The 56,096-nt window shown below is 70.1% G+C and carries 52 protein-coding genes, 1 tRNA gene and 2 riboswitches (2 of these 55 only partly in view); of the genes, 26 read left to right on the top strand and 27 right to left on the bottom strand.

The features are described from left to right. The 6 genes from NVS89_RS04505 to NVS89_RS04530 all read left to right on the top strand — a co-directional run. Positions 1-176 carry the 3' portion of a hypothetical protein gene (locus NVS89_RS04505; RefSeq protein ID WP_258731292.1) on the top strand. 187 nt of this gene lie to the left of the window's left edge, so only the last 176 of its 363 coding nucleotides appear in the window; the start codon falls outside the window, past its left edge; the stop codon is at positions 174-176. Further along, positions 173-475: a hypothetical protein gene (locus tag NVS89_RS04510; protein ID WP_258731293.1), complete on the top strand. Its 303-nt coding sequence runs from the start codon at positions 173-175 to the stop codon at positions 473-475. The genes NVS89_RS04505 and NVS89_RS04510 overlap by 4 nt, the downstream gene beginning before the upstream one ends. Positions 476-855: 380 nt before the next feature. Further along, positions 856-1,320: a hypothetical protein gene (locus NVS89_RS04515; RefSeq protein WP_258731294.1), complete on the top strand. Its 465-nt coding sequence runs from the start codon at positions 856-858 to the stop codon at positions 1,318-1,320. Between the two features lie 3 nt (positions 1,321-1,323). Continuing rightward, positions 1,324-1,521 (top strand): MerR family transcriptional regulator, encoded by a 198-nt coding sequence (locus tag NVS89_RS04520; RefSeq protein ID WP_258731295.1) that lies wholly within the window; start codon positions 1,324-1,326, stop codon positions 1,519-1,521. Between the two features lie 5 nt (positions 1,522-1,526). Next, positions 1,527-1,787 carry a hypothetical protein gene (locus NVS89_RS04525; protein ID WP_258731296.1) on the top strand — a complete coding sequence of 87 codons (261 nt, stop codon included), beginning with the start codon at positions 1,527-1,529 and terminating at the stop codon, positions 1,785-1,787. Further along, positions 1,774-3,018, top strand: coding sequence for a site-specific integrase (locus tag NVS89_RS04530; protein ID WP_258731297.1), 1,245 nt, complete (start codon positions 1,774-1,776; stop codon positions 3,016-3,018). The genes NVS89_RS04525 and NVS89_RS04530 overlap by 14 nt, the downstream gene beginning before the upstream one ends. An 85-nt stretch (positions 3,019-3,103) precedes the next feature. Here the strand turns inward: NVS89_RS04530 and NVS89_RS04535 are convergent. The 19 genes from NVS89_RS04535 to NVS89_RS04625 form a co-directional block, all read right to left on the bottom strand. Next, a tRNA-Gly gene (locus tag NVS89_RS04535) sits at positions 3,104-3,177 on the bottom strand. 211 nt (positions 3,178-3,388) lie between these two features. After that, positions 3,389-6,463 carry an efflux RND transporter permease subunit gene (locus NVS89_RS04540; protein ID WP_258731298.1) on the bottom strand — a complete coding sequence of 1,025 codons (3,075 nt, stop codon included), beginning with the start codon at positions 6,461-6,463 and terminating at the stop codon, positions 3,389-3,391. Positions 6,464-6,472: 9 nt separating this feature from the next. Then, complete coding sequence (locus NVS89_RS04545) at positions 6,473-7,591, bottom strand: efflux RND transporter periplasmic adaptor subunit (protein ID WP_258731299.1); 1,119 nt, start codon at positions 7,589-7,591, stop codon at positions 6,473-6,475. A gap of 176 nt (positions 7,592-7,767) precedes the next feature. Beyond that, positions 7,768-9,219: a gamma-aminobutyraldehyde dehydrogenase gene (locus NVS89_RS04550; RefSeq protein WP_258731300.1), complete on the bottom strand. Its 1,452-nt coding sequence runs from the start codon at positions 9,217-9,219 to the stop codon at positions 7,768-7,770. 11 nt (positions 9,220-9,230) lie between these two features. After that, on the bottom strand, positions 9,231-10,031 hold the full coding sequence (locus tag NVS89_RS04555) for an ABC transporter permease (RefSeq protein ID WP_258731301.1): 801 nt from the start codon (positions 10,029-10,031) through the stop codon (positions 9,231-9,233). Between the two features lie 33 nt (positions 10,032-10,064). Then, on the bottom strand, positions 10,065-11,012 hold the full coding sequence (locus NVS89_RS04560; protein ID WP_258731302.1) for an ABC transporter permease: 948 nt from the start codon (positions 11,010-11,012) through the stop codon (positions 10,065-10,067). 26 nt (positions 11,013-11,038) lie between these two features. Next, positions 11,039-12,082 carry an ABC transporter ATP-binding protein gene (locus NVS89_RS04565; RefSeq protein WP_258731303.1) on the bottom strand — a complete coding sequence of 348 codons (1,044 nt, stop codon included), beginning with the start codon at positions 12,080-12,082 and terminating at the stop codon, positions 11,039-11,041. Between the two features lie 150 nt (positions 12,083-12,232). After that, complete coding sequence (locus NVS89_RS04570; protein WP_258731304.1) at positions 12,233-13,408, bottom strand: ABC transporter substrate-binding protein; 1,176 nt, start codon at positions 13,406-13,408, stop codon at positions 12,233-12,235. A 140-nt stretch (positions 13,409-13,548) separates the two neighbouring features. Continuing rightward, positions 13,549-14,460, bottom strand: a complete 912-nt coding sequence (locus NVS89_RS04575) for a LysR family transcriptional regulator (protein WP_258731305.1) — start codon at positions 14,458-14,460, stop codon at positions 13,549-13,551. A gap of 99 nt (positions 14,461-14,559) precedes the next feature. Beyond that, positions 14,560-15,786 (bottom strand): NAD(P)/FAD-dependent oxidoreductase, encoded by a 1,227-nt coding sequence (locus NVS89_RS04580; RefSeq protein WP_258731306.1) that lies wholly within the window; start codon positions 15,784-15,786, stop codon positions 14,560-14,562. After that, entirely contained in the window at positions 15,783-16,514 is a 732-nt protein-coding gene (locus tag NVS89_RS04585) for a lysophospholipid acyltransferase family protein (RefSeq protein WP_258731307.1), read from the bottom strand. The genes NVS89_RS04580 and NVS89_RS04585 overlap by 4 nt, the downstream gene beginning before the upstream one ends. Positions 16,515-16,593: 79 nt before the next feature. Next, the gene (ade, locus tag NVS89_RS04590) at positions 16,594-18,330 is read right to left on the bottom strand and encodes an adenine deaminase (protein WP_258731308.1); all 1,737 of its coding nucleotides are present in this window, start codon (positions 18,328-18,330) and stop codon (positions 16,594-16,596) included. A 48-nt stretch (positions 18,331-18,378) separates the two neighbouring features. Further along, complete coding sequence (locus tag NVS89_RS04595) at positions 18,379-19,338, bottom strand: aldo/keto reductase (protein WP_258731309.1); 960 nt, start codon at positions 19,336-19,338, stop codon at positions 18,379-18,381. A gap of 164 nt (positions 19,339-19,502) precedes the next feature. Further along, positions 19,503-20,288: a DeoR/GlpR family DNA-binding transcription regulator gene (locus tag NVS89_RS04600; protein ID WP_258731311.1), complete on the bottom strand. Its 786-nt coding sequence runs from the start codon at positions 20,286-20,288 to the stop codon at positions 19,503-19,505. A 169-nt stretch (positions 20,289-20,457) separates the two neighbouring features. Then, on the bottom strand, positions 20,458-21,930 hold the full coding sequence (locus NVS89_RS04605; RefSeq protein ID WP_258731313.1) for a class I adenylate-forming enzyme family protein: 1,473 nt from the start codon (positions 21,928-21,930) through the stop codon (positions 20,458-20,460). Positions 21,931-21,990: 60 nt separating this feature from the next. Then, positions 21,991-22,548, bottom strand: a complete 558-nt coding sequence (locus tag NVS89_RS04610) for a biotin transporter BioY (RefSeq protein ID WP_258731314.1) — start codon at positions 22,546-22,548, stop codon at positions 21,991-21,993. Positions 22,549-22,564: 16 nt separating this feature from the next. Further along, complete coding sequence (locus NVS89_RS04615; protein ID WP_258731315.1) at positions 22,565-23,188, bottom strand: energy-coupling factor transporter transmembrane component T family protein; 624 nt, start codon at positions 23,186-23,188, stop codon at positions 22,565-22,567. A gap of 13 nt (positions 23,189-23,201) precedes the next feature. Further along, positions 23,202-23,924, bottom strand: a complete 723-nt coding sequence (locus tag NVS89_RS04620) for an energy-coupling factor ABC transporter ATP-binding protein (protein ID WP_258731317.1) — start codon at positions 23,922-23,924, stop codon at positions 23,202-23,204. An 84-nt stretch (positions 23,925-24,008) separates the two neighbouring features. Further along, entirely contained in the window at positions 24,009-24,500 is a 492-nt protein-coding gene (locus tag NVS89_RS04625; protein WP_258731318.1) for a carboxymuconolactone decarboxylase family protein, read from the bottom strand. Between the two features lie 63 nt (positions 24,501-24,563). Here NVS89_RS04625 and NVS89_RS04630 point away from each other — a divergent pair, with 63 nt between their 5' ends. Then, a complete protein-coding gene (locus tag NVS89_RS04630; RefSeq protein WP_258731319.1) occupies positions 24,564-25,067 on the top strand; it encodes a MarR family winged helix-turn-helix transcriptional regulator in 504 nt (167 codons plus the stop codon). Between the two features lie 4 nt (positions 25,068-25,071). On the opposite strand, the gene NVS89_RS04635 is transcribed toward NVS89_RS04630, so the two are convergent. Beyond that, positions 25,072-25,908, bottom strand: coding sequence for an aldo/keto reductase (locus tag NVS89_RS04635; RefSeq protein WP_258731320.1), 837 nt, complete (start codon positions 25,906-25,908; stop codon positions 25,072-25,074). 230 nt (positions 25,909-26,138) lie between these two features. Here NVS89_RS04635 and NVS89_RS04640 point away from each other — a divergent pair, with 230 nt between their 5' ends. Next, positions 26,139-27,176 (top strand): NUDIX hydrolase, encoded by a 1,038-nt coding sequence (locus NVS89_RS04640; protein WP_258731321.1) that lies wholly within the window; start codon positions 26,139-26,141, stop codon positions 27,174-27,176. Positions 27,177-27,888: 712 nt separating this feature from the next. Beyond that, on the top strand, positions 27,889-28,014 hold the full coding sequence (locus NVS89_RS04645) for a hypothetical protein (protein WP_258731323.1): 126 nt from the start codon (positions 27,889-27,891) through the stop codon (positions 28,012-28,014). A gap of 153 nt (positions 28,015-28,167) precedes the next feature. Here NVS89_RS04645 and NVS89_RS04650 read toward each other — a convergent pair whose 3' ends face one another. Further along, a complete protein-coding gene (locus NVS89_RS04650) occupies positions 28,168-28,602 on the bottom strand; it encodes a GNAT family acetyltransferase (protein WP_258731324.1) in 435 nt (144 codons plus the stop codon). Between the two features lie 200 nt (positions 28,603-28,802). On the opposite strand from NVS89_RS04650, the gene nadA reads away from it, so the two are divergent. The 4 genes from nadA to NVS89_RS04670 all read left to right on the top strand — a co-directional run bounded on the left by nadA (position 28,803) and on the right by NVS89_RS04670 (position 34,941). Further along, the gene (nadA, locus tag NVS89_RS04655; RefSeq protein ID WP_374114516.1) at positions 28,803-29,864 is read left to right on the top strand and encodes a quinolinate synthase NadA; all 1,062 of its coding nucleotides are present in this window, start codon (positions 28,803-28,805) and stop codon (positions 29,862-29,864) included. 11 nt (positions 29,865-29,875) lie between these two features. Further along, the gene (locus tag NVS89_RS04660; RefSeq protein WP_258731325.1) at positions 29,876-31,390 is read left to right on the top strand and encodes an L-aspartate oxidase; all 1,515 of its coding nucleotides are present in this window, start codon (positions 29,876-29,878) and stop codon (positions 31,388-31,390) included. A 131-nt stretch (positions 31,391-31,521) separates the two neighbouring features. Beyond that, positions 31,522-32,388 (top strand): carboxylating nicotinate-nucleotide diphosphorylase, encoded by an 867-nt coding sequence (nadC, locus tag NVS89_RS04665; protein WP_258731326.1) that lies wholly within the window; start codon positions 31,522-31,524, stop codon positions 32,386-32,388. A 958-nt stretch (positions 32,389-33,346) separates the two neighbouring features. Beyond that, positions 33,347-33,448: riboswitch (glycine riboswitch) on the top strand. A gap of 1 nt (position 33,449) precedes the next feature. Next, positions 33,450-33,579: riboswitch (glycine riboswitch) on the top strand. Positions 33,580-33,645: 66 nt separating this feature from the next. After that, a complete protein-coding gene (locus NVS89_RS04670) occupies positions 33,646-34,941 on the top strand; it encodes a D-amino acid dehydrogenase (protein WP_258731327.1) in 1,296 nt (431 codons plus the stop codon). A gap of 66 nt (positions 34,942-35,007) precedes the next feature. On the opposite strand, the gene NVS89_RS04675 is transcribed toward NVS89_RS04670, so the two are convergent. From NVS89_RS04675 to NVS89_RS04685, 3 genes are all read right to left on the bottom strand, one after another. Then, positions 35,008-35,886: an NAD(P)/FAD-dependent oxidoreductase gene (locus tag NVS89_RS04675; RefSeq protein WP_258731328.1), complete on the bottom strand. Its 879-nt coding sequence runs from the start codon at positions 35,884-35,886 to the stop codon at positions 35,008-35,010. Then, on the bottom strand, positions 35,879-36,328 hold the full coding sequence (locus tag NVS89_RS04680) for an Rrf2 family transcriptional regulator (protein WP_258731329.1): 450 nt from the start codon (positions 36,326-36,328) through the stop codon (positions 35,879-35,881). The genes NVS89_RS04675 and NVS89_RS04680 overlap by 8 nt, the downstream gene beginning before the upstream one ends. Positions 36,329-36,399: 71 nt before the next feature. After that, positions 36,400-39,087, bottom strand: coding sequence for a heavy metal translocating P-type ATPase (locus tag NVS89_RS04685; RefSeq protein ID WP_374114517.1), 2,688 nt, complete (start codon positions 39,085-39,087; stop codon positions 36,400-36,402). 75 nt (positions 39,088-39,162) lie between these two features. Between NVS89_RS04685 and NVS89_RS04690 the strand changes: the two genes are divergently transcribed. After that, entirely contained in the window at positions 39,163-39,438 is a 276-nt protein-coding gene (locus tag NVS89_RS04690; protein WP_258731534.1) for a metal-sensitive transcriptional regulator, read from the top strand. Positions 39,439-39,453: 15 nt separating this feature from the next. On the opposite strand, the gene NVS89_RS04695 is transcribed toward NVS89_RS04690, so the two are convergent. Then, the gene (locus NVS89_RS04695) at positions 39,454-40,692 is read right to left on the bottom strand and encodes a glycoside hydrolase family 5 protein (RefSeq protein WP_258731330.1); all 1,239 of its coding nucleotides are present in this window, start codon (positions 40,690-40,692) and stop codon (positions 39,454-39,456) included. A 154-nt stretch (positions 40,693-40,846) separates the two neighbouring features. Between NVS89_RS04695 and NVS89_RS04700 the strand changes: the two genes are divergently transcribed. The 4 genes from NVS89_RS04700 to NVS89_RS04715 all read left to right on the top strand — a co-directional run bounded on the left by NVS89_RS04700 (position 40,847) and on the right by NVS89_RS04715 (position 45,281). After that, positions 40,847-42,178 carry a GntT/GntP/DsdX family permease gene (locus NVS89_RS04700; RefSeq protein WP_258731331.1) on the top strand — a complete coding sequence of 444 codons (1,332 nt, stop codon included), beginning with the start codon at positions 40,847-40,849 and terminating at the stop codon, positions 42,176-42,178. 17 nt (positions 42,179-42,195) lie between these two features. Then, positions 42,196-43,620, top strand: coding sequence for a GH1 family beta-glucosidase (locus NVS89_RS04705; protein ID WP_258731332.1), 1,425 nt, complete (start codon positions 42,196-42,198; stop codon positions 43,618-43,620). Positions 43,621-43,761: 141 nt separating this feature from the next. Then, positions 43,762-44,067 carry an acyl carrier protein gene (locus tag NVS89_RS04710; protein WP_258731333.1) on the top strand — a complete coding sequence of 102 codons (306 nt, stop codon included), beginning with the start codon at positions 43,762-43,764 and terminating at the stop codon, positions 44,065-44,067. Beyond that, the gene (locus NVS89_RS04715) at positions 44,067-45,281 is read left to right on the top strand and encodes a beta-ketoacyl-[acyl-carrier-protein] synthase family protein (protein ID WP_258731334.1); all 1,215 of its coding nucleotides are present in this window, start codon (positions 44,067-44,069) and stop codon (positions 45,279-45,281) included. Before NVS89_RS04710 ends, NVS89_RS04715 begins: the two co-directional genes overlap by 1 nt. On the opposite strand, the gene NVS89_RS04720 is transcribed toward NVS89_RS04715, so the two are convergent. Then, on the bottom strand, positions 45,269-46,258 hold the full coding sequence (locus tag NVS89_RS04720; protein WP_258731335.1) for a LysR family transcriptional regulator: 990 nt from the start codon (positions 46,256-46,258) through the stop codon (positions 45,269-45,271). The two genes, NVS89_RS04715 and NVS89_RS04720, sit on opposite strands and share 13 nt — an antisense overlap. Positions 46,259-46,375: 117 nt before the next feature. Between NVS89_RS04720 and NVS89_RS04725 the strand changes: the two genes are divergently transcribed. The 6 genes from NVS89_RS04725 to folD all read left to right on the top strand — a co-directional run bounded on the left by NVS89_RS04725 (position 46,376) and on the right by folD (position 53,380). Then, positions 46,376-47,626: a sarcosine oxidase subunit beta family protein gene (locus NVS89_RS04725; protein WP_258731336.1), complete on the top strand. Its 1,251-nt coding sequence runs from the start codon at positions 46,376-46,378 to the stop codon at positions 47,624-47,626. Continuing rightward, positions 47,626-47,889, top strand: a complete 264-nt coding sequence (locus NVS89_RS04730; RefSeq protein WP_258731337.1) for a sarcosine oxidase subunit delta — start codon at positions 47,626-47,628, stop codon at positions 47,887-47,889. The genes NVS89_RS04725 and NVS89_RS04730 overlap by 1 nt, the downstream gene beginning before the upstream one ends. Further along, on the top strand, positions 47,886-50,858 hold the full coding sequence (locus tag NVS89_RS04735; RefSeq protein ID WP_258731338.1) for a sarcosine oxidase subunit alpha family protein: 2,973 nt from the start codon (positions 47,886-47,888) through the stop codon (positions 50,856-50,858). Before NVS89_RS04730 ends, NVS89_RS04735 begins: the two co-directional genes overlap by 4 nt. A gap of 42 nt (positions 50,859-50,900) precedes the next feature. Continuing rightward, a complete protein-coding gene (locus NVS89_RS04740) occupies positions 50,901-51,494 on the top strand; it encodes a sarcosine oxidase subunit gamma (RefSeq protein ID WP_258731339.1) in 594 nt (197 codons plus the stop codon). A 127-nt stretch (positions 51,495-51,621) separates the two neighbouring features. Further along, on the top strand, positions 51,622-52,491 hold the full coding sequence (gene purU, locus NVS89_RS04745) for a formyltetrahydrofolate deformylase (RefSeq protein ID WP_258731340.1): 870 nt from the start codon (positions 51,622-51,624) through the stop codon (positions 52,489-52,491). Between the two features lie 10 nt (positions 52,492-52,501). After that, on the top strand, positions 52,502-53,380 hold the full coding sequence (gene folD / locus NVS89_RS04750) for a bifunctional methylenetetrahydrofolate dehydrogenase/methenyltetrahydrofolate cyclohydrolase FolD (RefSeq protein ID WP_258731341.1): 879 nt from the start codon (positions 52,502-52,504) through the stop codon (positions 53,378-53,380). A 7-nt stretch (positions 53,381-53,387) separates the two neighbouring features. On the opposite strand, the gene sthA is transcribed toward folD, so the two are convergent. Next, positions 53,388-54,782, bottom strand: coding sequence for a Si-specific NAD(P)(+) transhydrogenase (gene sthA, locus NVS89_RS04755; protein ID WP_258731342.1), 1,395 nt, complete (start codon positions 54,780-54,782; stop codon positions 53,388-53,390). Positions 54,783-54,940: 158 nt separating this feature from the next. On the opposite strand from sthA, the gene NVS89_RS04760 reads away from it, so the two are divergent. Together NVS89_RS04760 and NVS89_RS04765 are read left to right on the top strand one after the other, a co-directional pair. Next, positions 54,941-55,621 carry a helix-turn-helix domain-containing protein gene (locus NVS89_RS04760; RefSeq protein ID WP_258731343.1) on the top strand — a complete coding sequence of 227 codons (681 nt, stop codon included), beginning with the start codon at positions 54,941-54,943 and terminating at the stop codon, positions 55,619-55,621. 144 nt (positions 55,622-55,765) lie between these two features. Next, a protein-coding gene (locus NVS89_RS04765) for a class II glutamine amidotransferase (RefSeq protein WP_258731344.1) crosses the window boundary here: on the top strand, positions 55,766-56,096 show its beginning. It continues 551 nt past the right edge of the window; the window shows 331 of its 882 coding nt (coding positions 1-331); it begins with the start codon at positions 55,766-55,768; the stop codon falls past the right edge of the window.

Here is a 56,096-nt window from a genome sequence, read left to right on the forward strand (position 1 = left end):
TCTTCGAACTGCCGTCGGCGGAGGAGTTCGCCTCGCCGATCCTCGCAGACGGCAGCTTCATGTCGGGGACGATGGCCATGGTCTCGGTGTCCGCCAATTCCTTCCACGAGCGCTTTGCCGCTGGCCTCTCCTGCCGGGAGGATCCGCGCTTGTTCGGCGGGAGGACGCGGACATGAACACGCACGCTCGCGAGTTCGTCATGGTGGAACGCCAGCGCCTGCGCGAGCGGGCCGAGCGCACCATAGAGGCGCTGATCGACATTCTCGACCAGCTCGACAGCGATCCCGACCTCGAGGACGGCGGCGACGAAGAGTCCGCCCTCGGCTGGGAGGGCGGCAATCCCTCCCGCTTCGCCGGCGGCAACTCGCTGGACAGCCTCGATTGCGAGCTGGACTGGGAGGATTGTGGTCCCGGTGACCTGGAAAGGCTTTTCCGGGGCTGGGGACCTACTTCCATAGGCGAGGTGGTGCCGTGATGAACCGCCGCTCTCTCCTTCTCGGCGCCGGCCCGGTCCTGCTCGCGACACCGGCGGCGACGCGCCCCGCAGCACCGGCGCGCGCGACACCTCAGGAACGGATCGCCGCGGCAATGGATGAGATCCGCTCGGCTTTGGCGGAGACTTATCCTGGTCACTACCTCAGCGGGCACGCCTCACTGCGAATAAATACCGGCCTTGTTGTTCTCGGCGCTCATACGCACAGAGGCTATGGCGCGAGAGGATTTTTCTCTGATGATCCGCCGGGATGGTCGCCAGCGATACCCTATGAGGCGAGGGAGGATAAAAAGTGAACAATCGAAGATCCTCTTGTATTTTTCAATAGGTGTGCTACCTCTTGAAAATCACAGGAGGTTTCAATGTCTATCGTTCCTAAACTCACTACTGTTGCCGCATGCCGGGTCGTCGGTATCGATCGCGACCGCTTCAATGAACATGTCGCCGCAGGCCGTTTCGATTGCGCGCCGGCCACGATTCCGGGTCGAGCGCGCCTCTTCGATCCTGACGACATGATCTCGCTGTGTCTCTTTCGAGATCTGATGAACGATGGGCTCGATGCTGCGCACGCCGGCTACATCGCCTGCGCGGTCGGGCGGGCGGCGCGAGCGAACCCGGATGCCAAAGCGATCTGCTTCGTGCGGGGCGACAATGGGCGCGGAAGTACGACGCTCCCCGAGAATATCCCGCCGGTCGATGAGTGGGAAACGTTCCGGTTTTCCGGCACCCGCATTCGTAATGTCACGACCTACAACGTGCACGATATGCGAGAGCGGATTGCGCATGGCACCGACGAAGAACGCTCGATCATCGGGCCGGAGGATTGAGGAATGGTGGCCCTCAATCCTCCCACCATCCGTGGTGCGAAGGCCATCGCGCACGAACTGGGCTGCTCGCCCCGCACCGTCTCGCGGCTCGCCGCAAACGGAAAGCTGCCGGTGAAGAAAGGCTTCTCCGGCGGCCCGACTTCCCCCCTCATCGCTGAACGCAAAGCGCTCGAGAACTTCAAGTGCGGCAATAAGGATTGATGTCGATGGCGCGGCATAGCCAACCCTTCCGGTACGATGGCGCGTTCCCCTGCGAGGCGGAGATCGCGCGCCGGCTCAGCCAGGATCCGAAGGACTGGGCCGCGAAGGCTGCCCTGCTGGAGCGCGAAGGGCTGCCGCGTATCGACCCGATCATGGGCGGGCGCTACTGGCCGGCCGTGGCGGCCTTCTGGCATCACCGCTACGGGCTCTCTACCGTTCGGGCGTCTCAACCTGATGGAGAGGAGAATCTCGATGCGCTCCGCTGACCTCGACGCGCCGGGCCTGAAGGTCCGGCACAACAAGGATGGCACAGCACGGCTCTACTGGGTCGCGCGGGCCGATATCCGCAAGCAGGGCTATGAGCCGGAGACTGTCCGGCTGCACTACAACCTCGACGATCCGCGCGAGCGTGCGTTGATCGAGGCAGCTTGCCGCAAGCTGCAGGCCGAAATGTTCGCCTGGCGCGCTGGGCACCGGCAATCCCGCCGGCCGTTCGACGGCACGATCGCCAGCCTTATCCGTCTCTACCAGACGGACGAGGCGTCGCCCTATTTCGGGCTGAAGCACAACACCCGGGAGACCTACGATCAGGTGCTGCGTGTGATCGATCGCGCGTTCGGCAAGCGGTCGCTGGCAAACCTTACGCACGCTGATTTCCACCGGTGGTACGACGAGGCGCAGAAGCCGAGGCAGCCGGGCGGGCCGGAGCGCACCCGGAAGGCGCACGGCATCATGAGCATGCTCCGCCGCCTGTTCACCTATGGCATCGCCGCCGAGCATGCCGGCTGCAGCCGCCTCTCTGGCATCCTCAACGCGATCCGGTTCAAGCAGCCCAAGCGGCGGCGCATCCGCATGGAACGGCACCACGTCGAAGCTTTCATCCCGAAGGCGATCGAGGCCGGCCGGCTGTCGCTCGCCCTCGGCACGGCGCTCCAGTTCGAAACCGGCATGCGCCAGAAGGACGTCATCGGCGAGTGGGAGCCGCACGAGGCGCGCTCCGAGATCGGCGGCATCATGCTCAAGGGCAAGCGCGGGCGCCGCATGCTGCGCTGGGTGAATGGCCTCACTTGGGCGGACCTCGCCTCGGGCACGGTGCTGGTGAAGGAAACGACCAAGACCGGCGCCATGGTCGCGCATGACCTGTCGCTGTTCCCCATGACGATGGACTTGCTGGCACGGACGCCGGCCGAGGCCAAGATCGGGCCGCTGATCGTCGACGAGGCGGCCGGCCGACCCTACGCCAAGGATGCCTATGCCCGCGAGTGGCGGGTGATCGCCCGTGCGGCCGGTATCCCCGACCACGTGTGGAACATGGATGCCCGCGCGGGCGCCATCACCGAGGCCGAGGACGCGGGCGCGGATCTCGACGCGATCCGCAGCTCCATCGGCCACACGCAAGCCTCCACGACGTCCCGCTACTCGCGCGGCGCCCTGGGGAAAAGCCGTCAGGTAGCGCAGCTTCGGCAGGCGCATCGGGCGGCCCGGAACGAGCCGTAAACAGACATGGGGAACGCGATGGGGAACGTGGGGAACGCGTAGTTCAGCGGTAGACCGGCAAGCCTTTGAGATATCAAAGGAAAGCTGGAGCGGGCGAAGGGAATCGAACCCTCGTATGCAGCTTGGGAAGCTGCCGTTCTACCATTGAACTACGCCCGCCCGACATGCCGTCAGGCCGGCGCACATTAGGGGGCGGGCGAGGCTACTTCAAGCCCCCGCCGCGCCGATTGGCACCGTCATCCCGTACCGGATTCCGCCCCCACATCCGGCCCGGACGAGGCCCTCCCGAAACTGTCGTCCGCCCCGCTAACAAGCTCCGACTTCGGATACGGTCCGCCGGTCTTATCGCACAGCTTCTCCCCCGCCCCGCCTACTCCGCCGGCCCGTGCACGATGCCCGCGGCGATCTCCGCATGCGCGGTGTGGTGGATGCGGCCGATCAGCGAATAGACGGTCGGCACCACGAACAGCGTCAGCAGCGTTCCCAGGCTCATGCCGCCCACGATCACCCAGCCGATCTGGGTGCGGCTCTCCGCCCCCGCGCCGGTGGCGAGCGCCAGCGGCACGGCGCCCAGCACCATGGCGCCGGTCGTCATGAGGATCGGGCGCAGCCGCAGCGTCGCCGCCTCGATCACCGCCGCCCGGCGGTCGAGCCCCGCCTCCTGCTGCTGGTTGGCGAACTCGACGATCAGGATGCCGTGCTTGGTGATCAGCCCGACCAGCGTGACGAGACCGATCTGCGAATAGACGTTGAGCGAGCCGCCGGAGAAATACAGCGCCGCCAGCGCCCCGGTCATGGAGAGCGGCACGGTGAGCATGATGATCACCGGGTCGCGGAAGCTCTCGAACTGGGCCGAGAGCACCAGGTAGATGAAGCCCAGCGCCAGCAGGAACACCAGCACCAGACTCTGCCCGGCGGCGCGGAACTCGCGGCTCTGGCCGGAGACGTCGGTCTGCACCGTGCGTGGCAGCACCTCGCGCGCGGTGCGGTCGAGATAGGCCAGCGCCTCGCCCTGCGAGAAGCCAGGCGCGAGGTTGGCCGAGATGGTCGCCGAGCGGAGCTGGTTGAAGCGCTTGAGCTCCTGCGGCGCCACCGTCTCACGCACGCTGACGAGGTTGGAGAGCTGCACCATCTCCCCGCTCGACGAGCGCAGGAAGATGGTGTCGAGCGTCGCCGGCGAGGCGCGGTCGCTGGCGTCGAGCTGCACATAGACGTCGTACTGCTCGCCGCCGACCTCGAACCGCGTCACCTGCCGCCCGCCGAGCAGGCTCTCCAGCGTGCGCCCGAGCACCGAGACGTCGATGCCCAGATCCGCCGCCTTGGCGCGGTCGATGGTGAGGGAGATTTCCGGCTTGTTGAGCTTGAGGTCGCTCTGGATGCTGGCGAGGCCGGGATAGTCCTCGATCCGGTCGAGGAAGCGGTCGACATATTCGTCGAGTTCCTCATAGGTGCCCGAGGTCTGCAGCACGAACTCGATCGGGCGCGAATTGTTGGAGACGCCGAGCGAGGCCGGGTTGTTGGCATAGGCGCTGACCCCGGCGATATGGCGCAGCTTCGGCGCGGTATCGGCGACGATCTCCTGCTGGCGCCGGTCGCGCTCGGACCAGTCCTTCAGGCGGCCGATGATGAGGAAGCGGTGCACCTCGGGCAGGCCGTTGATGATCAGCACGCTGTCCATCTCCGGAATCTTGTCGAGGATGCCCTCCACCTGGTTGGTGTAGCGGGTGGTGTAGGCGAGGGTCGAGCCCTCCGGCCCGCTGCCGTTCACGCGCACCACGCCGCGGTCCTCCACCGGCGAGAGCTCGGAGGGCAGCGCGTAGATCAGGATGCCGCTGGCGCTCGCCACCAGCACCGCCACCAGCAGCACCAGCGGGCGCACCTTCAGCGTCAGGCCGAGCAGGCGGCGGTAGCCGTTCTCGAGCCCGGTGAGCCCGCGCTCGATGAAGGCGGAGAGCCGGCCGGGCTTGGCCTCGTGCTTCAGCAGGCGCGAGCACATCATCGGCGTCAGCGACAGGGCGACGAAGCCGGAGATCAGCACCGCACCGGCGAGCGTCAGCGCGAATTCGAGGAACAGCCGCCCGGTGCGGCCGGGCGCGAAGGCGACGGGGGCGTAGACCGCGGCCAGCGTCAGCGTCATTGCCACCACCGCGAAGCCGATCTCGCGCGCGCCCTTGATGGCGGCGGGGATCGGCTTCATGCCGTGCTCGATGTGGCGGAAGATGTTCTCCAGCACCACGATCGCGTCGTCGACCACGAGGCCGATGGCGAGCACCAGCGCCAGCAGCGTCAGCGTGTTCACGCTGAAGCCGAGCGCGTACATGATGGCGAAGGTGGTGATCAGCGAGATCGGGATGGTGACGATCGGGATCATCGAGGCGCGGAACGAGCGCAGGAACACCACGATCACCAGCACCACCAGCACCACCGCCTCGAGGATGGTGTGGAACACGGATTCGATCGAGCGGTCGATGAACACGGCGTTGTCGTTGCCGATGGCGGCGGTCATGCCGTCCGGCAGGCTCTCATTGACCGCGGGCAGCACGGCGCGCACGCCGGTCGAGACGTCGAGCGGGTTGGCGACCGCCTGCTTGATGATGCCGAGGATCACCGCCTGCCCGCCGTTGAAGCGGCTGGAGCGGCGCTCGTCGGCGGCGCCGAGCTCGACCTTCGCCACCTCGTCGAGCCGCACCTGCGCCCCGTCGACGCTCTTGACCACGATGTCGTTGAACTGGTCGACGGTCGCCAGCGCGGTGCGCGAGAGCACGGTGAACTCGCGGTCGGCGCTCTCGATGCGGCCCGAGGGGATCTCGACGTTCTGCGCCCTGAGCGCGTCCTCGATGTCCTGAACGGTGAGCTTGTAGGCGGCGAGGCGCTCGCGGTCGATCCAGATCCGCATCGCGTAGCGCCGCTCGCCATAGATCTGCACGTCGGCGACGCCGGTCAGGTTCTTGAAGCGGTCGACCACGTAGCGGTCGATGTAGTCGGTCAGCTCCAGCGCGTTCATGCGGTCGGAGCTGAAGACGATGAACATCACCGGCTGGGCGTCGGCCTCGACCTTGGAGATCACCGGCTCGTCGATCTCGTCGGGCAGGCGCTTGCGCACCCGGCTCACGCGGTCGCGCACGTCGCTGGCGGCGACGTCGGGATCGACATTGGAGCGGAAGCGCACGGTGATGCGGCTCGATTCGGAGCGGCTGGTCGATTCCAGCACGTCGATGCCCTCGATGCCGGCGATCGAGCCTTCCAGCACCTGGGTCACCTGGCTCTCGACGATGCTCGCCGAGGCGCCCGAATAGGTGGTCACCACCGAGACCACCGGCTCGTCGATATTGGGATATTCGCGCACGGTGAGGCGCGTGTAGGAGACGATGCCGATCAGCACCATGAGCAGGCTGAGCACCGTGGCGAAGACCGGACGGCGGATGCAGATCTCGGAGAGCCCCATGGTCGCGGCTCAGCTCTGCGGGTCCGGGGGCGTGCTCACCACGTCGACGGGGGCGTTCGCCCGCAGCCGGGCCTGGCCGGCGGTGACCACCGTGGCGCCGGGATCGATGCCGCTCGCCACCTCCACTTCGCCGGCGCGGCGCTCGCCGAGCGTCACCTTACGCTCCACCGCCTTGCCGTCGTCGACGGTCCACACCAGCCGCTCCTGGCCGCGCGGCACGATCGCGCTCTCGGGCACGAAAATCGCGGTGCGGGTGTCGCGGCCCTTCAGCAGCACCCGCACGAACAGGCCCGGGCGCAGCACCAGGCCGGGATTGGGCAGCCGGGCGCGGATGCTGAGCGCGCGCCCGTTGACGTCGATCAGCGGGTCGATGGCGTAGACCTCGCCGGAGAAGGTCTCGCCGGGCATGGCGTCGACGGCGATCTCCACCTGCTGGCCCACCGCGACGCTGCGCAGGTAGATCTCGGGGATCTTGAAGTCGACCTTGAGCACGTCGATCTTCTCGAGGTTCACCAGCTCGGTGCCGGCGGTGATGTAGGCGCCGACCGAGACCGAGCGCAGGCCGACCACGCCGTCGAACGGGGCGGTGATGGTGTGCTTGGCGATCTGCACCCGCTGCGAATCCAGCAGCGCGTTGGCGGTGTTGAGTTCGGCGCGGGCCTCGTCGAGCGCGCGCTCGGTGCCCGAGCCGCTCTTCTGCAGCTTCTGGGCGCGGTCGTAATTGGCCTTGGCGAGCTCGAGCCGGGCCTCGGTCTCCTCGATCGAGGCCTTCACCAGCGCTGCGTCGAGCTGCACCAGCGCGTCGCCCGCCTTCACGTGCTGGCCCTCGCGGAAGGCGATCTGCTCGATCCGCCCGTCGAGCTCGGAAGCCACCTTCACCGATTCGTCGGATTGCAGGCTGCCGATGGAGCGGATGTCGGTGGTCACCTGCGAGGCGCGCGCGGGGGCCACCTCGACCGGCACCCGCCGGCTGGTCCCGCCGCCGGGCTCGGGCGCGGCGCGGGCCTCACCCTCGATCGCCGCCAGCCCCTCCTTCAGCCCCGCATCGAGCCAGCCCTTCTGCTGCGCGAGGACCCCCGCGCCGGCGAGAATGGCCAAACACAGCACGATGCCGGTCCTGCGTCGCATGAAGGGTCCTCGCCAAGCTGCGCCCGAAGCATGGGATATCCATGTTGCGACACAGCAGAAGACGCCGGAAATTCCAATTTAATTATCCGTCATAATTGACCTTCCGGCATCACAAATCGGCAAGGCGTGGCGCGCCGGCCACCTTCGACCGCGCGCAGGCCGCAAAACGGCGCCGTTCAGCCATTCTTCACCATGACGTGACGCACCACCGTGTAGTCCTCCAGCGCGTAGGCGGAGAGGTCCTTGCCGTAGCCGGACTGCTTCAGCCCGCCATGGGGCATCTCGCTCACCAGCATGAAATGGCAATTCACCCAGGTGCAGCCATATTGCAGGCGCGAAGCGGTCGCCATGCCCTTGCCCACGTCCCGGGTCCACACCGAGGAGGCGAGCCCGTAGTCGCTGTCGTTGGCCCAGCCCACCGCCTCGTCGACATCGGTGAAGCGCGTCACCGAGACCACCGGCCCGAACACCTCGCGCCGCACGATCTCGTCCGACTGCAACGCCCCGGCGACCACGGTCGGCTGGTAGAAGAAGCCCTTGCCGGAGGCCGGGCTGCCGGCCGCCTTGCCGCCGGTGGCGATCTCGATGTGGTTGAGCTCGGCCGCCCGCTCGACGAAGGAGGCGACCCGCGCGCGCTGGCGCGCCGAGATCAGCGGGCCGATGTCGTTGAGCGAATCGTCCGCCTCGCCGAACTTCAGCCCCGACACGGCGGAGGCGAGGTCGGCCACCAGCTTGTCGTAGACCTTGCCGCCGGCATAGATGCGGCAGGCGGCGGTGCAGTCCTGGCCGGCATTGTAGTAGCCGAAGATCTTCACCCCCTCGACCACCGCCTCGATGTCGGCGTCGTCGAACACGATCACCGGCGCCTTGCCGCCGAGCTCGAGATGGGTGCGCTTCACCGTCTTCGCGGCGGCGGTCAACACCTTCTTGCCGGTGGCGATGTCGCCGGTCAGCGAGATCATCGCCACCTTCGGATGGTTGATCAGCGCATTGCCCACGCTCTCGCCGCGCCCCACCACCACGTTCACCACCCCCTCGGGAAAGATGTCGGCGATCAGCCTGGCCAGCTTCAGCATGGTGAGCGGGGTCTGCTCGGAAGGCTTGATGACCACCGTGTTGCCGCCCGCCAGCGCCGGGGCGAGCTTCCACGCCGCCATCATCAGCGGGTAGTTCCACGGCGCGATAGAGGCGACGACGCCGATCGGGTCGCGCCGTATCATCGAGGTATGGCCGGCCATGTACTCGCCCGCCACCATGCCGTGCTGGGTGCGCGCCGCGCCGGCGAAGAAGCGGAAGCAGTCGACCACGCCCGGCAGCTCGTCGTTCAGCACCGCGTGGCGCGGCTTGCCGCAGTTCAGCGCCTCCAGGGTCGCGAACGCCTCCGCCTCCTGCTCGATCCGGTCGGCGAGCTTGAGCAGCAGGGTGGAGCGCTCGGCCGGGGTGGTGCGCGACCAGCCCGCGAACGCCTTCTCGGCCGCGTTCACCGCCGCCTCGATCTGGTCGGGCGAAGCCTCGGGCAGCTCGATCAGCGTTTCCTCGGTCCTCGGGTTCAGCACCGTCTCGGCCGTCTCCGTGCCGGCCACGAAGTCGGAGCCGATGAGCATCTGCGTATCGGAAAGCGCGGTCATGGAGGCGTCTCCTATTTGCCTGAGCCGGCCACCGCCTCACCCTCGCGGGTCAGGTAATAGGCGGCGAGGATGGGCAGGAAGGTCACGAGGATGATCATCACCGCGACCACGTTGGTCACCGGGCGCTGGCGCGGGCGGATCAGCTCGGACAGCATCCAGATCGGCAGCGTCGACTGCTGCCCGGCGGTGAAGGTGGTCACGATCACCTCGTCGAAAGAGAGCGCGAAGGCCAGCATGCCGCCGGCCAGCAGCGCGGTGCCGATGTTCGGCAGCACGACGAGGCGGAAGGTCTGGAAGGCGTCGGCGCCGAGGTCCATCGAGGCCTCGATCAGCGAGGGCGAGAGCCGGCGCAGCCGCGCCACCGCGTTGTTGTAGACGACGACGATGCAGAAGGTGGCGTGGCCGATGACGATGGTCCAGAACGAGAACGGGATCTCCATCAGCCCGAACGCCTGGCGCAGCGCGATGCCGGTGACGATGCCCGGCAGCGCGATCGGCAGCACCAGCAGCAGCGAGATTGGCTCGCGCCCGAAGAACTTCGCCCGCGCCAGCGCCCCGGCCGCCAGCGTGCCGAGCACCAGCGCCAGCGCCGTCGCCGCCACCGCGACCTTGAGCGAGAGGCCGATCGCCGCCCAGATGTCGGCGCGGTCCCACACCACGGCGAACCATTTCAGCGTGTAGCCGGGCGGGGGAAAGGCGTAGCTGCGCTCTTCCGTGGTGAAGCAGTAGAGCAGGATGAAGATCAGCGGCACGTGCAGGAAGGCGAGCCCGCCCAGCGCCGCGGCCTTGAGGGGGAGCGAGGCGCGGGTCATCGCGCGGCGCTCCGCGTTGCGGACGGGCGAGGATCACAGCGCATCGAACGCCCCCGTGCGCCGGGCGATGGTCAGGAACAGCGCCATGACGAGGATCGGCACCAGCGAGAAGGCGGCGGCGAGCGGGATGTTCCCCGCCGTGCCCTGCAGCGTGTAGACCGCCTGCCCCAGCACCAGCGCCGAGGTGCCGATGATCTGCGGCACGATGTAGTCGCCGAGCGTCAACGAGAAGGTGAAGATCGCCCCCGCCACCACGCCGGGCATGGCGAGCGGCAGGATCACGGTGCGGAACACCAGCCCCGGCGAGGCGCCGAGGTCCCCCGCCGCCTCGATCAGGTGCGGGGGCACCCGCTCCAGCGCCGCCTGGATCGGCAGGATCATGAAGGGCAGCCAGAGATAGGTGAATGTCAGCACCATGCCGGTATAGCTGACCGAGAGCGAGGGCCCGCCGACCACCGGCAGAGCCAGCCAGGCGTCGAGCGCGCCCCCGAGCCCGAGCCGGCCGGCGAACCAGCCGATCGCGCCCTCCTTGGCGAGCAGCAGCTTCCAGCCATAGACCTTGACGAGGTAGCTCGACCACAGCGGCATCATCACCGCGAGATAGAACCCCGCCTTCACCTTCGGCCCGGCATAGCGCGCGGCGTAATAGGCGATGGGAAAGGCCAGCACCGCGCACAGCGCCGTCACCGCCGCGGCCACCAGCACGGTGCGCCGGACGATGTCGAAATTGGCGGGCCGGAACAGCTCGATCAGCGTCGCCGTGGTCGGCTCGCGCACGATCATCCCGGAGAACGGGTCGATCGAGAAGATCGACTGGGCGAGGAACACGAACAGGCTGCCGAGATAGATCAGCCCCAGCCACAGCAGCGGCGGGGTCAGCAGCAGCAGGGTGAGCAGCCGGCCGTGGCGCGTCAGCGCGTCGGAGAGGCGCCGGCCGATCCCCTCGCGCGGCGCAGGCAGGTCGAAGCCGGCGGGGTTCATGGCTCCAGGGCTCGTGGCGCCAAAGCTCATGGCTCGCCCTCCATCGGCTGCAGCGCACCCGCCGGCACGGCGAGCCGCACCGCCTGCCCGAGCGCGACCGTGCCCGCCCCGGCCGGCACCGCGACGACGAGGGCGAGCCCGCGCGCGTCACGCACCGCCACCCGGCGCACCGGGCCCTGATAGGAGACGTCGGTAACGCTCGCCTCGACCACGCCCGTCCCCTCGGGCGCCGGCGCGCCGGGGGCGAGCAGCACGATCTTCTCCGGCCGCAGGCTCGAGACCCGCGCCGCCCCGCCCAGCGCCGCCGCCTGCGCCGGCTCCAGCACGTTGGCCGAGCCGACGAAGCCGGCGACGAAGCGGGTCGCCGGGCGCTCATAGACCTCCTCGGGCGGGCCGACCTGCACGATCCGTCCCTCGTTGAACACCGCCACCCGGTCGGCCATGGAGAGCGCCTCGCCCTGGTCGTGGGTGACGAACACGAAGGTGAGGCCGAGCGCGCGCTGCAGCCCCTTCAGCTCGCTCTGCATCTCCTCGCGCAGCTTGAGGTCGAGCGCGCCGAGCGGCTCGTCGAGCAGCAGCACCTTGGGCCGCACCACCAGCGCGCGGGCGAGCGCGACCCGCTGGCGCTGGCCGCCGGAGAGCTGCGCCGGCCGGCGCGTCTCCATGCCCGCCAGCTTGACGAGGGCCAGCGCCTCGCGCGCCAGCCGCGCCCTCTCGGCGCGGGCAACGCCGCGCACGCGCAGGCCATAGGCGACGTTGTCGCCGACCGAGAGGTGCGGGAACAGCGCGTAGTCCTGGAACACGGTATTGACCGCCCGCCGGTAGGGCGGCAGGCCCTCCACCGTCTCGCCGAAGATCTCGATATGGCCGGCATCGGGCTGCTCGAAGCCGGCGATCAGCCTCAGGCAGGTCGTCTTGCCCGAGCCGGAAGGGCCGAGCATGGCGAAGAACTCGCCCGGCGCGATCGACAGGTCCACCCCGTCCACCGCCCGGATCGCCCCGAAATGGCGCGCCACGCCCTGGAAGCGGACGGCGGGGGTGGCGGGGACGGTGTCGAGCGTGGCGTGCATGGGCGGGACGGCTTTCTGCGGGCGGCGGGCCGCGCCGCGGACGGCGCCCAACCGGACGGCCCTCGTGACGCGGCGCCGGACGGGATGGCGCGCGGATATCTTCCGGCGGGACGGGCGGCGGCGCGGCCACCCGTCAGGCAGGGGCTGGCCTCAGCGCCCGCCCAGCACGGCGATGTAGTCCGACACCCAGCGGTAATAGGGCACGCAGCCCGCCTCCTGGGTCGGGCACTTCGCCACCGGCGTGCGCCAGAAGTGGATCTTCTCGAAATCGTCCATGCCGTTGGTCTTGCACCCCTCGGCGCCGAGCAGCTCGTTGCCCTTGCAGGCGGCGGGGACCGAGGGCACCGAGCCGAACCAGGAGGCGAGGTCGCCCTGCACCTTGGGATCGAGCGAGTGCTGCATCCACTTATAGGCGCAGTTCGGGTGCGGGGCGTCGACATGCATCATGGTGGTGTCGGCCCACCCCGTCGCGCCCTCCTCGGGAATGGTGGAGGCGACGGGCTGCTTCTGGCTGATCAGCAGGTTCACCTGGAACGGCCAGGAGGAGGAGGCGACGACGCCCTCATTGGTGAAGTCGTCGACCTGGATCATGGCGTCGTGCCAGTAGCGCTGGACGATCTTGCGCTGCCCGCGCAGCAGGTCGAGCGCCGCCTTGTACTGCTCCTCGTTGAGCTCGTACGGGTCCTTGATGCCGAGCTCGGGCTTGTGCGCCATCAGGTAGAGCGCAGCGTCGGCGATGTAGATCGGCCCGTCGAAGGCCTGCACCCGGCCCTTGTTGGACTTGCCGTCCGGCAGGGTCTGCTCCTCGAACACCACGCTCCAGCTCTTGGGCGCCGCGCCCTTGAAGGCCTCGGTGTTGTACATCAGCACGTTGGAGCCCCACTGGTAGGGCACGCCGTAATGCACCCCGTCCACCGTGTGCCAGGGCGCGTTCTGCAGGCGCTCGTCGACGCTGGACCAGCTCGGAATCAGCTTGGTGTTGATCGGCGCCACCCGCTTGCCGGCGATGAGGCGCAGCGAGGCGTCGCCGCTCGCGGTCACGAGGTCGAAGCCGCCCTCGTTCATCAGCGCCACCATCTCGTCCGAGGTGCCGGCGGTCTTCACATTGACCTTGCAGCCGGTGTCCTTCTCGAAGCTGGAGACCCAGTCATAGGCCTTGTCGGTCTCGCCGCGCTCGATGTAGCCGGGCCAGGCGACGATATCGACCTGCCCCTCGCCCTTGCCGAGCTCGGTCATCTCGGCGGCGAGGACGGGCTGGACGATGAGCGACGCGCAGGCGGCGAGCGCCGGCAGATGCAGATAACGGGTGACACGCGACGTCGGCATGATCGGATTCCCTCTGTCTGCGGGCGCTAGCGGCCCCTTTGGAAGCGAGTGTGCCGCTGCGTCGGCTGCTTCGCCACACCAAAGAAAAGAACGCAGCCATCGGAAAATCCGATGGAAAGGGGCCGGATCGCTCCCTCCCCTTACCTGCCCCGCGCGCCATGCCGCGTGGCGGCGACCGAGACGAAGCCGGCCGCGGCGGGCGAGAGCGGCGAGCCGCGCCGCCAGGCGGTCGCCACCTCCACCGCCGGCACCTCGTCGACCAGCGCCCGCGCCTCGATCTTGTCGCCCTCCAGCGACCAGGGGCGATAGGTGAGGTCCGGCAGCACCGCGACCCCCGCCCCGGTCGCCACCAGCGAGCGCACCGCCTCCACCGAGCGGGTGCGGAAGGCGACCGGCGGGCGGATGCCGAGCCGGCGCCACACCACCTGCGAGGCCTCGGCGATCTCGTCGATGGTCAGCAGCACATGCGGCTCGCCGGCGAGGTCGGTCAGGCTCACCCGCTCCTCGGCGAGCGCGCGGTGGCCGAGCGGCATCCACACCCGATAGGGCGAGACCTCGACCGATTCGGTGTGCAGCGCCGCGGAGCGCCGGCCCGGCGGCAGCACCATCACCGCCACATCCAGTTCGCCGCCCACCAGCAGGTGCTCCAGATAGTCCGCCGCGTCCTCCACCGCCTCCACCGCGATGCCGGGAAAGGCGCGGGAGAAGCGCGCCAGCAGGTCGGCATAGACATAGCCCGCCACCAGCGGCGTCACCCCGACCGACAGCCGCCCCTCCGGCGCGCTCGCCTGCGGCCCGGCGAGCGAGCGGCGCGCATCGGCCACGTCGCCGAGGATCTTGCGGGCGTGGCGCAGGAAATGGTGGCCCTTCAGCGTCAGGTCGGCCCCGCGCGCATGGCGCTCCAGCAGCCGGAAGCCGAGGTCGAGCTCCAGCTCGCGCAGCGCCTCGGTCACTGTCGACTGCGAGATGGAAAGCGTATGCGCGGCCGAGGACACCGAGCCGTTCTCGGCCACGGCGACGAAATACTGGAGCTGGCGCAGCGAGAAGGCCATCGGCGAAACCGAAGGGTGACGGAGCTGCCACTATGCCGCCTCGCCCGCGCCGCGCCAAGCGGCTCGCGGGGCGCCAGGCCGCGTCCCCTCGCCCCTCGCCTACCGCGCGAGCAGGCTCTTCAGCTCGAAGCTCTCGTCGGCCGCTTCCTCGGGCGTCAGGCTCGGCCTTCCCGCCAGCAGGCGGCGCCCGAGCATGTGGTCGGCCGCCCGGTTCACGCTCTCGATCGCGGTCAGGCGCCGCTCGTGGAAGCGGAACACCGAGAAGCGCCGGCTCGCCGGGTCGCCGCGCAGCACCGCCATGTCGGTCGGCCCGGAAAGGCCGACGATCTGCAGCTTCAGATCCGCCTGGTCGCTCCAGAACCACGGCACGGCGCAGTAATGCACCGCCTTGCCGGTGAGCCGGGCGGCGATGCAGCGCGCCTGGTCGACCGCGTTCTGCACCGATTCCAGCCGCGCCATCGCCCCCGCATGCACGCTCGGATAGGCCACCGCGTCGCCGAGCGCGGAGATGTCGGGGTCGGCGGTCGAGAGTTCCTCGTCGACCACGATGCCGTTGGCGACCTCGAGCCCCGCCTCGGCGGCGAGCTCGACATTGGGCGTCACGCCGATGCCGACCAGAACGAGGTCGGCCGGGTGCGCCTGCCCGTCCGTCGCCTCGACATGGGTGACGCGCCCGCCCTCGCCGCCCAGCCCGACCACGCCGGCACCGAGCCGCAGCTTGGTGCCCATCGCCTCATGGGCCTCGGCGAAGAAAGCCGACATCTGCGGCGAGACGGCGCGCGCCAGCGGCCGTGCGGCCGCCTCCAGCACCGTCACCTCATGGCCGAGGGCGCGGGCGACGGCGGCGAATTCGAGCCCGATGAAGCCGGCGCCGACCACCACCACGTGGCGCGCCCCGGCGAGCCCCGCCTTCAGCGCGTCGGCCTCCGCCCGGGTGCGCAGGTAAAACACGCCGCCGAGCTCGCGCCCGGGCACCGGCAGCGGCCGGTTGCGCGCGCCGGTGGCGAGCACGAGATGGGCATAGGGCAGGCTCGCCCCACCCTCCAGCAGCAGAAGCCGCTCCTCGCGGTCGATTCCGACGGCGCGCGCCTCGACCCGCGTGATCGCGTGGTCGGCATAGAAGGCGGCGGGGCGCAGCTCGAGCTGCTCGATCCCCGCCTCGCCCTTTAGATAGGCCTTGGAGAGCGGCGGGCGCTGATAGGGCAGGCCCGGCTCGTCGCCGACCAGCGTCACCGGCCCGGTAAATCCCATCTCGCGCAGCGAGGCGGCGAGCTGGAAGCCGCCCTGCCCCGCGCCGACGATCACGATGCCCGCATCCTCGCTCATCGTGCTCCCTCCTCGCCGCGCGCCTGCGCCACCAGCCGGTCGCGCTCGGCATAGATGGCCTGCGTGACCCGGGAGAGGAACTCCTCGTCCTTCAGCCCGGGCGGGATCGGCGGCAGGAACGAGACGGTGATCTCACCCGGCCGGATCGCGAAGCTGCGCGCCGGCCAGAACATGCCGGCATTGTTCACCATCGGCACCACCGGCAGCCCGAGCGCCTTGTAGAGCAGCACCACGCCGCGCTGGAACGCCGCGCGCTCGTCCACCGCCCGGCGCGTGCCCTCCGGGAAGATCAGCAGGCTGCGCCCTTCGGCGCTCGCCGCGCGGCCCTCGCGGAACATCTTCTTCATCGCCGCCCCGCCCGCCGCCCGGTCGATGGCGATCATCGGCGAGACCTTGAGGAACCAGCCGAACACCGGGATCCGGTAGAGCTCCTCCTTGAGCACGATGGCGACGTCCGGCACCAGCGCGGCGGCGGCGATGGTCTCGAAGGCGGACTGGTGGTTGGCGACGTAGAGCGCCGGCCCGTCCGGCCGGTTCTCCTCGCCGATGGTGCGGTAGCCGAGGCCGACCAGCCGCAGGATCGCCGTCACCCCGCCGACCCAGAAGCGCGAGAAGCGCCGGATCGCCTTCGGCTCGCGCCGCAGCGCGTACCAGGGAATGGACGGCGCCAGCAGCACCGTCCACAGGACCAGCAGCACGAGAAAGGCGGAGGAGCGCAGGCGGGACATCGGCGGACGCGGGACCTCGAACGTATGACGGGCGCGGTCTAGCAGATCGCGCCCGCCGGCGGGAGGGCCGGTCGGCGCCTCACCCCTGCGCCCCTTCCGGCGCCGCCGTCTCGACCAGCGCGAACGTGTCGACGTCGAACATGCCGAAATCGGTGATCTTCAGGTGCGGGATCACCGGCAGCGGCAGGAAGGCGACCTGCAGGAACGGCTCGGGCAGCACCACGCCGAGCGCCTTCGCCGCCGCCCGCAGCGGGATCAGTCCGGCATGCACCTCCTCGAACGAGGTCGTCGCCATCAACCCCGCCACCGGCAGGGCGAGTTCGGCCGTGACGGCGCCGTCATTGGCGACCACGAAGCCGCCCTTCAGCTCGATCAGCCGGTTCACCGCCACCGCCATGTCGAGTTCGTCGGCGCCGACCACGCAGATATTGTGGCTGTCATGGCCGACCGAGGAGGCGATGGCGCCGCGCTTCATGCCGAAGCCGTGCACGAAGCCGCGCCCGATGTTGCGGTTCTTGCCGTGGCGGGCGACCACGCACACCTTCACCGCGTCCTTGGCGAGGTCGACCTGCTTCTCGCCGTCCACCACCGGCAGGTCGAGCGTCACGTCCTCGGTGATGATGCGCCCGGGCACGACGCCCATCACCCGGGTCGCGCTCTCGCTCGCGGGAATGCGGAAATCGTCCGGCTCGACCTTCTCGGCCTTCATCGAGGAAAGGCCCACCGGCTCGACCGTGCCGCGCTCGGCGAACAGCTCGGCCGTCACCGGCCGCCCGGCCGAGATCACCTGGCGCACGGTGCAGCTCTCGAGGTTCTCCAGCAGCACGATGTCGGCCCGCCGGCCGGGCGCGATCAGCCCGCGGTCCTTCAGCCCGAACGCGTTCGCCGCCGACCAGCTCGCCACCCGGTAGACATGGTGCAGCGGCGCGCCGTGGCGGATCGCCTCGCGGATCATGTAGTCGAGATGGCCCTCCTCGGCAATGTCGAGCGGGTTGCGGTCGTCGGTGCAGAAGGCGAGGAAGGCGGAGGTGTCGGCGGTGATGAGCGGGATCAGCGCGTGCAGGTCCTTGGAGACCGAGCCCTCGCGGATCAGCACCGTCATGCCCTTCATCAGCTTCTCGCGCGCCTCGGCGAGCGCGGTCGCCTCGTGCTCGGTGCGGATGCCGGCGGCGATGTAGCCGTTGAGGTCGCGCCCCTTCAGCAGCGGGCAGTGCCCGTCAATGTGCCCGTCCGAGAAGGCGGAGAGCTTGGCGAGGCACCCCTCGTCCTTGAACAGCACGCCGGGGAAGTTCATGAACTCGGCGAGCCCGATCCCGCTCGGATGGCCGCGCAGCGCGATGAGGTCGGCGGCGGTCAGCTCCGCCCCGGCGGTCTCGAACGCGGTCGCCGGCACGCAGGAGGAGAGCTGCACCCGAAGGTCCATCAGCGTGTGCTCGGCGCAGCGCTGGAAGTAGCGAATGCCCTCGACTCCCAGCACGTTGGCGATCTCGTGCGGATCGCAGATCGCCGTCGTCACCCCGCGCGGCAGCACGCAGCGGTCGAACTCGAGCGGCGTCACCAGCGAGGATTCGACGTGCAGATGGGTGTCGATGAAGCCCGGCACCGCGAACAGCCCGGTTCCGTCGATCTGCCGCGCGCCCTCGTAGCTGTCATAAGTGCCGACGATGCGGTCGCCGACGATGGCGATGTCGGTCTGGGTGATGGTGCCGGTGATGACGTCGAGCAGCCGCACCCCCTTGATCACCAGGTCGGCGGGCACCACCCCGCGTCCGGCGTCGATGAAATGGCCGATCTCGGCGGGCGTCAGCGTGCTCATCGGCTCATCTCCTCTCGCCTCGTTTTTGTCGGGCCCGGGCCGGGCCGATCATGCCTTCCAGGCGCTCGCGGCGTCGAGCTTGGCGATCTCGCCGGAGGTCAGGTTCAGCTCGGCCGCCGCCAGCAATTCGCCGAGCTGCTCGACCTTCGAGGCGCTGGCGATCGGGGCGGTGATGCTCGGGCGGGCGATGATCCAGGCCAGCGCCACGCTGGTCGGGCTCGCCTGATGCGCCGCCGCCACCTCGTCGAGCGCGGCGAGGATCGCCCGGCCCTTGTCGTTGAGATATTTGTCGACCGCGCCCCTGCCGCGCGGGCTCTTGCCGGCATCCGCGGGCGCGCGGTACTTGCCGGTCAGGAAGCCGGCGGCGAGCGAGAAATAGGTGATCACACCCAGCGAGTTGCGGCTGCACAGCGGCTCCAGCTCGGCCTCGTAGCCGGCGCGCTCGCACAGGTTATATTCCGGCTGCAGCGTCTCGTAGCGCGGCAGCTTCTCGCGCGCGGCCACCGCCAGCGCCTCGAACAGCCGCGAGGCGGAGAGGTTGGAGGCGCCGATCACCCGCACCTTGCCGGCCTGGATCAGCTCCTCATAGGCGCCCAGCACCTCCTCGAACGGCGTGTCCGGGTCGTCCCAGTGCGACTGGTAGAGGTCGATATAGTCGGTCTGAAGCCGGCTCAGCGACGCCTCGACCGCGCTTTTTATGTAGTCCGGCTTCAGGCACACCTTGCCGCGCCCCATGTCGGCGCCGACCTTGGTGGCGATGACGAGGCTGGCGCGATTGCCGCGCGCCTTCATCCACCTGCCGATCACGGCCTCGGATTCGCCGCCCTGGTGGCCGTCCACCCAGCGCGAATAGACGTCCGCGGTGTCGATGAAGTTGAACCCCGCCTCGACCAGCGCGTCGAGCAGGCGGAACGAGGTCGCCTCGTCCGCAGTCCAGCCGAACACGTTGCCGCCGAAGCACAGCGGGGGGACGAGGATATCGGAGCGGCCGAGCCGTCGCAGTGCCATGTGCGTTCCTCCTGCTTCGCGGGGGCGCCAGTCTAGGCCAGCCGGCGCCGGCTGCTAACCACCCCAGTGTTGTACCTTCGCCGGATCACGCCACGACGAAACCGCCACCGGACGAAGACCTTACGAAGGGTCATCGCGGCGCGGGCGCGCCCGTCGGCCCGGCGCTAGAAATCCTCCTCCTCGCGCCGGCCGACCTCGATCAGCTCCACCGAATGGCGCGCGCAGACCTCGCGCAGCGCCGGCGAGGCCACCTGGTCGGTGACGAAGATGTCGACCTCCTCCATCGCCCCGATCCGCACCGGCGCGGAGCGCTCCAGCTTCGAATGGTCGGCGACCAGGATCACCTGGCGGGCATTGTCGATGATGGCGCGCGCCACCTGCACCTCGCGGTAGTCGAAGTCGAGCAGCGTGCCGTCCTCCTCGATGGCGGAGGCGCCGATCACCGCGTAGTCGACCCGGAACTGGCGCACGAAGTCCACCGCCACCGAGCCGATCACCGCCCCGTCGGCGCGGCGCACCGGGCCGCCGGCCATGATCAGCTCGATCTTCGGGTGGCGGTAGAGCTCGACCGCGACGTTCAGGTTGTTGGTCACCACGAGAAGGTCCTCGTGCCCGCCCAGCGCGCGGGCGACCTCCTCCGTGGTGGTGCCGATATTGATGAAAAGCGAGGCCCGGTTGGGCACGATGCCCGCCGCCGCCTCGGCGATCGCCCGCTTGGCGCCCTGGGCGAGGGCGCGGCGCGCCTCATAGGCGAGGTTCTCCACCCCGGAGGTGACCATCGCCCCGCCATGCACGCGCGACATCAGCCGGCGCGCGCACAGATCGTTCAGGTCCTTGCGGATGGTCTGCGGCGACACCTCGAAGCGGGCGGCGAGATCCTCCACGCTCACCCGTCCCTGCGCGCGGGCCAGCATCACGATGTCCTGCTGGCGTGAGGAAATGGTGTTCATGGATCGAGGCCCGCTCCCGGTGCGGGTCGGCGCGGCGCGCCGACGCGAGGTCGCGCGAACGGATTCGCGCGGTGAGGATCGCGCCGATCCTGCACCATGGCGCGCGCGCCGGGCAAACGCGCAGCCGGCGTAGCCGGCCATACGCCCGCCTTCCCGCCGGCGGCGGCGCTCATGCGGCCGGCCCCGCGGCGTCCCGTTCCTCGGCGAGCAGGCGCTCGGCGAGGCGCTGCAGCGCGGGCAGGTCGGCCTTGCCGCCGGAGGTGCGCGGCCAGCGCGCGACGAGGAGGAAGCGGCGCGGGATCTTGTAGGCGGCGAGCCGGCTCTTCAGCGCCGCGCGCAGCGCCGGCTCGTCGGCCCGCGCGGCCCCGTCGCGGCGGCGCAGCACCGCCACCAGTCGCACCCCGCGCAGCGGGTCGGAAAGGCCGAACACCGCCGCTTCCTCGATGCCTTCGAGCGCCATCAGCGCGGCCTCGATCTCCTCGGGATAGACGTTCTGCCCGGCGGTCACCAGCATCCGCTTCTCGCGCCCGGCGAGGAACAGGTAGCCCTGCGCGTCGAGCCACCCGCGGTCGCCGACGGTGAGGAACGCGCCCGCGCGGCGCGTCTCGGTGCCGCCGCCGCTGGCATAGGCGTCGAACAGCATCGGGCTCGCCACCCAGATGGTGCCGGTCTCGCCGGCCGGCAGGTCGCGGCCCTCGCCGTCGCGGATGCGGATCTCCACCCCGCCGGCGGCCCGCCCGACCGAGCCCTCCGGCACCGGCTCGTCCGGGTGGCCGATGGTCACGAAGCTCATCTCCGAAGCGCCGTAGAACTCGAAGATCCGCGCATTGGGAAACAGCGCCCGGGTGCCCGCGCGCATCGCCTCGTGCCATTTGGCGCCGCTGATCATCAGCGCGCGCACGCCCTCGAAGCGCGCGCCCTCGGCCATGCGCACCAGCATCTGGAGCTGGGTCGGTGTGGCGTAGAGCGCGGTGACGCCATGACGCGTCATCAGCGCGAACAGCCGCTCCGGGTTGAACTGGCGGCTCATCACCGCCGGCGCGCCGACATGCAGCGCATGGACGACGCCGTAGAGGTGCAGCGAGGCGGCGAGCCCGCCCGGCGCCAGCACCACGTCGTCCGGTCCGAGCCCGAACTCGGCCTCGCTGACCGCGAAGCTGTCGATCCAGGAGCGGTGATTGCGCCGGTAGCCCTTGGGCGTGCCGGTCGTGCCCGAGGTGAAGCCGACATAGAACGGCGCGAGCGGCGACGGTGGCGGGGGAAAGGGTGCCGCGGGCACGTCGGGCGCGGCCTCGAGCGTCAGCGCCGGCGCCAGCGCCGCCTCGATCGCGGCGCGCCCGGAAGGCGGCCAGGCCGGGTCGTAGACCAGCGCCTGCCGGCCCGACACCGCGCAGGCGAGGAACAGCTCCACCAGCGCCGGGCCATTGTCGAGCGCGAGCGCGATCCCCGCCCCGGGCGGCGTGCGCCCGGTGAGCCAGGCGGCGAGGCCGCCGACCCGCGCGGCGAGCTCCGCCTGGCTGCGCCGCTCATCGTCGCAGACCAGCGCCGGCGCGTGCGGATCGGCCGCCGCCAGCGCCGGTAGCGTCTGCGCGATGGTCGCGGCGGCCACCGGCACGGCCTTCACGCGGCCACGTCGATGCACGCACGCATGACCCGTTCACGCATGGCGCGCTCACACATGGCGCACTCAGACATGGCGCACTCACACATGGCGCGAGAGGAGCGCGTCCGGCATGCCGCGCGCCACGGTCTGGGCGATCAGCGCCACCAGCACCGCCTTGATGGCGTCGCCGGGAATGAAGATGAGGCAGGCCTTGGTGGCGTCGGCCAGCGACAGCCCGGCCTTCAGCGACAGGCCGACGATGCCGAAGGCGTATTCCACGACGATGCCGCCGACTACCGAGGCGATCAGCGCCGAGGCCAGCACCGACTGCCGGCGCATCGCCTGCATCAGCCAGCCGGTGACGAAGGCCGCCGCCACCCAGCCGACGATGAAGCCGACCGAGGGGGTGAAGAACACGCCGAGCCCGCCGCGCCCGCCCGCCAGCAGCGGCGCGCCGAGCGCCACCACGAACAGCAGCAGCACGATCGACAGCGCCCCGCGCCAGGCGCCCAGCATCACCCCGGCCAGCATCGCGCCCATGCTCTGGGCGGTGATCGGCACGCCGCCGGCAAACGGGAGGTCGAACTTCGGCAGCAGGCCGAGCACGGCGAAGATCGCGGCATAGAGCGCGATCTGGACAAGAGAACGATCCTTCATCGGCGGTTCCGATCCTTCATTGGCGGCGCGTGCGCGGCAGGGTGCCCGGCACGCCGCCGCGCGCGGCCAGCGCCTCGGCGGTGTGGTGGGACAGTCTCAGCGTCTGGATACAGAACGGCGCGAGAAGGCGCCAGCCGCCGCGCCGGCCGGTGCGCGCGCGCCAGCTCTCGCCCAGCGCCTCCCACAGCGCGAACAGCAGCGGCACGAAGCGGATCATCATCGCCACTGCCAGCGCCACCGCGCGCGGCGACACCCCCACCAGCGCCAGCGGGCGCAGCAGCGGCTCGACCGCGTCCATCATCGCGTCCATGCGCGTGGTCATCGTCACCGCATTCGCCAGCAGCACCATGGCGAGGAGGCGCAGCGCCACCGCGACACCGAGCACCGGGTCGCCGCGCCACCAGTGGAAGGCGAGCAGGATCGCGATCAGCGGCCACATCGGCCGCAGCAGCGCGATCTGGCGCAGCGCCGGCCGGCCGAGCGTCGCGTAGAGGGCGAGCGTCGCCGCGAGCAGCCCCGCCATCGGCGCCAGCGCGTCGAACGGCGCGACGAAGAGGCTCACCAGCGCCAGCGCGAGGAGCTTCCAGCCGGCGGGCACGCCATGCAGCCAGGTGCGCTCGGCGAGGTAGAGCGAGATCACGCGGCCAACTCCCTCACGCGAACGGCTCCGCGCTCACCGCCTCGGCGAAGGCGCGATAGGCGCCGACCACCGCGTCCGGCGGCCCGTCCATGCGCACGCGCCCCTCGTCGAGCCAGATCACCCGGTCATAGGCGGCGAAGGCGTCGAGCTCGTGCGCGATCATCACCACCTGCTGCGGCAGGGTGGCGATCAGCGCCTCCAGCCGGCGCCTCGTCGGCAGGTCGAGGCTGGAGAACGGCTCGTCGAACACCAGCACCGCCGGCTCCATCACCAGCACCGCGATGATGCACACGAGCTGCTTCTCGCCCTCCGAGAGCGTGTGCACCGGCCGCTCGGCCCAGTGCGCGCGCCCGAAGCGGGCGAGCGCGGGCACCGCCTCGCGCGCCGCCTCCCGGCGCGGGCGCCCGGCCTGCTCGAGGCTGAAGGCGACTTCCTCGGCCACGGTCGGGAAGATGATCTGGTGGTCGGGATTCTGGAAGATGAAGCCGACCTTGCGCGGCAGCTCGGCCGCCTTGTCCGTGGCGTCGAGCCCGTGCACCACCACCCGCCCCTCGTCCGCGCTCAGCAGCCCGTTGAACAGGCGCACCAGCGAGCTCTTGCCCGAGCCGTTGGTGCCGATCAGCCCGATCCGCTTCTCGGCGAGTTCGAGCGAGAGCGCGTCGAGCACCACCCGCCCGCCACGCCGCAGCGTGACCTTGTCGAGGCGGATCAGCGGGTCGGGGGAAGGGCTTGGCACGGGCGCAGCATCCGGCGGACGGGAGGGCGGGAACGTTTCGCCCTTCCTATAGCCGATCCGCTCCCGCTGTCGCCCCTCGACCGCTCACGGCGCGGCGGTCACGGGAAAGCGCAGGCCGCCGGCGATGCGGTTCCAGGCATTGATGGTGGCGATCGCGGCGGCGAGATGGGCGATCTCCGCCCGCGACAGATGCGCGGCGATTGCCACCAGCGCGTCGTCGGGCAGCGGCGCGCGGCCCATCGCGGTCAGCGCCTCGGCGAAGGCGAGGATCGCCTTCTCGCGCGCGTCGAACAGGCCGGCCTCGCGCCACACCGCGACGAGATCGAGCTTGGCCGGCGCGACGCCGAGCTTGCGCGCGGCTTCGAGGTGAAGCGCGGTGCAGAAGGCGCAGCCATTGATCTGCGACACCCGCACCTTCACCAGCTCGACCGTGCCGTGATCGAGCCCGGCATTCGCCGCCCGGCTGAGCGCCCTCAGCGCGGGCGTCGCCTCCGGCACAAGCTGCTGGAACTCGGCGAAGGCGAACGGCGCGGCGTCTGGGGAAACGTGCGGGTCGGCGGGATTGTGCGCATTCATGATGGTCTCGATCCACGGTCGCGGTTAGTATCAGAGCACGAACATTATATCAGAGCTCTGATAATGAACAGGGACGAACCTCCCCCGCTCCCCGCCCCCGGCGACGGCAAGCGCGGCGTCGACGGGCATATCGGCTACCTGCTGCGGCAGGCCGCGCACGTCCAGCGCCAGCGGCTGGAGGCCGGGCTCGGCGAGCTCGGGCTCACCGCGCCGCAATTCACCGTGCTCACCATGCTGGAGGCCTATCCCGGCCATTCCAACGCCGACCTCGCCCGCCTCGCCCTGCTGACGCCGCAGACCATGAGCGTCATCGTCGCCAACCTGCTCAGGGCCGGCCTCGTCGCCCGGCGCGCCCATGCGGTCCACGGGCGCATCCGGCAGATCGCGCTCACCGAGGAGGGCCGCCGCCGGCTCGACGCGGCCAAAGCGCGGGTGGCGGACTGGGAGGACGGGATGATGGCCGGCCTCGCCGACGAGCATCGGGCCACGATCCGGCATTGGCTGGCGGGGCTGGCTCGGGGCGCGGCCGAGACCGCCCCCCGAAGCTCCGGCCCCGAACCGCCCTAACCCCTCACAGCATCTCCAGCGAGCGCTTGCGGCTCGGCGGCGGGAAGGCGGCGTCGAGCGCGGCGAAGTCCTGCGCGTCGAGCTTCACCTCGCGCGCGCCGGCGTTCTCGCGCATATGGGCGGGCCGCGAGGCCTTGGGGATCACGATGTTGTTCGGGTTGCGCAGCACCCAGGCCAGCGCGACCTGGAACGGCGTGACGCCGTGGCGGGCGGCGATCTCGGCCAGCACACCCGAGGTCTTGATGCGCCCCTGCTCGATCGGGCTGTAGGCCATCAGCGGGATCGCCTGCTCCTCCAGCCACGGCAGCAGGTCGAATTCCGGCCCGCGCCGGGTCAGGTTGTAGAGCACCTGGTTGACCGCGCAGCCCTCCCCGCCCGGGGTCTCGTAGAGCTCGTTCATGTCGTCGGTGTCGAAGTTCGACACGCCCCAGTGGCGGATCTTGCCCTCGGTCTTCAGGTGCTCGAAGCCGATGATGGTCTCGGCCAGCGGCGTGCCGCCGCGCCAGTGCAGCAAATAGAGGTCGAGCCGGTCGGTGTTCAGCCGCTTCAGGCTGCGCTCGCAGGCGGCGATCACGCCGGCGCGGCTGGCATTGTGCGGGTAGACCTTGGAGACCAGGAACACCTCGTCGCGCAGCCCGGCCAGCGCCTCGCCGAGGAAACTCTCGCAGGCGCCCTCGCCATACATCTCGGCGGTGTCGACCAGCTTCATGCCGAGCTCGACGCCGAGGCGCACCGATTCGATCTCTTCCTTGCGGGCGCTGGCGCGCTCGCCCATCATCCAGGTGCCGATGCCGAGTTGGGGCACCTTTTCGCCGCCGGGAAGAACCACCTTGGAGCTCATCATCCACCTCGCTTGACGTTCCCCTGCCGGATTGCCACCGCCGCCCCGGCGATGCAAGGCCCCGCCCCGCATCGCGCCCGCCCCCATCGGTCCCTGCCGGCCCCGGGACCCGTCCTGCGGGATGCGCCGCGCCTTTGGCGGGCGCCAGCGGCGCCGGGCCGTGCTATCTATGGGGCGGTTCCCCTATTCGGGGGCGATCCCACTTGTCCCGTCCCGTCCGACCGCAACCGATGGCCGCCTCGACCCTGACAAGCCCCTCCGACGACACGCCCCGCACGCCGGCGCCCGCCACCTCTGCGCCCGATCTTGCCGCGCCCGACGGGCCGGAGCCCGGCCCGGCCATCGGCCTGTCGGCGGTGATCGTCGCGGTCACGGGCGACGACCCGAAGGTGCTCGCCATCCGCCATGCCGACGGGCGCGAGGCGCTGCCCTCCGGCCCGCTGGAGCGCGGCCACCGCACGCTGGAGACCGGCCTGCGCTCCTGGGTCGAGCGGCAGACGCTGCAGAAGCTCGGCTATGTCGAGCAGCTCTACACCTTCGGCGACCGCGACCGCGGCGAGGATGGCCGGCGCGCGCTCTCGCTCGCCTATCTCGCCCTGGTGCGCGAGGCACGCCCGGCCGGCGACGCGGATGCAGCATGGCAGAGCTGGTACCGCTATTTCCCCTGGGAGGACTGGCGTGACGGCCGCCCGGCGGTGCTCGACGCGCTGGAACCGGGCCTGCGCGCCTGGGCGGCGGCCGCCGCCAATCCGCGCATGGGCGAGATGCGGGCCGAGCGGGTGACGCTGTGCTTCGGCGGCTCCGGCGCGGGGCACGAGGCGGGCTGGAACGAGGAGCGGGTGCTGGAGCGCTACGAGCTGCTCTACGAGGCCGGCCTCGTCGCCGAGGCGCTACGCGAGCGCGGCTCGGCCCGTCCCGCCCCCGGCCCCTCGGGGGTGGAGATGCGCGAGGACCACCGGCGCATGCTGGCGCTCGCCATCGCCCGGCTGCGCGGCAAGATCAAGTACCGCCCCGTGGTGTTCGAGCTGATGGCGCCGGGCTTCACCCTGCTGCAGCTCCAGCGCACGGTGGAGGCGCTGGCCGGGGTCCGGCTGCACAAGGGCAATTTCCGCCGGCTGATCGAGCAGCAGCGCCTGGTCGAGGAGACCGGCGAGACCACCACCGAGACCGGCGGGCGCCCGGCCCGGCTGGTGCGCTTCCGCCGCGAGGTGCTGCTGGAGCGCCCCGCCCCGGGCGTGCGCCTGCCCGGCGGGCTCGGGCGGCGATAGCCGAAATGCCCAACTCAAATTACGTCAAGAAAAATCGAGAAGAATTAATTTATGAGCCAATGAAAAATTATTATGAGATATTTTCATAGATGGTATTTATTATGGAAATAATGAACAGAATTTCAAGTTTTATCAAATGCAGCCCCCGAATATTTCTCTTTTCCGTCGTAATTATTTCCGTAATTTCTGGAGCATTACTAAATATTTTATTTAGTGAATTTTATAGAAACGCCGAAAATAGCATTTCATGCAGCGACGACGAAATAATATCGATGATAAAACGACAAATACGACGCGAATCTTTATATAATACTAACGAAAAAATGTCTGTAAAAGAGACATTTACACTGGAAAAAGTCAAAGGCTGGACACAATGCGGATTATTTTATCAGATCGAATCCGGAGATTCGATTCAAGCGCGGACAATCTCCGTTCGACGCACGGATCATGGTGAACTTATGTTCCGCATTCCGTAGATACCCTTCTTCCGTAAAAGCTACCCGACTCTCCTTATATGCGCCTGCCCGGCGGCCTCGGGCGGCGATAGGCGCCCTGACATTACGTCACATTAGGGACGCATTGGCCGGTTAGCTTGGCATCGTCGCCGATCGGGCGGCCGAGCCGGCATCGCCAACGATGCAGGCCTTTCTCTCAACATACAGGCGCATCAGCGTCAGCCGCCGACATTGCGTCGCCGCGGCACCGAGGATTCATGTCTACCAAGAAGCAGATCACCACCACCAAGCCCGCCATCCGCTCCAGCGCCGACTGGAAGCCGGAGCCGTGCGGCCTGACGCGCGAGCAGATCCGCGCCATCGTCATCGAACAGATCGGCTGACGAACGGAGGCGTTGGGGAGCAGGCCCACGGGTTCGCGGCGAAGGCCGCATCGGCCCGGCCGGAAGGCCGGGATCGCCCGCTCCCTCGCCCACCGTCACCGCGCCATCAGCGCGGACAAACCTTCCAGACAGTCACGCCTGAAGAGGCCCGCCTCACGACGCGTCGCGCCCGTCGAGCCATTTCGACATGATCACGCGCGGCGCGGTCTCGAAGCCGAGCTTCTCGTAGAAGGCGACCACGCCGGCATTGGTCTCGCGCACGAGGAGCTGCGCCTTGACGATGCCGCGTTCCCGCAGCCAGGCCTCGGCCGCCTCGACCATCAGCGCGCCGACGCCCTGGCGCTGCATCATCGGGTCGACCGCGACGTAGTAGAGCCAGCCGCGGTGCCCGTCATGGCCGACCATCACGCTCGCACCGACCCGCCCGCATTCCAGCCGCGCCACCAGAACGTCGGAGGCCGCCTTGCCGAGCGCGAAGCGGAAGTCGCTCGCCGGATCGTTATAGGGCACGGTGAGCCCGCAGGCCCGCCACAGATGCACCACCGCCCGCTCGTCCGCCGGCGTGGCCGCCCCGATCGCCAATGTCATCCGTACCTTCCCTCGTTGCTGTGCCCCGTGCCGGCCTGCTTCCGCCCGCGCCGGCGATCGCGGCAGCCGATCACCGTATTTGTGACAGACTGTTGACACCGACTTATACTCAGTTCTAGCATAACCTCCGAGACGCCGGGCTGGATGCCCGGCATTCTTTGGCCCAGGATATACTCAAAACGAGCATAAGGGAGGTCGCGATGCTGGAGTTCGACGTCGCTGCCCGTGCCGACCACGCCAACACCGCCGCCCCCGGCTTCGCGCCGGACCACGCGCCCCGCGAGATGCCGCTCGCCCATCTCTACAAGCGGGTGTCGGCGCACGTCACCCCGGCCGAATGGCCGCTCATCGTGCGCGACGTCGAGGCCATCGAGGCCCTGAAGCGCCAGCGCAACGCCGTGGTGCTCGGCCACAACTACCAGGCCCCGGAAATCTTCAACACGGTGGCCGACATCGTCGGCGACAGCCTGGCGCTCGCCCGCGAGGCGGTGACCGTCGACGCCGACGTCATCGTCATGGCCGGCGTGCACTTCATGGCCGAGACCGCCAAGCTCCTGAACCCCTCCAAGACCGTGCTGATGCCGGACATGGAGGCGGGCTGCTCGCTCGCCGAATCCATCACCGCCGAGGATGTGCGCCTGATGCGCGCCCGCTATCCCGGCGTGCCGGTGGTCACCTATGTCAACACCTCGGCCGCGGTGAAGGCCGAGAGCGACTATTGCTGCACCTCGGGCAACGCGGTGAAGGTGGTACGGGCGGTGGCGAAGGAATGGGGCGTCAACCGCATCCTCATGCTGCCCGACGAGTACCTCGCGCAAAATGTGCAGAAGGAGGTGCCCGAGCTCGAGCTGATCGCCTGGAAGGGCCATTGCGAGGTGCATGAGCGCTTCACCCCGACCGACATACGCGACCTGCGCGAGAGCCATCCCGGCGTCGTCGTGCTCGCCCATCCCGAATGCCCGCCCGAGGTGGTCGAGGCGGCCGACTTCGCCGGCTCCACCGCCGCCATGGCCGACTATGTGGGCGACCACAAGCCGGCACGCGTGGTGCTCATCACCGAGTGCTCGATGGCCGACAATGTCGCCGTCAGCCACCCGGAGGTCGAGTTCGTGCGCCCGTGCAACCTGTGCCCGCACATGCGCCGCATCACCCTGCCGAACATCCGCCGCGCGCTGGAGACCATGACCCACCAGGTCGAGATCGACCCGCTCGTCGCCGACCGCGCGCGCCTCGCCGTCGAGCGCATGCTCGCCATCCGCTGAGGAGCGACCCGGTGGACCATTCGCCCGAGAACGTCATCGTCGTCGGCGGCGGTGTCGCCGGCCTCGCCACGGCGCTCGCCCTCGCCCCGCTCCCGGTCACGCTGGTGGTCGCCGCCCCGCTCGGGGCGGAGGCCGCCACCGGCTGGGCACAGGGCGGCATCGCCGCCGCCATCGGCCCGGACGACGCGCCCGAGCTGCACGCGCAGGACACGCTCGACGCCGGCGCCGGCCTCACCGAGCCGGAGGTCGCCCGCCGCATCGCGCAGGCCGCGCCGGGCGCCATCGACTGGCTGGTCGCGCTCGGCACGCCGTTCGACCGGGACGGCACGGGCACCCTCGCACTGGGGCTGGAAGCCGCCCATTCGCGCCGGCGCATCGTCCATGCGGAGGGCGACGGCACCGGCCGCGTGGTGCTGGAGACGCTGGCGAAGGCCGCCCTCGCCTGCCCCTCGATCCACGTCCTCGCCGGCCAGCGCGCCATCCGCCTGCTGACCGACGCCGAGGGCCGCGTCGCCGGGGTCGCGGTGCAGGACCGCGACGCGCGCGTCGCCGCCCTCGCCGGGCGCGCCGTGGTGCTGGCGACCGGCGGGCTCGGCGGGCTCTACGCCGCCACCACCAACCCGCTCGGCGCCACCGGCTCCGGGCTGGCGCTGGCCGCGCGCGCCGGCGCGGTGCTGCGCGACATGGAGTTCGTGCAGTTCCACCCCACCGCCATCGCCGCCGGCGCCGATCCCATGCCGCTCGCCACCGAGGCGCTGCGCGGGGAAGGCGCGCGGCTCTACAATGCGCGGGGCGAGCGCTTCATGGCCGCCATCCCCGGCGCCGAGCTCGCCCCGCGCGACGTGGTCGCCCGCGCCATCTTCGCGCAGATCGCGGCCGGCCGGCCGGTGGTGCTCGACGCCCGCTTCGAGGGCGTCGCCCGCCGCTTTCCCGGCGTGGTCGCGCTGTGCCGCGCGCACGGGCTCGACCCGGCCGAGGCTCCGATCCCGGTGCGGCCGGCGGCGCATTACCACATGGGCGGCATCGAGGTGGACGCGGCGGGGCGCAGCAGCGTCGCCGGCCTGTGGGCCTGCGGCGAGGTCGCCTCGACCGGGCTGCACGGCGCCAACCGGCTCGCCAGCAACTCGCTGCTGGAGGCGCTGGTCTGCGCCCGCGCCATCGCCGCCGACATCGCCGGCTCGCCCATGCACGCTCTTGGCCGGCTGCCCGCTCCCGGCGCTCCCTTGCGTCCCTCCCCGGCGCGGGCGGAGATCCGCGCGCTGATGGAGCGCCAGGTCGGCGTGGTGCGCGAGGCGGCGGGGCTGGAAAGCGCCATCGCCCGCCTCGCCGAGCTGTCGGCCGGCGGCGAGGACGACCTCGCCTTGGTCGCGCATCTGGTGGCCGAGGCGGCGCTCACGCGCACCGAGAGCCGGGGCGGGCATTTCCGCGCCGACCATCCCGAGCCGGCCGCGCAGGCGCTCCATTCGCGCACCGCGCCCTTCGCCGCGCCGGACGCCGGCGCCGACGCGGTGCGGCAGGTGGCCTGAGCCAACGGCCTGATAGCCTGACCCGGCCGCTCGCGCGCCTTCCAACCCACCTCCCGGCCCGGCGCCGGAAGGCCCCACCCCTTCATCGGTCCCGGCCGGCGCGGCCGGCCATGCCCTTCCGGATGGACGCCATGAACACGCCTTCCCTTCCCCCGCTTCCCCGCCTGCTGGTCGAGCCGGTCGTGCGCGCCGCCCTCCTTGAGGATCTCGGCCGCGCGGGCGACGTGACGACGGATTCCGTCGTTCCCGCCGATGCCCGCTTCACCGCCGTCATCGCCAGCCGGCAGCCCGGCGTCCTCGCCGGCATCGACGCGGCGGTGATCGCGTTCGAGCTGATCGACCCCACGCTGAACATCGTTGTCGAGCGCGGCGACGGCAGCGCCCTCGCCCCCGGCGACACGGTGATGCGGCTCGAGGGTCCGGCCCGCGCGATCCTCACCGCCGAGCGGGTGGCGCTCAACATCGCCTGCCGCATGTCGGGCGTCGCCACCGCCACCGCCGGGCTGGTCGAGATCGCCCGTGCCCACGGCAAGGCGCACATCGTGTGCACCCGCAAGACCACGCCGGGGCTGAGGGCGCTGGAGAAGCACGCGGTGCGCGCGGGCGGCGGCTCCAACCACCGCTTCGGCCTCGACGACGCGGTGCTGATCAAGGACAACCACATCGCGGTGTCGGGCGGCGTCGTCCCCGCCATCCGCGCCGCCAAGGCCAATGCCGGCCATATGGTGAAGATCGAGGTCGAGGTCGACACGCTGGCCCAGCTCGAGGAGGCGATGGCCGAGGGCGTCGATGCGGTGCTGCTCGACAATATGGACCCGCCGACGCTGACCCGCGCCGTCGCCATGGTCGGCGGGCGGGCGCTGACGGAGGCCTCGGGCCGGGTCTCGCGCGAGACGGTCGGCCCGATCGCCGCGAGTGGTGTGGACCTGATCTCGGTCGGCTGGGTGACCCACTCCGCCCCCATCCTCGACCTCGGCCTCGACGCGGCGAGCGTGTGAGGGAGGGGGCGCCCGTGGGCCAGAAGCGGAAGCGCGGCGGCGCGGCGGGCGACCCCGACGAGCGGAACGCCTGACGGGTGGAGATATAGAGGCTGAGCGTCAGCCGGCGTACCGCGGACGGGTCAGATGTCCGCCGCCGCCCGCCCGCTCCGGACCGCCCCCGGCGCGCCGCATGCCCTCGTGGCACCGTGGCGGCCCGGGGTGCGGCAGGGACCGAGCCGGCGTAAGCCGATCGCCCTCTTCCTGCACCTGCCCTCGCGGGGCAGCCGCCCCGTGACGGCGGGCAGGAAGAAAAGCCGACCAAGGCTCGGGCGCGCCCGCCTCACCCGGCAAGCGTCCATCTCCCGTCCCTCACCCGGCACAGGGCCGCTCACCTTCGGGGGAGCGGCAGCTCGCGCCTCCCATCCCCCTCCCGGAAAAACTTATCCGCACCCCCCATGGGCGGGGCGATAATGACCGCACCTGTCCCGGCAAGGGGGCGCAACCGGAGCGGCCGGCTCGCGCGGGACGGGGGCGGTGGCCATGGGAAAGGGATAACGCACCCTCGGCCCGTGGCGGCCCAAGCCTTGCGTTCCCGGGCCGCATCACCGCGGTCCACCGGGCGGCATGCCGGTTCGCCGGCGTGCCGCGCCACAGCGGAGGATAGCAACGGTAAGTCCTCCGGGGGCCGCAGGGAGCAAGCCTCAAACACCGCGTGCGGGGCGCCGGGAGCGGCGCGTCGGACGGTTGACTAAAGGCTTGCACCACCTTTCCCACACGGTGCAGGCGACCGCCGGAGCGTTCCGCCCCGGCGCCCCGCGCGCCCTCCTGGAGGGCGCTCCGTGCTCATCCGCCCGACCCCGCGAGGGGTGCGGGGGCTTGGTGCTGGGACGGTAAAGAATGGCGTTCACGAAGGGCGGAACGGCGTCTGTGCCCTTGAATCGGGCATGCTTTTGTGCGATGCATATAGGCGTCTGCTAGTGATTATGCGGGAGAGACCGACAGTCCTCCCGGACAGGTGTCGGCGCCGACGGAGCAACCCCCCAGGAAACTCTCAGGCACCACGGACCGCATAGTCAGGACAATCTGGAGAGAGGCGTCGGCGCCGGCCGTTTCGAGCGTCAGGACGTCCACCGAAGGGGAAGCCCGGGAAGGCAAGCGGCGTGTCGCCGTTCCGTCTCGGGGCGAGCTCTCAGGTACCGCGACAGATTGGGGACAGCCGACCGGAACGCCCATGACGGGCGCCGGTTTCGTCGTCCTCAAGCGCGGGAGCATCCCATGCGCCAGATTGCCGTTGTCGGAGCCGGAATCACCGGAATCACCACCGCCTACGCCCTGTCCGAGAAGGGCTATGACGTCACCGTCATCGACCGCCAGCGCTATGCGGCGATGGAGACCTCCTTCGCCAATGGCGGCCAGCTCTCGGCCTCCAATGCCGAGGTGTGGAACTCCTGGGCCACGGTGATGAAGGGCATCAAGTGGATGCTCACCCCCGACGCCCCGCTGCTGATGAACCCCAAGCCCTCCTGGCACAAATATTCCTGGATGGCCGAGTTCCTCGCCAACATCCCGAACTACAAGGCGAACACGATCGAGACCACGCGCCTCGCCATCTCGGCGCGCGACTACATGTTCGACATCGCCCGCCGCGAGGGCATCGACTTCAACCACGAGACGCGCGGCATCCTGCACATCTACCGCGACCGCAAGGCCTATGACGCTGCGGCGCAGGTGTCGAAGCTCTACGCCGCCGGCGGGCTGGAGCGCCGCGCCGTCACGCCGTCCGAGATCCGCGCCATCGAGCCGACCCTGCACGGCTCCTATTATGGCGGCTTCTACACCCCGTCCGATTCCACCGGCGACATCCACAAATTCACCTTCGGCCTCGCCGAGGTGTGCCGCGCCCGCGGCGTGCGCTTCGTCAACGAGGCGAGCGTGGAGCGCGTCACCCACACCGGCAAGGGACCGGAGGGGACCGGGGTCGAGATCGCCTTCACCGTGGCGCCCGCCTCCGAGGACGCGGCGCCGGTGCGCGAGACGCTTTCCTTCGACGGCGTGGTGGTCTGCGCCGGCATCGGCTCGCGCGCCATTGCCTCCGGGCTCGGCGACCGGGTGAACATCTATCCGGTAAAGGGCTATTCGATCACCGTCATGCTCGACGACGAGGCGAGCCGGAACGGCGCCCCCTGGGTAAGCCTGCTCGACGACAAGACCAAGATCGTCACCTCGCGCCTCGGCAAGGACCGCTTCCGCGTCGCCGGCACCGCCGAGTTCAACGGCGAGAACCGCGACATCCGCGCCGACCGCATCCGCCCGCTCACCGACTGGGTGCGCAAGCTGTTCCCGGAGGTCTCGACCGAGCGCTGCGTGCCCTGGGCGGGCCTGCGCCCGATGATGCCGGACATGATGCCGCGCGTCGCCGCCGGCGCGAAGCCGGGCGTGTTCTACAACACCGGCCACGGGCATCTGGGCTGGACGCTGTCCTGCGCCACCGCGCAGATCATCGCCGAGACCGTCGCCGGCGCCATGCCGGTCGAGACGGAAGCGCCGATGCTGCGCATGGCGGCCGAGTGAGCGGCGGGGGAGTGAGCGGCGGGCTCACGGCCCGCCTCTAACCCCGGGCCGGTCCGCCGGCCGGGGTCAGAACACCAGCGAACGGTGGATCGCCATGCCGGCGAAGGCCCCGTCCGCCACCGCCAGCGAGACCGAATGCGGCATGCGCGCCACGTCCCCGCAGGCGAAGGCGCCGGGCACGCTGGTCTCCTTCGCCCCGTCGGTGCGGATCTGGGTGCCGAACGCCGTCTCGGCCAGTTCGCAGCCGAGCGTCGTCGCGACCGGCGTCGCCGGCGCGTTGGCCGGCAGGGTGAACAGCCCGGCGAAGTCGAGCCGCCGCCCGTCCGCCAGCACCACCCCGGCCACGCCGTCGAGCCGGGCGATCGTCGTCTCCTCCACCGCGACGCCCCGCGCCGCGAGGTCCGCGCGCTCGGTGGCATCGGGCGCGACGGAAGCATTGGTGAACAGCGTCGTCTCGCCCCATTCGGCCACCATCTGCGCCTGGTGGACCGACATCGGCCCGGTGGCGATCACGCCGATCTGCCCGCGGTCCAGCTCGTAGCCGTGGCAATAGGGGCAGTGGAACACGCTGCGTCCCCAGCGCTCCGCCAGCCCGTGAATGGAAGGCAGCGCGTCGCTCACGCCGGTGGCGAAGAGCAGGCGCCGTCCCTCGTGGCGGGCACCGTCCGTCGTCGTGACGTGAAAGGCGTCGCGCATTCCCGAGGCGCCCGCGGCCGTGCCCTCGATCCAGTCGAGCGTCGGATAGGCGGAGAGCTGCTCTCGCGCCGTGCGTGCGATCTCGGCCGGGTCGGCGCCGTCCTGGCCGAGGAACCCGTGCGACGCGTCGGCGAAGCGGTTGCGCCGCCTCCCCGCGTCGATCACCAGCACCTGCCGCCTCGCCCGTACGAGCTGGAGGGCGACGGCCATGCCGGCATAGCTGCCGCCGATGATGATGACGTCATGCATGTGGATGTCCTTCCCGGCGCGCCGCCATGCGGCGGGCGAAGTCGGCCGCGAGATCGGCCAGTGTGATGTCGGCGAAGCGCTCCAGCAGCACCGCCTCGGCCCTGGTGAAGGCGTCGTCCAGCGCGGCGTTCACCGCCTGCTCGACGAGGCAGTCGGGCGTCTCGTTGCGGTTGCCGATGGCGAAGATCGCCGGTTCGCCGAGGATGGCGTGGAGCTGGCGCAGCGTGACCTTGCCGAGGTCGGCGGAGATCCGCCACCCGCCCGCATGCCCGCGTGCCGAGCGCACCAGCCCGGCCTCGCGCAGCAGGCCCATGGTCCGGCGCACCACCACCGGGTGGGTGTTCATGCAGGCGGCGAGTTCCTCGGAGGTCATCGGCTCCTCCCTCCCCGCCATGTGCAGCAGGGCGTGGAGCACGGATGAGAGGCGGCTGTCGCGTTTCATGTAACTTCAATTATTACATAAAACGGCAAAAGACAAGGCCGGCCGCGGGAACGGCCGGCCTTGCGGGTGTCCTACATCTTCACGGCGCGGAGCCGCAGCGCGTTGGAGATCACGCTCACCGAGGACAGCGACATGGCGAGCGCGGCCACCATGGGCGAGAGCAGCAGGCCGAACACGGGGTAGAGCACGCCCGCCGCGATCGGCACGCCCGCCGCGTTGTAGATGAAGGCGAAGAACAGGTTCTGGCGAATGTTGCGCATCGTCGCCTGCGACAGGCGCCGGGCATGGACGATGCCGCCGAGATCGCCGCGCAGCAGGGTCAGCCCGGCGCTCTCGATCGCGACGTCCGTGCCCGAGCCCATGGCGATGCCGACATCGGCGCTGGCGAGCGCGGGTGCGTCGTTCACGCCGTCGCCGGCCATCGCCACCACGCGGCCTTCCTTCTTCAGCCGCTCGACGACGGCCGCCTTCTGCTCGGGCACCACCTCCGCCTCGACCTCGGCGATGCCGAGCCGGCGCGCCACCGCCTCGGCCGTGGTGCGGTTGTCGCCGGTGAGCATCACCACGCGGATGCCCTCGGCGGCGAGGTCCTTGAGCGCCTGCGGCGTGGTCGCCTTGATCGGGTCGGCGATGGCGATCGCCGCCGCGACCTTGCCGTCCACCGCCATCAGGATGGCGCTGGCGCCTTCCCGGCGCAGCTCGTCCGCCGGCTCGGTGAGCGGCGAAGCGTCGATGCCGAGCTCGGTCAGGAAGGCGGCGCTGCCGAGTGTCACCCGCTTGCCCTCGACGAGGCCGTAGGCACCCTTGCCGACCGGGCTGTCGAAGCCGCGCACCTTGGGGATCTCGATCCGGCGGTCCTGCGCCGCGCTCACGATGGCGCGGGCGAGCGGGTGCTCGGAAAGCCGCTCCACCGCCGCGGCGAGGCGCAGCGCCTCGGCCTCGTCGAAACCTTCGGCGGGGACGATGGCGGTGACGGAGGGCGCGCCCTCGGTCAGCGTGCCGGTCTTGTCGACGACAAGCGTGTCGACCTTCTCCATGCGCTCCAGCGCCTCGGCGTTCTTGATCAGAACGCCCATCCCTGCCCCGCGCCCGACGCCGACCATGATCGACATCGGGGTGGCGAGGCCGAGCGCGCAGGGGCAGGCGATGATCAGCACCGCGACCGCCGCCAGCAGCGCATGCGAGAAGCGCGGCTCCGGCCCGAAGGCGGCCCAGGCAATGAAGGCGAGCACGGCGCAGGCGACCACCAGCGGCACGAACCAGCCCGCCACCTGGTCGGCGAGGCGCTGGATCGGCGCGCGCGAGCGCTGCGCATCGGCGACCATCTGCACGATGCGCGAAAGCATGGTGTCGCGCCCCACCTTCTCGGCGACGATGACGAGCGAGCCGGAGCGATTGAGCGTGCCGCCGATCACCGCGTCGCCGGTCTGCTTGGTCACCGGCATAGCCTCGCCGGTGACGAGGCTCTCGTCCAGCGCCGAACGGCCATCCTCGACCGTGCCGTCGACCGGCACCTTCTCGCCGGGGCGCACGCGCAGCCGGTCGCCGACCACGATCTCGGAGACGGGGACCTCCTCCTCGTCCTCGTCGGCCCCGCCGTCGCGGCCGCGCAGGCGAATGGCGGTCTTCGGGGTGAGGTCCAGCAACGCCTTGAGCGCGCCCGAGGTCCGCTCGCGGGCCCTCAGCTCCAGCACCTGGCCGAACAGAACCAGCACGGTGATGACGGCCGCCGATTCGAAATAGACCGGCACCGTGCCGTCCGCCGCGCGGAAGGCGGGCGGGAACAGGCCCGGCGCCAGCACCGCGGCGAGGCTGTAGAGATAGGCGACGCCGGTGCCGATGGCGATCAGCGTGAACATGTTGAGGTTGCGGGTGACGACCGACTGCCAGCCGCGCACGAAGAACGGCCAGCCGGCCCACAGCACCGCCGGCGTCGCCAGCACGAGCTGGACCCAGACCGACACCGGACCCGGCACGAGATGGTGGAGCGCGGGGAACAGATGCCCGCCCATCTCCAGCACGAAGACCGGCACGGCGAGGGCGAGGCCGACCCAGAAGCGGCGGGTCATGTCGACCAGCTCTTCATTGGGCCCGTCGTCGAGGCTCACCAGCATCGGCTCCAGCGCCATGCCGCAGATCGGGCAGGTGCCGGGGCCGATCTGCCGGATCTCGGGATGCATCGGGCAGGTATATTCGGTGCCCTCCGGCACCGGCTCGGCCGCGCGCGGCTCGAGATATTTCTGCGGGTCGGCCACGAACTTGGTGCGGCAACCGTTGCAGCAGAAATAATAGGTCCGCCCGCCATGTTCGGCGCGGTGCTGAGCGGTATGGGGATCGACGTCCATGCCGCAGACGGGGTCCTTCATCGTCTCGCCGGCATCGGTGCCCGCATGGCCGTGGCCATGGCCGCCATGATCGCCATGGTCACCATGACCATGACCATGGCCGCCGCAGCAGGAACCGCCCGCCTCCGCAGTCTCGGCCGGCAGATATTTCTGCGGGTCGGCAACGAACTTGGACCGGCAGCCCGCCGAGCAGAAATAATAGGTCGTGCCGTCGTGATCCGCCTGGTGCTTGGCCGTGGCGGGATCGACGTCCATGCCGCAGACCGGGTCCTTCACCATCTGGCCGGCCGTGCCCGCGGCGCCTGCGTGATCATGCGTATGGGAATGCGCATGGCCGGCGTCATGATGTGAATGATCGTGGCCGCCGCAACAGGACCCGCCCGTCTCCTTCGGCCCGTGACCATGCTCCGCCATGACGATCTCCTCTCATATACCCCATATGGGTATGTAGCTCTTGCCATATATACCCCGCATGGGTATATGGCAAGCATGCAGGACGATACGCGCGATGCTTGTCTGAAACGCCTGAACCGGATCGAGGGTCAGGTGCGCGGGATCGCGCGCATGGTCGAGGACAAGCGCTACTGCATCGACATCGTAACCCAGGTGGCGGCGGTGCGGGCGGCGCTCAAGAAGGTCGAGGAAGAGGTCCTGCGGGACCATGTCGCCCATTGCGTCGAGCACGCCATCGCCTCCGGCGACGCCGACGAGCAGCGCCGCAAGGTCTCCGAACTGATGACGGTGCTCGGCAAGCTGAACGCCTGAGCGCCGGGCCAGGGCTCAGGGCGCCTTCAGCCCCAGCGAGGCGACGTAGCTGCGGTTGATGCGGCAATTGGCGAAGCGCGCATTCTCGATATAGGCCCGCAGCGTGGCGGCGACAGCCTCGCGCGAGGGCTTCTCCATCCCGGCCCAGGCGCTGCGCGGCACACTGCCGAAGCGGGCGATCGCGTCCCATCCCTCGGGCTTGACGATCGAGGCGATGGTGGAGCGGGAATCGAGGTTCTTGTAGGTCCAGAAGCTCCAGCCGATGCCGAAGCGCTCGTTCAGCGCGCGGTACTTGGCGTTCCACGCATCGGTGAGTTCGCCCGTCTCGCCGAGGAAGATCGGCACGCCCCAGCGATTGGCGAAGTTCACATAGGCCTGCACCTCGCGCCGCTCGGGGCTCGCCCAGAACTTGTGGTAGGTGTAGGCGAGGTTGTCGGCGAAGGGCGGGCCGAACACGGCGAAATTCGTGCTCCACTGCGCCGCTGCAAGGATCACCGGGTGGTTCGGGTCGACGGCACGGATCGCCGTCGTGATCTGCTCGTAGAAGGGCTCGAGGCGCGGATTGAGATAGTCCATGTCGCTGTAGGGCGAGATCGGCTCGTTCAGCAGCTCGTAGCCCAGCACCGCCGTCTCGTCGCGATAGCGGGTGGCGATCGCCCGCCACAGCGTGATTGTGCGGCGCCTGAACTCGGGCACGTAGAAGGTCAGCGGATAGCCGACGCCATCGTCATGGTTCACGCCGGTCTGGCCGCCGGGCGCGGCGTGGATGTCGAGGATGACCTTGATGCCATACGCCTTCGCCCAGCCCACCGCCCGGTCGATCAGCGCCCAGCCCTCGCCCTGCGGGTCGACCTGCGAGGGGTTCGCCGGGTCGAGGAAGAACTTCCAGTGCAGCGGGATGCGCACCGTGGTGAAGCCCGCCGCCGCGAGGAAGGCGATATCGTCCTCGCGCACATAGACGTCGCGGAAGTCGTGCCAGAACCGCGCCGCTTCCTCCGGGCCGGCGAGATACTCGATCACGTCCTCGATCTGGTACGGCGCGCGCTGGACCTCGAACTTGAACATGTAGCCTTCCGGCAGCAGCCAGTTGCCGAAGCTCGTGCCCCTGATGTGGAAGGTCGACCCGTCCGGATTGACGAAGCGCGTGCCCTCCGCCCGCACGAAGCCGTCCTGCGCCCGCGCGCTGACGCCGGGCACGGCCAGCAGCGCGGCAAGCAGGAGGATGTGGAACAGGCGGAACGGGGCGGGCCTCATGAGGCGGCACGCTATGTGAGCCGCGAGAGCGGAGCAATGGGCCGTCGCGCGGCGCCGGGGGATGGCGTATCGCCGCTGCACCGCCAGACGCACGGTGACAGCGCGCCCGCCGCGCGCTAATCGAGTTGGCTCCCGCCCTCGACCTCCGTCATCCATGTCGCTTTACCAGGCCGCCTACCTCCTCGTCGCGCTGATCCTGTTCGTGCTCATGGTCCGGCGCGGGCGGGTGCAGACCTTCCTCGCGCTGACGCTCGTCGCCATCGGCTTCGGCTATGCGGCGGGCATGTCGACCTCCTATGTCGGCAAGGCCTTCGGCCTCGGCTTCGCGCAGGCCGTCAACACGCCCGGCCTCATCGTCCTCGCTGCGGCCCTCATCGCCGCCATCGCCGACGGCGCGGGGGCGACCGACTTCCTCGCCGCCAGGGCGCGCGGCTGGCGCACGCGCTCGGTGCCGCTGGCGATCATCGGCCTCCTCGCCGGCCTCGGCTCGACGCCGGCGGCCGCCTTCGCGGTGCTGAACCCGTTGCGCCGGGCGATAAGCGGCGACAGCCCGCGCTCCGCCCTGGTGCTGGGGCTGAGCCTCTCCGCCAGCCACGGCGTGCTCATCCCCGCGCCGGTGATGCTGGCGAGCGCCACCATCCTCGGCGCCGACTGGATGCTAGCGGCACAGATCGGCCTGCCGCTCGCCCTGCTCCTCGGCGCCCTCGGCACCGTGCTCGCGAGGACGACCACGGCGAGCGGGACCGCTCCCGCGCAGACCGCCGAGCTCGTCGATGGCAAGCGCCTGCACGCGCCGCGCCGGGCCAGCTTCGCGCTCGTCGCGGTCAGCCTCGTGCTGGTGGCGATGCTCATCACGCAGTCGCTGGGCGACATCGCCAGCGAGCCGCTGGGCGGCGGCTCGAACCGCGAGTTCCTTTTGGCGCTCGGTCGGCCGGCGATCCTGCTCATGGTCGGAACCGGCCTGATGCTGCTGCTGAGCTGGTTCTGGCCGCCGGGCGGTCTGTCCGAGGAGGGATGGGTCGGCCTGGCGCTCACCCGCGCCGCCGGCCTGCTGCTCTTGATCGGCGCCGCTGGCGGCCTCTCCAAGATCGCGCAGGAGACCGGCATGGCGGAGATGAATGCCGAGCGCCTGATCGGCCTCGCGCCCGCCGGGCCGCTCGCCCTGCTGCTGCCCTTCGCGCTGGCGGCCGTGGTGAAGACGCTGCAGGGCTCCTCGCTGGTGGCGGCGATCACCGCTTCCGGCATGGTGATGGAACTCGTCGGCCCGCTCGGCCTCGGCGATCCCGCCGGCCGCACGCTCGCCGCGCTCGCGGTCGGAGCGGGGGCGATGTGCGCACCGCATATAAATGACGGATTTTTCTGGCTGGTTGCGAATGCGGGCCGCTTCACCCCCGGCGCGCTGCTGGCGCGGCTCTCGCTCGGCACGCTGCTTCAGGGAGCGCTTGCCGTCGCCGTGCTGATGCTGATCCGGCTCATCGCATCCTGAGGCCAGGGAGACCGCCGATGCTTCGCCGCCGTGACTTCCTCGCCTGCGCCGCCGCGGCCACCGCGCTGCCGGCGCTTCCCGGCCCGGCGCGGGCACAGGCGCCGATGCCGAAACTGCCCTCCGGCTTCATCTGGGGCGCCTCGACCTCCGCCTACCAGATCGAGGGGGCGGTGAAGGCGGACGGGCGCGCGCCCTCGATCTGGGACATCTTCTCGCATACGCCCGGCCGCATCGCCGACGGCACCAATGGCGACGTCGCCTGCGACCACTACAATCGCTACGCGGGCGATGTCGACCTGATGGCCGATGCGGGCTTTCGCGCCTACCGCTTCTCCATCGCCTGGCCGCGCGTGATCCCTCAGGGCACCGGGCCGGTGAACGCCGCCGGACTCGACTTCTACGACCGGCTGGTCGACCGCCTGCTCCAGCGCGGCATCGCGCCCATGGCCTGCCTCTACCACTGGGACCTGCCGCAGGCGCTGCAGGACCGGGGCGGCTGGCACAATCGCGACATCGCCAACTGGTTCGCGGACTATGCCCGGGCGGCGGTTGCCCGGCTCGGCGACCGGGTCCGGCCCTGGGCGATGCTGAACGAGCCCTCGGTCCACGCCATCTTCGGCCACGGCTTCGGCAACCACGCGCCGGGCCTCACCGGCTGGGCGAGCTACGTCACCGCGCAGCACCACCAGAACCTCGCGCAGGGCACCGGCATCGCCGCCATCCGCGCCGAACGCCGCGACCTCGCGCTGGGCACCGTGTTCTCGCTGCAGCCGATCTATCCCGCCAGCAACACGCCGCAGGACGTCGCCGCGGCGGGCCGCTTCGACGCCTGCTGGAACACGATCAACCTCGATCCCCTGTTCCACGGCCGCTACCCGGCCGAGTTCGAGCGCTATTTCGCCCCGCTCACCGCGGCCAACGACATGGCGACGATCCGCGTGCCGGTCGATTTCCTCGGCGTGAACTATTACGGGCCGTCCTACATCAAGCACGACCCCGGCGCCTTCCTCGCGCAGGCCGGCTATGGCGCGGTGCCGCCGGGCACGCCGCGCACCCTGCTCGGCTGGCCGATCGAGGCCAACGGGCTGGTCAAGGTGCTGGCGCGACTGCGCGACCATTACGGCAACCCGCCCGTCTACGTGACCGAGAACGGCGCCTGCTACGAGGACCCCGCTCCCGCCGGCGGCGTGGTGCAGGACCCGGAGCGCGTCGCCTATATCCGCGAGCATCTCGAGGCCTGCGCGACCGCGATCCGCCAGGGCTGCGCGCTCAACGGCTATTTCGTGTGGTCGCTGCTCGACAATTTCGAGTGGGCGGAGGGCGAGCGCCGGCGCTTCGGCGTGGTGCGGGTCGATTTCGACACGCTGGAGCGCACCCCGAAAGCCTCGCTGCAGTTCCTTTCCAGGCTGATGCGGGCGCAGCCGGCTTCCGCCGTACCGTAAGGCGCTTCGCACGCGTGACATGCGCCAGACACATATGTCGGTCATTTGACGCTGGTTCGAGAACACCCTTTCCTGTGCTACCAAGCGTTAAATCAGAGATGTCCCCGCCAACCGGCGGGACCCGCAAAACCGAGCAGTTGCATGCAGACAGACGATCCCGCCGTCGCTGAAATCATCGCGTTCATCTCCGGCGAAGTCGGGGTCGATTCGAGCCTGCTGACGCCCGAGACCCCCGTCGCGGAGCTCGGCATCTCCTCGCTCGACCTCATCGAGACCATCTTCAAGCTCGAAAGCCGGTTCGGCATCGAGATCCCCAATGACGGACCGCTGAACGGCAATGACGTGACCGTCGGCACGCTGGTCGAGCACGTCGCCGGCCTGCTCGCGGCCAAGAACGCCAAGAGCGCGGCGCCCGGGGCCGCCGGCCCCTCGGCGAAGACCGCCTGATGAGCGCACGCGTCGCGATTACCGGTCTCGGCGCCGTCTCGGCGCTGGGCCTCGACGTCGCCTCCCATCTCGCCGGGCTGAAGGCGGGCACGGTGGGCATCGGGCCGCTGCGCCGGGTCGATGCCACCACGCTGCGCTCGAAGATCGGCGCCGAGGTGCCGGAATTCGACCCGCAGGCCTATTTCGAGCCGCGCCAGCTCGGCCTGCTGGATCGGAGCTCGCAGATGGGCCTCATCGCGACGCGCGAGGCGGTGGCGCAGTCCGGCGGGGCGCTCGAGGGCGTCGCCTCGCACCGGGCCGGCGCGATCTTCTCGGCTTCCATCGGCTACTGGACGATGGAGGAGGGCTACCAGAAGCTCTATCTCGACAAGGCCCCGCGCCCGCATCCCTTCACCGTGCCGCGCGCCATGCCGAGCGGCACGGCGAGCGTCGTGACCATGGATCTCGGCATCCACGGCCCGGCCTTCGGCATCGCCTCGGCCTGCTCCTCGGCGAGCCACGCCATGGGCACGGCGTTCCACATGGTGCGCTCGGGCATGCTCGACGTGGCCGTTGCCGGGGGCGCCGAGGCGTCGATGACGCCGGGCATGCTGCGGGCCTGGGAGGCGCTGCGCGTGCTCTCGCCGGAAGGCTGCCATCCCTTCTCCAGGGACCGTTCCGGCCTCGTGCTTGGCGAGGGCGCGGCCGTCATCGTGCTGGAGAATCTGGAGCGGGCCCGCGCGCGCGGTGCCACCGTCCTCGCCGAGATGACCGGCTTCGGCATGAGCTCCGACGGGATCGACATGACCGCGCCGGACACGGAAAGCTGCGCGCGGGCCATGAGCCTGGCGCTGGAGGACGCCGGTATCGCGCCCGAGGCGGTCGACTACGTGAACGCCCACGGCACCGCCACCCCGCTGAACGACAAGACCGAGAGCGCCGCGATGCGGCTCGTCTTCGGCAACCGGCTGGCGGCGCTGCCGGTTTCCTCGACCAAGTCGATGTACGGCCACACGCTGAGCGCCTCAGGCGCGCTCGACATGGTGGCGACCGTGCTGGCGCTGCGCGAGGGCTTCCTGCCGCCGACCATGGGCTTCAACGAGGCCGACCCGGAATGCGACGTCGACTGCGTGCCAAACGCCTCGCGCGCCGCCTCGCCGGAGGTCGCCATCTCCTCGAGCTTCGCCTTCGGCGGCCTCAACGCCGTGCTGGCGGTCCGGCGCTATCCGGGCTGAGGCCCGACGCCCTCGACGTGGAGCGGGCCGTCGCTCGCCGGGCCGGCGAGGTCCCGGAGCGCGGGGATGACGCCGGCGAGCTGGGCGCGGCAGAAGGCGGCGATCTCGCGCGGTAGCCGGCCGAGCTCCTGCCGGCGGGCGATCAGAGTCAGATGCCGCACCAGCCCCGGCCCGGGCAGCGGGCGGCAGGCGAGCCCGTCCAGCGCCAGCGCGGCTTCGAACACGCAGAGCGGCGTCGTGATGGCAAAGCCCGCCCCGGCGGCGACGCTCGCCGTCACCCCGTAGGGGGTGTCGAATTCGAGGCGTCGCGGCAAATCGAGACGCAGCCGCCGCAGATGCCGCTCCACCTCCATCCCGGTCTTCGAGCGGGCGGAGAAGCGCACCAGCGGCAGCGTCTGCGTGAGCGCGACGAGATCGGCCGGCCGCGCCGGCGGAGCGACGTCCGCCGGCATCAGCAGCACGTAGGGCTCGCTCAGCAGCGGCCAGCGCTCCAGCCCCTCGATCTCGTCGAGGTCGTCCGCGCCGACCAGCAGGTCGAGCTGGCGGGTCAGCAGCGCCCCGGCATGCGAGGCGGTGAGCCCGGAGAGCACCGAGGCCTGCTCCGCCATCTCGTCCAGCTTTCCCGCCAGCGGTGCCATCAGCGCGCGCGAGAGCGAGTCGACGAGGCCCGCGCGCAGCAGCGGCAGCCGGGCATGCTCCGCCTCGCGCAGCAGCGGCGCGATCTGCCGCGCCTCGGAGAGCAGCGCGCTCGCCCGCTGGCGCAGTGCGCCGCCGGCGGCCGTGAGGGCGAGCGGGCGGGCGCTGCGGTCGAACAGCACGACGCCGATGCGCCGCTCGAGGTCCGCCACCGCCTGCGACACCGCCGGCTGGGTGAGCGAGAGCCGGCGCGCAGCCTGCGCCATCGTTCCCGCCTCGCAGACGGCGAGGAAGATGTCGAGGCCACGCAGATCGAAGGGCAGCGCGTCGGGTGAGGCCATGGTTTTCCTTCCGCCGGTGGGCGCGCCACGAGCGCGTTCGTAGCTATAACCAAAACTTATATTATCACCAGCACGGGCACGTTCTAAAGCTCGATCCAATGATCGCGCGAGGCCCTGATGCGCTACTCCTTCCTCAGCATCCTGAAGAACGGCCTGTCCGGCCAATCAGGCTGGAAACCCGCCTGGCGCGATGCCGCGCCGAAGCCCGCCTATGACGTCGTCATCGTCGGCGGGGGCGGCCACGGCCTCGCCACCGCCTTCTACCTCGCCAGCGAGCACGGCATCCGCAACGTCGCGGTGATCGAGAAGGGCTATATCGGCTCCGGCAATGCCGGGCGGAACACCACCATCATCCGCTCGAACTACCTGCTGCCGGGCAACGAGCCGTTCTACGAATGGTCGATGAAGCTGTGGGAAGGGCTGGAGCAGGCGGTGAACTACAACGCCATGGTCAGCCAGCGCGGCGTGCTCAACCTCTACCATTCCGACGCGCAGCGCGACGCCTTCGCCCGGCGCGGCAACTCCATGCGGCTCGCCGGCGCCGACAGCGAATTGCTGGATACCGAAGGCGTGCGGGCCATGTACCCGTTCCTCGACTTCGACAATGCGCGCTTCCCGATCCGCGGCGGTCTGCTGCAGCGGCGTGGCGGCACCGCGCGGCATGACGCGGTGGTGTGGGGCTATGCCCGCGCCGCCGACCAGCTCGGCGTCGACATCGTGCAGAACTGCGAGGTGACGGGCTTCCTCACCGAGGGCGACGCCATCATCGGGGTCGAGACCTCGCGCGGCCCGATCCGGGCGGGGAAGGTCGGCCTCGCCGTCGCCGGCTCCTCCTCGCGGGTGGCGAAGCACGCCGGCCTGCGCCTGCCGATGGAGAGCCACGTGCTGCAGGCCTTCGTGTCCGAAGGGCTCAAGCCGATGATCGACGGCGTCGTCACCTTCGGCGCCGGGCACTTCTACATCAGCCAGTCCGACAAGGGCGGGCTCGTCTTCGGCGGCGACATCGACGGCTACAACTCCTACGCCCAGCGCGGCAATCTTCCCGTGGTGGAGGACGTCGCCGAAAGCGGCATGGCGCTGATGCCGCGCATCGGCCGCCTGCGGCTGCTGCGCATGTGGGGCGGCGTCATGGACATGTCGATGGACGGCTCGCCGATCATCGACCGCACGCCGCGTCCCGGCCTCTACCTCAATTCCGGCTGGTGCTATGGCGGCTTCAAGGCGACGCCGGCCTCGGGCTGGTGCTTCGCCCACCTGCTGGCGACCGACCGCGATCACGCGACCGCCACCGCCTTCAAGCTCGACCGCTTCCGCACCGGCCACCTCATCGACGAAAAGGGAGTCGGCGCCCAGCCGAACCTGCACTGATGCGCATTCCCTGCCCCTATTGCGGCGCGCGCGATTCCGCCGAGTTCGCCTATCTGGGCGACGCGACGCCCACCCGTCCCGATCCCGAGGCGCCGGACGCGCAGGACGCGTTCCACGACTACGTCTATCTGCGCGACAATCCGGCCGGCGCGCATGCCGAATGGTGGTACCACGCCGCCGGCTGCCGCCGCTGGGTGAAGGTCGAGCGCGACACGCTCACCCATGTCGTCTCGCAGGCGCAGTTCGCGGGAGGGGCCGAATGAGCCGCCTCGCCACGGGCGGTCTCGTCGACCGCGCCCGCCCCCTCTCCTTCACCTTCGACGGCGTGAGCTATTCCGGCCTCGCCGGCGACACGCTCGCCTCGGCGCTGCTGGCGAACGACGTCCGCCTCGTCGGCCGCTCGTTCAAGTATCACCGCCCGCGCGGCATCCTCTCGGCAGGACCGGAGGAGCCGAACGCGCTGGTCGAACTGCGCACCGGCGCCCGCCGCGAGCCGAACACGCGCGCCACCGTCGCCGAGCTGTTCGACGGGCTGGAGGCGTCGAGCCAGAACCGCTGGCCGTCGCTCAAGCTCGACGCGCTCAGCGTCAACGGGCTGGTGTCGCCGTTCCTCGGCGCCGGCTTCTACTACAAGACCTTCATGTGGCCGGCCGGCTTCTGGGAGAAGCTCTACGAGCCGGTGATCCGCCGCGCCGCCGGCCTCGGCCACGCCGCCGCGGAGGCCGACCCCGACCATTACGAGAAGGCCAACGCCTTCTGCGACGTGCTGGTGATCGGCGCCGGGCCGGCCGGGCTGATGGCGGCCCTCGCCGCCGGGCGCGCAGGGGCGCGGGTCATTCTCGCCGACGAGGATTTCCTGCCGGGCGGGCGGCTCAATGCCGAGGCCGTCGAGATCGGCGGCAAGGCGGCCAGCGACTGGGCGGCGGGCATCGTCGCCGAACTTTCGAGCCTGCCGAACGTGCGGATCATGACGCGGACCACCGTGTTCGGCGTCTATGACGACGAATATGGCGCCGTGGAGCGGGTTGGCGATCATCTGCCCGTCCCCGCGCCGTTCCAGCCGCGCCAGCGGCTCTGGCGCATCGCGGCGAAACGCACCGTGCTCGCGGCCGGCGCAACCGAACGGCCGATCGTGTTCGGCGGCAACGACCGGCCGGGCGTGATGCTCGCCGGCGCCGCGCGCAGCTACGCCAATCGCTACGGCGTCGCCGTCGGCAGCACGGTCGCCGTCTTCGCCAACAATGACGGCGCGTGGGCATCAGCCTTCGATCTCGCCGCGGCAGGCGTCGCCGTGGCGGCGATCATCGACATACGCCGCGAGGTCGCCCCGTCGCTGATGGCGCAGGCCAAGGCGCGCGACCTTCGCACCATCCTCGACGGGCAGGTGACCGGCACCGCCGGCCGGCTGGTCGGCGGCGAGCTCACCGGCATCTCGGTCCGGGCAAACGGGCGCAACGAGACGCTCGCCTGCGACGCACTTGCCATGTCCGGCGGCTGGTCGCCCAATGTCCACCTCACCTGCCACCATCGCGGCAGGCCGGTGTGGGACGCGTCCATTGCCGCCTTCGTGCCCGGCGGCACGCCGCCCGACATGACGGTGGCGGGCGCGGCACGGGGCACCTTCGCACTGTCCGGCATCCTGACGGAAGGGGCGAGGCTGGGCGCAGAGGCCGCGGGCGACCTCGGCTTTACCGCGGCCGCCCTCGACCTGCCGGCGACGAAGGACACGCCCGCCGCGATCACCGCCTTCTGGCAGGTGCACGGCTCGAAGGGTCCGGCCTTCGTCGACCAGCAGAACGACGTCACCGCCAAGGATGTCGGCATCGCCCACAAGGAAGGCTTCCGCTCGGTCGAGCACCTCAAGCGCTACACCACGCTCGGCATGGCGACCGACCAGGGGCGCACCTCGAACGTCGCCGGCCTCGCCATCATGGCGGAGCTCAGCGGCGCCGGCATCATCGAGACCGGCACCACCATCTTCCGGCCGCCCTACACGCCGGTGGCGCTGGGCGCGCTCGGCGGCCACCATCGCGGCAAGGATTTCCGGCCCACCCGCCTCACCCCGACCCATGGCTGGGCGGAGGAGCGGGGCGCCGTGTTCATCGAGACCGGCCCCTGGCTGCGCGCGCAATATTTCCCGCGCCCCGGCGAGAGCGACTGGCTGGAGACGGTCAACCGCGAGGTGAAGGCGGTGCGCGCGTCGGTCGGGCTGATCGACGTCTCGACCTTCGGCAAGATCGACCTGCAGGGGCCCGACGCCGGCACCTTCCTCGACCGCGTCTACATCAACGGCTTCGCCAAGCTGGCCGTCGGCAAGGCGCGCTACGGCGTGATGCTGCGCGAGGACGGCATCGTCATGGATGACGGCACCACCGCCCGCCTCGCCGACGACCACTATGTGATGACCACCACCACCGCCAATGCCGGCAAGGTCTACCAGCACCTCGAATTCTGCCTGCAGGTGCTGTGGCCGGAGCTCGACGTGACGCTCGCCTCGATCTCCGAGCAATGGGCGCAGATCGCCCTCGCCGGCCCGCGCTCGCGCGAGGTGCTGGCGAAGATCGTGGATGCCCCGCTCGACGTCTCCAATGAGGGCCTGCCCTTCATGGGCGCGGTCGAGGCCACGGTGATGGGCGGCGTCGCCGCGCGAATCTTCCGGCTCTCCTTCTCGGGCGAGCTCGGCTACGAGATCGCCGTGCCGGCCCGGCAGGGCGAGGCGCTGGCCCGCGCGCTGATGGCCGCCGGCGAAGCCTTCGGCATCACGCCCTACGGCACCGAGGCGCTCGGCGTACTGCGCATCGAGAAGGGCCACGTCTCGGGCAACGAGCTGAGCGGCCAGACCACGGCCGGCGACCTCGGGCTCGGGCGCATGGCGTCGACGAAGAAAGATTATATCGGCCGCGTCCTGGCCGCGCGCCCCGGCCTCGCCGATCCCGACCGCCCGACCTTCGTCGGCTTCCGACCGGTGGACGGGGCGCAGCGCCTGCGCGCCGGCGCGCATTTCCTGCCCCTCGGCGCGCCCGCCGACCTGGCCCATGACGAGGGCTACATGACCTCCGTCGCCTTCTCGCCCCATCTCGCCCAGTGGATCGGCCTCGGCCTGCTGAAGAACGGGCCGGCGCGCATCGGCGAGCGCGTGCGCGCCTATGACCCGGTCCGCGGCGGCGATATCGAGGTCGAGATCTGTTCGCCCGCCTTCATCGATCCGGAAGGGAGCCGTCAGCGTGTGTGAACCTGCCCGATCGCGCCCCCCGTTCGCCGGGATGTACCTGCCATGACCTCAGTGCTCGAAATGGGCCCCGTCACCCGCATGCCGCCCGCCGGCCGATACGGCCCGCAGGCGAACCCGGGCATCACGGTTGAGATGTCCGACCCGCCGGGTCTCGCCACCCTCGCCGCGCGGCGTGGGCAGATGGCCGCGTTGGTCGCGGCGATGCGGCAGGCCTTCGGCCTCGACCTCGGCGACGGACCGCAGGTGTCCCGTAGCGAGGGCATGAGCGCCATCGGAGCCGGCCCGGGCCGATGGTTCGTGCTCTGCGATGCGCCCGGTGACATGAGCCGACGCCTCGCCCCGCTCGCCGCCTTTGCAGCGATCACCGAGCAGACCGACGGCTACGTCGCCTTCACGCTCGCCGGCCCGCGCGTGGACGATCTGCTCGCCAAGGGCGTGACGATCGACCTCCACCCGTCGGCGTTCCCGCCCGGCCGCGCGGCGACGACAAATGTCGCCCATATCAACCTCACCCTGTGGCGGGAGGCGCCGGACCGCCATGTCATTCTGGTGGGGCGCAGCCATGCGGTGGGCTTTGCCCGCTTTCTCATCGCCTCGGGCGCCGAGTACGGACTGAGCTTCGTCCGTCGAGGTTGACCGCGGCGTGTTGCGCGCTTCCCTCGACGCCTCATCTCCCCTAAAACCCGCGCCCACATACCGCCCGTCGCCTGCCGGTCCCGTCCGGGGATCGGCGGCGGCGCAGGGCGCCCCGACGAGAGCCGCCATGACCGACGAGTCGAACACCTACATCCTGCTCTTCTCCTGCCCGGACCGTCCCGGCATCGTCGCCGGCGTCGCCAACTTCCTGTTCGAGCAGGGTTGCAACATCCTCGAGGCCCAGCAGTTCGACGACACGGAGAGCGGGCGCTTCTTCATGCGCGTCTCCTTCGAGCGCGTCTCGGGCGAAGAGACGCTGGAGAGCCTGAGCGAGAAGTTCCTGCCGCTGGCGGAGAAGTTCGGCCTCGACTGGCGCCTGCGCTCGCGGGCACGCAAGCGCAAGGTCATGCTGCTGGTCTCGCGCTTCGACCACTGCCTCGCCGACCTTATCTATCGCTGGCGCATCGGCGAGATCCCGATGGACATCACCGCCATCGCCGCCAACTACCCGCGCGAGACCTACGCCCATCTCGACCTTGACGGCATCCCGTTCCACCACCTGCCGATCACCAAGGAAACCAAGATGGAGCAGGAGGCCCAGCTCTGGGAGCTGTTCCAGAAGACCGGCTCGGAGATCGCGGTGCTGGCGCGCTACATGCAGGTGCTCTCGGACGGGCTGTCGGCGAAGCTCTCGGGACGCTGCATCAACATCCACCATTCCTTCCTGCCCGGCTTCAAGGGCGCCCGCCCCTACCACCAGGCGCATATGCGCGGCGTGAAGCTGATCGGCGCCACCGCGCACTACGTCACCTCCGACCTCGACGAGGGGCCGATCATCGAGCAGGACGTGGAGCGCATCACCCATCAGGACAGCGCCGAGGACCTGGTGCGCAAGGGGCGCGACATCGAGCGGCGCGTGCTGGCGCGCGCGCTGGCCTGGCACCTCGACGACCGGGTGCTGATCAATGGCCGCAAGACGGTCGTGTTTCGGGACTGAGGAGAGCCCCATGGTCGAGACCCGCCTGATCGACGGCAAGGCCTTCGCCGAGGGCCTGCGCGCACGGATCGCCGACGAGGTGACCGAGTTCAAGGCTCGCACGGCCGTGACGCCCGGCCTCGCCGTGGTCCTGGTCGGGGAGGACCCGGCGAGCGCGGTCTATGTGCGCAACAAGGGCAAGCAGACTGTCGAGGCCGGCATGGCCTCGATCGAGCACAAGCTGGCGGCCTCGGCCTCGCAGGACGAAGTGCTCGCGCTGGTGCGCCAGCTCAATGCCGATCCCGCCGTGCACGGCATCCTCGTGCAGCTTCCCCTGCCCGCCCATATCGACGCGCAGGCGGTGCTCGCCACCATCGACCCGGCGAAGGACGTCGACGGCTTCCACGTGGTCAATGCCGGCCGGCTCGCCGTCGGGCTCGACGCGCTGGTGCCCTGCACGCCGCTCGGCTGCATCCTGCTGCTGAAGCACAATCTGGGCTCGCTTGCCGGGCTGGAGGCGGTGGTGGTCGGGCGCTCGAACATTGTCGGCAAGCCGCTGGCGCAGCTCCTGCTGCGCGAGGACTGCACCGTCACCATCGCCCATTCGCGTACCCGCGACCTGCCCGAGGTGTGCCGCCGCGCGGATATCCTCATCGGCGCGGTCGGCCGCCCGGAAATGATCCGCGGCGCCTGGATCAAGCCCGGCGCCACCGTGATCGACGTCGGCATCAACCGGGTGGCGAAGCCGGACGGCGGCACGCGGCTGGTCGGCGACGTCGCCTTCGAAGAGGCGCAGGGCGTTGCCGGCGCCATCACGCCGGTGCCGGGCGGGGTCGGGCCGATGACGATCGCCTGCCTGCTGCAGAACACGCTGACCGCCGCGAAGCGGCAGGTGGCCGGCGGCGCGTGAGCGCCGGCTACACGCGCGGCAGGCGGTTCCAGGCGTCGAGGCCGGCGATCTTGTAGGCCTCAGCGAGGGTCGGGTAGTTGAACGTGTTCTCGATGAAGTAGTCGATCGTGCCCTTGAGGTTCAGCACCGCCTGGCCGATGTGGATCAGCTCGGTGGCGCCCTCGCCCACGATGTGCACGCCGAGCAGACGCCGGGTCTTCACCGAGAAGATCATCTTCATCATCCCGTTGTTCAGCCCCATGATGTGGCCGCGCGAGGTCTCCCGGAAGCGGGCGATGCCGCATTCATAGGGAATCTCGCGCCGGCGCACCTCCTCCTCGCTCATGCCGACCGTGGACATCTCCGGCACCGAATAGATGCCATAGGGGAAGAATTCCGGCGGCGGCGGCGGCTCCAGCCCGAAGGCGTGGCAGGCGGCGACGCGCCCCTGCTCCATCGAGGTCGAGGCGAGGCTTGGAAAGCCGATCACGTCTCCCGCCGCGTAGATGTGCGGCACGTTCGTCTGCAGCGTCTTGGGCTCGACGGCGATGCGCCCGCGATGGTCGACCGCGAGCCCTGCCGCGTCGAGGTTCAGCCGGTCGGTCGCGCCCACGCGCCCGGCGGCGAAGAGCAGCATGTCGGACTGCACGGTGCGCCCGTCGGCCAGCTTGCAGACCGGGCGCTCATCGCCGTCAAGTTCGATCGAGGTGACGGCGGAACCGAGCCTCAGCCCCACGTTCCGGTCGCGCAGTTCGTGCACGAACTCGTCGATCAGCTCCTTGTCGATGAAGTCGAGGAAGCTGCTGCGCGGCTCGATCAGCGTCACCGCGACGTCGAGCGCGCTGAAGATAGTGGCGTATTCCACGCCGATGACGCCCGCGCCGATCACCGCGAGGCTGCGCGGCAGCTTGGGCAGGTCGACGATCTCGTCGCTGTCGAACACGGTCATGCCGTTGAAGGGCACGTAGTCGGGGCGGAACGGGCGCGTACCGCAGGCGATCAGGACATGCGCCGCGGTGAAGACGTCGACGTCACCATCGTCATTGGTGACCTCGATCGTGTGCGGATCAGTGAAGCGGGCCTCGCCGCGCGCGTTCTTCACCCCGTTGCGGGCGAACTGGTGCTCGAGGACCTCGACCTCGTGGTCGAGCGTCTTGTGCAGCCGGCTCATCAGGTCGCCCGCCCCGATGTCGTGCTTCACCCGGTAGGAGCGCCCGTAGAAGCCGCGCTCGCGCCAGCCCGACAGGTTGAGCACGGTCTCGCGCAGAGTCTTGGAGGGAATCGTGCCGGTATGGACAGAGACCCCGCCGACGCGCCGGCCCTTCTCGATCACCAGCACCGACTTGCCGATTTTTGCGGACTGCACCGCGGCACGCCGCCCCGACGGGCCGCTGCCGATGACAATCATGTCGAAGTCGTACATTGAAAGCTGAACCGTTCTGATGGCGGGATGGACGCCCGGGCTTTCGATGCACGATGAATGCCAAGGTCCGATGACGACCGCCTTCCGGCGGCAGGATATCGGGCGCGGGCGCGAGGCCGTGGCGTCAAGGGGCAGGACACAGGGAAGAGGTGGCACGCGTGGCTGATCGCAGGCAGGAGACATCGGGCAAGGCGCAGGCGGCGAAGGGAGCCGAGCCGGGTGCGGAAGAGCTCAGCACCGGCTCGGGAGCGCCGGTCGCCAACGAGCGCACGCTGGAGCAGGCGCTGGGCCTCCAGGTCCGCGCCACCCGCCGCGACCTCGACCTCACCGTCTCCGATCTCGCCAGCGCCGCCGGCATCTCGGTCGGCATGCTCTCCAAGATCGAGAACGGGCTGATCTCGCCCTCCCTCGCCACGCTGCAGGCGATCTCGAGCGTGCTCAACGTGCCGCTGTCGACGCTGTTCTCCTCCTTCGAGGAAAAGCGCGACTGCTCCTTCGTGCCCGCCGGGCAGGGCGTGCACATCGAGCGGCGCGGCACCAAGGTCGGGCACCAATACGAGCTGCTCGGCCACGCGCTCGGCGGCGAGGTGGCGGTCGAGCCCTACCTGATCACGCTCAGCGAGGAGGCGGTGCCCTATACCGGCTTCCACCATGTGGGCATCGAGTTCATCCACATGCTTTCCGGCGAGGTGATCTATCGCCATGGCGACCGCACCTACCATCTGCGGCCGGGCGACTCGCTGATGTTCGATTCCGCCGCCACGCATGGGCCGGAGGAACTGCTGGTGCGGCCGATGACCTATCTGTCGATCATCGTCTATCCGCGCGCGCCGAGCTGAGCGCGGACGCCCGCTCCCCCCGCAACCCTCGCCCCTCAATTTCCTCAGAAGAAAAATTTATTCTCCTGCATTGACGGCTCGCCGGCACGCACCTAAGAAGGAGCGTGACATCGCCTCCCCCGGATTTGTGCCAGGAGCTCCGCCATGTGCGGCATCGTCGGGCTGTTCCTCAAGGACCCCAAACTCGAACCCGAGCTCGGCGCCATGCTGGCGCAGATGCTCGACGTGATGTGTGACCGCGGGCCGGACTCGGCCGGCTTCGCCGTGTACGGCGCCGGTGCTCCCGGTTTCGTCAAGCTGACCCTGCGCGGCCCGGCCGGCACCGATTTCGCGAAGATCGGCGCCGAGATCGGCCATCTCGTCACCCCGCGCGACACCCATGCGGTGCTGAGCGTGCCGGCGGCCGAGGAGATGGCCGCGCGTACCGCCCTGGCCCGCATCGCGCCGGATATCCGCGTGGTCGGTGCCGGCGCGC

This window comes from Ancylobacter mangrovi (genome assembly GCF_024752355.1).
GTDB lineage: Bacteria > Pseudomonadota > Alphaproteobacteria > Rhizobiales > Xanthobacteraceae > Ancylobacter > Ancylobacter mangrovi.

Bases quoted from the DNA above. Each gene is read 5' to 3' on its own strand.
- NVS89_RS04510 (WP_258731293.1), top strand. From the start codon at position 173: ATGAACACGCACGCTCGCGAGTTCGTCATGGTGGAACGCCAGCGCCTG.
- NVS89_RS04515 (WP_258731294.1), top strand. From the start codon at position 856: ATGTCTATCGTTCCTAAACTCACTACTGTTGCCGCATGCCGGGTCGTC.
- NVS89_RS04520 (WP_258731295.1), top strand. From the start codon at position 1,324: ATGGTGGCCCTCAATCCTCCCACCATCCGTGGTGCGAAGGCCATCGCG.
- NVS89_RS04525 (WP_258731296.1), top strand. From the start codon at position 1,527: ATGGCGCGGCATAGCCAACCCTTCCGGTACGATGGCGCGTTCCCCTGC.
- NVS89_RS04530 (WP_258731297.1), top strand. From the start codon at position 1,774: ATGCGCTCCGCTGACCTCGACGCGCCGGGCCTGAAGGTCCGGCACAAC.
- NVS89_RS04540 (WP_258731298.1), bottom strand. From the start codon at position 6,463: ATGGGGCTCTCCGAGATCTGCATCCGCCGTCCGGTCTTCGCCACGGTG.
- NVS89_RS04545 (WP_258731299.1), bottom strand. From the start codon at position 7,591: ATGCGACGCAGGACCGGCATCGTGCTGTGTTTGGCCATTCTCGCCGGC.
- NVS89_RS04550 (WP_258731300.1), bottom strand. From the start codon at position 9,219: ATGACCGCGCTTTCCGATACGCAGATGCTCATCGGCTCCGACTTCGTG.
- NVS89_RS04555 (WP_258731301.1), bottom strand. From the start codon at position 10,031: ATGACCCGCGCCTCGCTCCCCCTCAAGGCCGCGGCGCTGGGCGGGCTC.
- NVS89_RS04560 (WP_258731302.1), bottom strand. From the start codon at position 11,012: ATGAACCCCGCCGGCTTCGACCTGCCTGCGCCGCGCGAGGGGATCGGC.
- NVS89_RS04565 (WP_258731303.1), bottom strand. From the start codon at position 12,082: ATGCACGCCACGCTCGACACCGTCCCCGCCACCCCCGCCGTCCGCTTC.
- NVS89_RS04570 (WP_258731304.1), bottom strand. From the start codon at position 13,408: ATGCCGACGTCGCGTGTCACCCGTTATCTGCATCTGCCGGCGCTCGCC.
- NVS89_RS04575 (WP_258731305.1), bottom strand. From the start codon at position 14,460: ATGGCCTTCTCGCTGCGCCAGCTCCAGTATTTCGTCGCCGTGGCCGAG.
- NVS89_RS04580 (WP_258731306.1), bottom strand. From the start codon at position 15,786: ATGAGCGAGGATGCGGGCATCGTGATCGTCGGCGCGGGGCAGGGCGGC.
- NVS89_RS04585 (WP_258731307.1), bottom strand. From the start codon at position 16,514: ATGTCCCGCCTGCGCTCCTCCGCCTTTCTCGTGCTGCTGGTCCTGTGG.
- ade (WP_258731308.1), bottom strand. From the start codon at position 18,330: ATGAGCACGCTGACGCCCGCCGAGATCGGCCATTTCATCGACGCCGGA.
- NVS89_RS04595 (WP_258731309.1), bottom strand. From the start codon at position 19,338: ATGGCACTGCGACGGCTCGGCCGCTCCGATATCCTCGTCCCCCCGCTG.
- NVS89_RS04600 (WP_258731311.1), bottom strand. From the start codon at position 20,288: ATGAACACCATTTCCTCACGCCAGCAGGACATCGTGATGCTGGCCCGC.
- NVS89_RS04610 (WP_258731314.1), bottom strand. From the start codon at position 22,548: ATGAAGGATCGTTCTCTTGTCCAGATCGCGCTCTATGCCGCGATCTTC.
- NVS89_RS04625 (WP_258731318.1), bottom strand. From the start codon at position 24,500: ATGAATGCGCACAATCCCGCCGACCCGCACGTTTCCCCAGACGCCGCG.
- NVS89_RS04630 (WP_258731319.1), top strand. From the start codon at position 24,564: ATGAACAGGGACGAACCTCCCCCGCTCCCCGCCCCCGGCGACGGCAAG.
- NVS89_RS04635 (WP_258731320.1), bottom strand. From the start codon at position 25,908: ATGAGCTCCAAGGTGGTTCTTCCCGGCGGCGAAAAGGTGCCCCAACTC.
- NVS89_RS04640 (WP_258731321.1), top strand. From the start codon at position 26,139: ATGGCCGCCTCGACCCTGACAAGCCCCTCCGACGACACGCCCCGCACG.
- NVS89_RS04645 (WP_258731323.1), top strand. From the start codon at position 27,889: ATGTCTACCAAGAAGCAGATCACCACCACCAAGCCCGCCATCCGCTCC.
- NVS89_RS04650 (WP_258731324.1), bottom strand. From the start codon at position 28,602: ATGACATTGGCGATCGGGGCGGCCACGCCGGCGGACGAGCGGGCGGTG.
- nadA (WP_374114516.1), top strand. From the start codon at position 28,803: ATGCTGGAGTTCGACGTCGCTGCCCGTGCCGACCACGCCAACACCGCC.
- nadC (WP_258731326.1), top strand. From the start codon at position 31,522: ATGAACACGCCTTCCCTTCCCCCGCTTCCCCGCCTGCTGGTCGAGCCG.
- NVS89_RS04670 (WP_258731327.1), top strand. From the start codon at position 33,646: ATGCGCCAGATTGCCGTTGTCGGAGCCGGAATCACCGGAATCACCACC.
- NVS89_RS04675 (WP_258731328.1), bottom strand. From the start codon at position 35,886: ATGCATGACGTCATCATCATCGGCGGCAGCTATGCCGGCATGGCCGTC.
- NVS89_RS04680 (WP_258731329.1), bottom strand. From the start codon at position 36,328: ATGAAACGCGACAGCCGCCTCTCATCCGTGCTCCACGCCCTGCTGCAC.
- NVS89_RS04685 (WP_374114517.1), bottom strand. From the start codon at position 39,087: ATGGCGGAGCATGGTCACGGGCCGAAGGAGACGGGCGGGTCCTGTTGC.
- NVS89_RS04690 (WP_258731534.1), top strand. From the start codon at position 39,163: ATGCAGGACGATACGCGCGATGCTTGTCTGAAACGCCTGAACCGGATC.
- NVS89_RS04695 (WP_258731330.1), bottom strand. From the start codon at position 40,692: ATGAGGCCCGCCCCGTTCCGCCTGTTCCACATCCTCCTGCTTGCCGCG.
- NVS89_RS04700 (WP_258731331.1), top strand. From the start codon at position 40,847: ATGTCGCTTTACCAGGCCGCCTACCTCCTCGTCGCGCTGATCCTGTTC.
- NVS89_RS04705 (WP_258731332.1), top strand. From the start codon at position 42,196: ATGCTTCGCCGCCGTGACTTCCTCGCCTGCGCCGCCGCGGCCACCGCG.
- NVS89_RS04710 (WP_258731333.1), top strand. From the start codon at position 43,762: ATGCAGACAGACGATCCCGCCGTCGCTGAAATCATCGCGTTCATCTCC.
- NVS89_RS04715 (WP_258731334.1), top strand. From the start codon at position 44,067: ATGAGCGCACGCGTCGCGATTACCGGTCTCGGCGCCGTCTCGGCGCTG.
- NVS89_RS04720 (WP_258731335.1), bottom strand. From the start codon at position 46,258: ATGGCCTCACCCGACGCGCTGCCCTTCGATCTGCGTGGCCTCGACATC.
- NVS89_RS04725 (WP_258731336.1), top strand. From the start codon at position 46,376: ATGCGCTACTCCTTCCTCAGCATCCTGAAGAACGGCCTGTCCGGCCAA.
- NVS89_RS04730 (WP_258731337.1), top strand. From the start codon at position 47,626: ATGCGCATTCCCTGCCCCTATTGCGGCGCGCGCGATTCCGCCGAGTTC.
- NVS89_RS04735 (WP_258731338.1), top strand. From the start codon at position 47,886: ATGAGCCGCCTCGCCACGGGCGGTCTCGTCGACCGCGCCCGCCCCCTC.
- NVS89_RS04740 (WP_258731339.1), top strand. From the start codon at position 50,901: ATGACCTCAGTGCTCGAAATGGGCCCCGTCACCCGCATGCCGCCCGCC.
- purU (WP_258731340.1), top strand. From the start codon at position 51,622: ATGACCGACGAGTCGAACACCTACATCCTGCTCTTCTCCTGCCCGGAC.
- folD (WP_258731341.1), top strand. From the start codon at position 52,502: ATGGTCGAGACCCGCCTGATCGACGGCAAGGCCTTCGCCGAGGGCCTG.
- sthA (WP_258731342.1), bottom strand. From the start codon at position 54,782: ATGTACGACTTCGACATGATTGTCATCGGCAGCGGCCCGTCGGGGCGG.